Origin of the sequence: Flavobacterium aquicola (assembly GCF_003385115.1) — a bacterium.
Taxonomy (GTDB): Bacteria; Bacteroidota; Bacteroidia; order Flavobacteriales; family Flavobacteriaceae; genus Flavobacterium; species Flavobacterium aquicola.
Genome location: NZ_QUNI01000001.1, coordinates 288358 through 346028, shown reverse-complemented (window position 1 = coordinate 346028; position 57671 = coordinate 288358). Strand labels below are relative to the sequence as shown.

Annotated in this window: 56 protein-coding genes (2 of these 56 only partly in view); 11 read left to right on the top strand and 45 right to left on the bottom strand. The window is 33.9% G+C overall.

The window, feature by feature from the left end; translation table 11 throughout:
- Positions 1–694, bottom strand: the 5' end (the start) of a protein-coding gene (locus C8P67_RS01425) for a glycoside hydrolase family 28 protein (RefSeq protein ID WP_115809618.1). Its footprint begins 755 nt before the window's first position; only the first 694 of its 1449 coding nucleotides appear in the window; it begins with the start codon at positions 692–694; its stop codon lies off the left edge, out of view.
- A 295-nt stretch (positions 695–989) separates the two neighbouring features.
- On the opposite strand from C8P67_RS01425, the gene C8P67_RS01420 reads away from it, so the two are divergent.
- Positions 990–2021: a LacI family DNA-binding transcriptional regulator gene (locus C8P67_RS01420; RefSeq protein WP_115809616.1), complete on the top strand. Its 1032-nt coding sequence runs from the start codon at positions 990–992 to the stop codon at positions 2019–2021.
- Positions 2022–2215: 194 nt separating this feature from the next.
- Here C8P67_RS01420 and C8P67_RS01415 read toward each other — a convergent pair whose 3' ends face one another.
- The 21 genes from C8P67_RS01415 to C8P67_RS01315 all read right to left on the bottom strand — a co-directional run bounded on the left by C8P67_RS01415 (position 2216) and on the right by C8P67_RS01315 (position 23029).
- Positions 2216–3064, bottom strand: coding sequence for a DUF4861 family protein (locus tag C8P67_RS01415; RefSeq protein WP_115809614.1), 849 nt, complete (start codon positions 3062–3064; stop codon positions 2216–2218).
- 121 nt (positions 3065–3185) lie between these two features.
- Positions 3186–4802, bottom strand: a complete 1617-nt coding sequence (locus C8P67_RS01410; protein ID WP_115809612.1) for a UxaA family hydrolase — start codon at positions 4800–4802, stop codon at positions 3186–3188.
- A 166-nt stretch (positions 4803–4968) separates the two neighbouring features.
- Positions 4969–6426 (bottom strand): tagaturonate reductase, encoded by a 1458-nt coding sequence (locus C8P67_RS01405; RefSeq protein WP_115809610.1) that lies wholly within the window; start codon positions 6424–6426, stop codon positions 4969–4971.
- Between the two features lie 255 nt (positions 6427–6681).
- Positions 6682–7353, bottom strand: a complete 672-nt coding sequence (locus C8P67_RS01400) for a bifunctional 4-hydroxy-2-oxoglutarate aldolase/2-dehydro-3-deoxy-phosphogluconate aldolase (RefSeq protein ID WP_115809608.1) — start codon at positions 7351–7353, stop codon at positions 6682–6684.
- 199 nt (positions 7354–7552) lie between these two features.
- On the bottom strand, positions 7553–8575 hold the full coding sequence (locus C8P67_RS01395; RefSeq protein WP_115809606.1) for a sugar kinase: 1023 nt from the start codon (positions 8573–8575) through the stop codon (positions 7553–7555).
- 185 nt (positions 8576–8760) lie between these two features.
- Positions 8761–10161, bottom strand: a complete 1401-nt coding sequence (uxaC, locus tag C8P67_RS01390) for a glucuronate isomerase (protein ID WP_115809604.1) — start codon at positions 10159–10161, stop codon at positions 8761–8763.
- 21 nt (positions 10162–10182) lie between these two features.
- Positions 10183–10977 carry a gluconate 5-dehydrogenase gene (locus C8P67_RS01385; protein ID WP_115809602.1) on the bottom strand — a complete coding sequence of 265 codons (795 nt, stop codon included), beginning with the start codon at positions 10975–10977 and terminating at the stop codon, positions 10183–10185.
- 23 nt (positions 10978–11000) lie between these two features.
- On the bottom strand, positions 11001–11837 hold the full coding sequence (kduI, locus tag C8P67_RS01380) for a 5-dehydro-4-deoxy-D-glucuronate isomerase (protein WP_115809600.1): 837 nt from the start codon (positions 11835–11837) through the stop codon (positions 11001–11003).
- 88 nt (positions 11838–11925) lie between these two features.
- The gene (locus tag C8P67_RS01375; RefSeq protein ID WP_115809598.1) at positions 11926–13236 is read right to left on the bottom strand and encodes an MFS transporter; all 1311 of its coding nucleotides are present in this window, start codon (positions 13234–13236) and stop codon (positions 11926–11928) included.
- Between the two features lie 295 nt (positions 13237–13531).
- On the bottom strand, positions 13532–14203 hold the full coding sequence (locus C8P67_RS01370; RefSeq protein WP_115809596.1) for a 3'-5' exonuclease: 672 nt from the start codon (positions 14201–14203) through the stop codon (positions 13532–13534).
- Positions 14203–16122, bottom strand: a complete 1920-nt coding sequence (locus tag C8P67_RS01365; RefSeq protein ID WP_115809594.1) for a DUF294 nucleotidyltransferase-like domain-containing protein — start codon at positions 16120–16122, stop codon at positions 14203–14205. Before C8P67_RS01365 ends, C8P67_RS01370 begins: the two co-directional genes overlap by 1 nt.
- Positions 16123–16171: 49 nt before the next feature.
- Entirely contained in the window at positions 16172–16402 is a 231-nt protein-coding gene (nrtS, locus tag C8P67_RS01360; protein ID WP_115809592.1) for a nitrate/nitrite transporter NrtS, read from the bottom strand.
- Position 16403: 1 nt separating this feature from the next.
- Positions 16404–17174 (bottom strand): TerC family protein, encoded by a 771-nt coding sequence (locus C8P67_RS01355; protein WP_115809590.1) that lies wholly within the window; start codon positions 17172–17174, stop codon positions 16404–16406.
- Between the two features lie 72 nt (positions 17175–17246).
- On the bottom strand, positions 17247–17621 hold the full coding sequence (locus C8P67_RS01350; protein ID WP_115809588.1) for a DNA topoisomerase IV: 375 nt from the start codon (positions 17619–17621) through the stop codon (positions 17247–17249).
- A 253-nt stretch (positions 17622–17874) separates the two neighbouring features.
- A complete protein-coding gene (locus tag C8P67_RS01345) occupies positions 17875–18450 on the bottom strand; it encodes a DUF1572 family protein (RefSeq protein WP_115810092.1) in 576 nt (191 codons plus the stop codon).
- A gap of 28 nt (positions 18451–18478) precedes the next feature.
- A complete protein-coding gene (locus tag C8P67_RS01340; protein ID WP_115809586.1) occupies positions 18479–19471 on the bottom strand; it encodes a PDDEXK nuclease domain-containing protein in 993 nt (330 codons plus the stop codon).
- Between the two features lie 47 nt (positions 19472–19518).
- Positions 19519–20091, bottom strand: a complete 573-nt coding sequence (locus C8P67_RS01335; RefSeq protein WP_115809584.1) for a pentapeptide repeat-containing protein — start codon at positions 20089–20091, stop codon at positions 19519–19521.
- Positions 20091–20309, bottom strand: coding sequence for a DUF6095 family protein (locus C8P67_RS01330; protein ID WP_115809582.1), 219 nt, complete (start codon positions 20307–20309; stop codon positions 20091–20093). The genes C8P67_RS01335 and C8P67_RS01330 overlap by 1 nt, the downstream gene beginning before the upstream one ends.
- A 20-nt stretch (positions 20310–20329) precedes the next feature.
- Entirely contained in the window at positions 20330–21145 is an 816-nt protein-coding gene (gene murQ / locus C8P67_RS01325) for an N-acetylmuramic acid 6-phosphate etherase (protein ID WP_115809580.1), read from the bottom strand.
- Between the two features lie 108 nt (positions 21146–21253).
- On the bottom strand, positions 21254–22429 hold the full coding sequence (locus C8P67_RS01320; RefSeq protein ID WP_115809578.1) for a cation:proton antiporter: 1176 nt from the start codon (positions 22427–22429) through the stop codon (positions 21254–21256).
- 111 nt (positions 22430–22540) lie between these two features.
- Entirely contained in the window at positions 22541–23029 is a 489-nt protein-coding gene (locus C8P67_RS01315; protein WP_115809576.1) for an OsmC family protein, read from the bottom strand.
- 156 nt (positions 23030–23185) lie between these two features.
- On the opposite strand from C8P67_RS01315, the gene C8P67_RS01310 reads away from it, so the two are divergent.
- Positions 23186–24319 carry a helix-turn-helix domain-containing protein gene (locus tag C8P67_RS01310; RefSeq protein ID WP_115809574.1) on the top strand — a complete coding sequence of 378 codons (1134 nt, stop codon included), beginning with the start codon at positions 23186–23188 and terminating at the stop codon, positions 24317–24319.
- A 156-nt stretch (positions 24320–24475) separates the two neighbouring features.
- On the top strand, positions 24476–26863 hold the full coding sequence (locus tag C8P67_RS01305; protein ID WP_115809572.1) for a TonB-dependent receptor domain-containing protein: 2388 nt from the start codon (positions 24476–24478) through the stop codon (positions 26861–26863).
- Positions 26864–26937: 74 nt separating this feature from the next.
- Here C8P67_RS01305 and C8P67_RS01300 read toward each other — a convergent pair whose 3' ends face one another.
- Positions 26938–27606: a ZIP family metal transporter gene (locus C8P67_RS01300; protein WP_115809570.1), complete on the bottom strand. Its 669-nt coding sequence runs from the start codon at positions 27604–27606 to the stop codon at positions 26938–26940.
- 133 nt (positions 27607–27739) lie between these two features.
- Positions 27740–28504, bottom strand: coding sequence for a class I SAM-dependent methyltransferase (locus C8P67_RS01295; RefSeq protein ID WP_115809568.1), 765 nt, complete (start codon positions 28502–28504; stop codon positions 27740–27742).
- 113 nt (positions 28505–28617) lie between these two features.
- Here C8P67_RS01295 and C8P67_RS01290 point away from each other — a divergent pair, with 113 nt between their 5' ends.
- Complete coding sequence (locus C8P67_RS01290) at positions 28618–29784, top strand: THUMP domain-containing class I SAM-dependent RNA methyltransferase (RefSeq protein ID WP_115809566.1); 1167 nt, start codon at positions 28618–28620, stop codon at positions 29782–29784.
- A gap of 93 nt (positions 29785–29877) precedes the next feature.
- Here the strand turns inward: C8P67_RS01290 and C8P67_RS01285 are convergent, their stop codons facing one another.
- The 4 genes from C8P67_RS01285 to C8P67_RS01270 form a co-directional block, all read right to left on the bottom strand.
- Positions 29878–30474, bottom strand: coding sequence for a glycoside hydrolase family 19 protein (locus tag C8P67_RS01285; protein WP_115809563.1), 597 nt, complete (start codon positions 30472–30474; stop codon positions 29878–29880).
- 77 nt (positions 30475–30551) lie between these two features.
- On the bottom strand, positions 30552–30872 hold the full coding sequence (locus tag C8P67_RS01280) for a hypothetical protein (RefSeq protein ID WP_115809561.1): 321 nt from the start codon (positions 30870–30872) through the stop codon (positions 30552–30554).
- A 5-nt stretch (positions 30873–30877) separates the two neighbouring features.
- Positions 30878–31315: a hypothetical protein gene (locus tag C8P67_RS01275; RefSeq protein WP_147298183.1), complete on the bottom strand. Its 438-nt coding sequence runs from the start codon at positions 31313–31315 to the stop codon at positions 30878–30880.
- Between the two features lie 38 nt (positions 31316–31353).
- Positions 31354–32559, bottom strand: coding sequence for a patatin-like phospholipase family protein (locus C8P67_RS01270; RefSeq protein ID WP_115809557.1), 1206 nt, complete (start codon positions 32557–32559; stop codon positions 31354–31356).
- 533 nt (positions 32560–33092) lie between these two features.
- Here C8P67_RS01270 and C8P67_RS01265 point away from each other — a divergent pair.
- Complete coding sequence (locus tag C8P67_RS01265; protein WP_115809555.1) at positions 33093–33329, top strand: hypothetical protein; 237 nt, start codon at positions 33093–33095, stop codon at positions 33327–33329.
- Positions 33330–33411: 82 nt separating this feature from the next.
- Here C8P67_RS01265 and C8P67_RS01260 read toward each other — a convergent pair whose 3' ends face one another.
- The 4 genes from C8P67_RS01260 to C8P67_RS01245 all read right to left on the bottom strand — a co-directional run bounded on the left by C8P67_RS01260 (position 33412) and on the right by C8P67_RS01245 (position 36716).
- Positions 33412–34236 (bottom strand): DUF6048 family protein, encoded by an 825-nt coding sequence (locus C8P67_RS01260; protein ID WP_115809553.1) that lies wholly within the window; start codon positions 34234–34236, stop codon positions 33412–33414.
- On the bottom strand, positions 34208–34747 hold the full coding sequence (locus C8P67_RS01255; RefSeq protein ID WP_115809551.1) for a DUF6452 family protein: 540 nt from the start codon (positions 34745–34747) through the stop codon (positions 34208–34210). Before C8P67_RS01255 ends, C8P67_RS01260 begins: the two co-directional genes overlap by 29 nt.
- A gap of 12 nt (positions 34748–34759) precedes the next feature.
- Positions 34760–36172: a 23S rRNA (uracil(1939)-C(5))-methyltransferase RlmD gene (gene rlmD, locus C8P67_RS01250; RefSeq protein WP_115809549.1), complete on the bottom strand. Its 1413-nt coding sequence runs from the start codon at positions 36170–36172 to the stop codon at positions 34760–34762.
- A gap of 79 nt (positions 36173–36251) precedes the next feature.
- A complete protein-coding gene (locus tag C8P67_RS01245) occupies positions 36252–36716 on the bottom strand; it encodes a hypothetical protein (protein ID WP_115809547.1) in 465 nt (154 codons plus the stop codon).
- A 421-nt stretch (positions 36717–37137) separates the two neighbouring features.
- Here C8P67_RS01245 and C8P67_RS01240 point away from each other — a divergent pair, with 421 nt between their 5' ends.
- Positions 37138–37548: an OsmC family peroxiredoxin gene (locus C8P67_RS01240; protein ID WP_115809545.1), complete on the top strand. Its 411-nt coding sequence runs from the start codon at positions 37138–37140 to the stop codon at positions 37546–37548.
- Between the two features lie 101 nt (positions 37549–37649).
- On the opposite strand, the gene C8P67_RS01235 is transcribed toward C8P67_RS01240, so the two are convergent.
- The 10 genes from C8P67_RS01235 to C8P67_RS01190 form a co-directional block, all read right to left on the bottom strand.
- Positions 37650–38090, bottom strand: a complete 441-nt coding sequence (locus C8P67_RS01235) for a hypothetical protein (RefSeq protein WP_115809543.1) — start codon at positions 38088–38090, stop codon at positions 37650–37652.
- Between the two features lie 204 nt (positions 38091–38294).
- Complete coding sequence (locus C8P67_RS01230; protein ID WP_115809541.1) at positions 38295–40313, bottom strand: M13 family metallopeptidase; 2019 nt, start codon at positions 40311–40313, stop codon at positions 38295–38297.
- Positions 40314–40637: 324 nt separating this feature from the next.
- Positions 40638–41018 (bottom strand): DoxX family protein, encoded by a 381-nt coding sequence (locus C8P67_RS01225; RefSeq protein ID WP_115809539.1) that lies wholly within the window; start codon positions 41016–41018, stop codon positions 40638–40640.
- Between the two features lie 2 nt (positions 41019–41020).
- Positions 41021–41488, bottom strand: coding sequence for an SRPBCC family protein (locus C8P67_RS01220; RefSeq protein WP_115809537.1), 468 nt, complete (start codon positions 41486–41488; stop codon positions 41021–41023).
- 6 nt (positions 41489–41494) lie between these two features.
- Entirely contained in the window at positions 41495–41818 is a 324-nt protein-coding gene (locus tag C8P67_RS01215; protein WP_115809535.1) for a metalloregulator ArsR/SmtB family transcription factor, read from the bottom strand.
- 271 nt (positions 41819–42089) lie between these two features.
- Positions 42090–43076 (bottom strand): aldo/keto reductase, encoded by a 987-nt coding sequence (locus C8P67_RS01210; RefSeq protein ID WP_115809533.1) that lies wholly within the window; start codon positions 43074–43076, stop codon positions 42090–42092.
- Between the two features lie 79 nt (positions 43077–43155).
- The gene (gene cysM, locus C8P67_RS01205; protein ID WP_115809531.1) at positions 43156–44043 is read right to left on the bottom strand and encodes a cysteine synthase CysM; all 888 of its coding nucleotides are present in this window, start codon (positions 44041–44043) and stop codon (positions 43156–43158) included.
- Between the two features lies 1 nt (position 44044).
- Positions 44045–44836 carry a serine O-acetyltransferase EpsC gene (epsC, locus tag C8P67_RS01200; RefSeq protein WP_115809529.1) on the bottom strand — a complete coding sequence of 264 codons (792 nt, stop codon included), beginning with the start codon at positions 44834–44836 and terminating at the stop codon, positions 44045–44047.
- A 141-nt stretch (positions 44837–44977) separates the two neighbouring features.
- On the bottom strand, positions 44978–45607 hold the full coding sequence (locus tag C8P67_RS01195) for an SGNH/GDSL hydrolase family protein (protein ID WP_211319878.1): 630 nt from the start codon (positions 45605–45607) through the stop codon (positions 44978–44980).
- Positions 45608–45741: 134 nt separating this feature from the next.
- Positions 45742–46902, bottom strand: a complete 1161-nt coding sequence (locus tag C8P67_RS01190; RefSeq protein WP_115810090.1) for a histidine decarboxylase — start codon at positions 46900–46902, stop codon at positions 45742–45744.
- Positions 46903–47055: 153 nt separating this feature from the next.
- Between C8P67_RS01190 and C8P67_RS01185 the strand changes: the two genes are divergently transcribed.
- Positions 47056–47508, top strand: coding sequence for an Lrp/AsnC family transcriptional regulator (locus tag C8P67_RS01185; protein WP_115809525.1), 453 nt, complete (start codon positions 47056–47058; stop codon positions 47506–47508).
- A gap of 54 nt (positions 47509–47562) precedes the next feature.
- Here the strand turns inward: C8P67_RS01185 and cysK are convergent, their stop codons facing one another.
- The 3 genes from cysK to lpdA form a co-directional block, all read right to left on the bottom strand.
- The gene (cysK, locus tag C8P67_RS01180; protein ID WP_115809523.1) at positions 47563–48477 is read right to left on the bottom strand and encodes a cysteine synthase A; all 915 of its coding nucleotides are present in this window, start codon (positions 48475–48477) and stop codon (positions 47563–47565) included.
- A 183-nt stretch (positions 48478–48660) separates the two neighbouring features.
- The gene (locus tag C8P67_RS01175) at positions 48661–49083 is read right to left on the bottom strand and encodes a hypothetical protein (protein ID WP_115809521.1); all 423 of its coding nucleotides are present in this window, start codon (positions 49081–49083) and stop codon (positions 48661–48663) included.
- 187 nt (positions 49084–49270) lie between these two features.
- Positions 49271–50659, bottom strand: a complete 1389-nt coding sequence (gene lpdA / locus C8P67_RS01170; protein WP_115809519.1) for a dihydrolipoyl dehydrogenase — start codon at positions 50657–50659, stop codon at positions 49271–49273.
- Between the two features lie 236 nt (positions 50660–50895).
- Here lpdA and C8P67_RS01165 point away from each other — a divergent pair, with 236 nt between their 5' ends.
- The 4 genes from C8P67_RS01165 to C8P67_RS01150 all read left to right on the top strand — a co-directional run.
- Positions 50896–51666, top strand: coding sequence for a LytR/AlgR family response regulator transcription factor (locus C8P67_RS01165; RefSeq protein ID WP_115809517.1), 771 nt, complete (start codon positions 50896–50898; stop codon positions 51664–51666).
- Between the two features lie 18 nt (positions 51667–51684).
- Entirely contained in the window at positions 51685–53313 is a 1629-nt protein-coding gene (locus C8P67_RS01160) for a sensor histidine kinase (RefSeq protein WP_115809515.1), read from the top strand.
- A 293-nt stretch (positions 53314–53606) separates the two neighbouring features.
- Positions 53607–56906 (top strand): SusC/RagA family TonB-linked outer membrane protein, encoded by a 3300-nt coding sequence (locus C8P67_RS01155; RefSeq protein WP_115809513.1) that lies wholly within the window; start codon positions 53607–53609, stop codon positions 56904–56906.
- A gap of 12 nt (positions 56907–56918) precedes the next feature.
- Positions 56919–57671 carry the 5' portion of a RagB/SusD family nutrient uptake outer membrane protein gene (locus tag C8P67_RS01150; RefSeq protein ID WP_115809511.1) on the top strand. It continues 567 nt past the right edge of the window, so 753 of the gene's 1320 nt are visible here — the first part of the coding sequence; the start codon lies at positions 56919–56921; the stop codon falls past the right edge of the window.

Genomic DNA, 57671 nt, shown 5'->3' with positions numbered 1-57671 from the left:
CAAAATTTGGTCTCAAATAATGACCTTCTCCGAAAATTCTTTCTGAAACTGGAATGCCATTTTCAGCCATTTCAACTAATCGCAATCGATTGAGTGGATCAACCTGAGAAGGAGTTCCTTTTATCCATCCATATTCTTCTTTATTGCTCCAGGCCCACCAGTTTTCATTGCCTGCCTGACCGTTTAATGTTCCTTCGCCTGTTACAGCAATATTGGTTTTATTATTGGCATAAATTAAAGGGGAATAATTCATGTATTCTGTGCCTTCAAATGATGTGTGAACCAGAGGATAATAATCTTTTGGGTTTGTACTAAAAAGAATTTCAGCATCTTTATCTAAATGAAAATTTACATTGTCTTCTAAATGTATGGCGTGAGATTCAAATTTTCCTTTTGGTACCAAAACCGTTCCGCCTCCATTTTTACTGCACTCCTTAATTGCTTTTGTTATTGCGGCAGTGTTATCGTATGCAGTATTTGATTGAGCACCATAGTCTACTATATTATATGTTTTATTTGGGAACTTTGGATATTTAATTGATTTGATAATGGACTGCATTTTTTTCCATTGTTCTTTGGATGAATTATTTTCTTGGGAAAAAACGGAAACCCCCATCGCTAAGAAACAAACAAAAGAAATAATCGTTCTGCTAGTTATTTTTTTCAAAATTGTATACGTTTTGAATAATTTCATTGTGCTATATTTTGAATGTGTAATTGTAATTATGTAATCGATTGCACAAACCTACGCATAATTTTTATATAAACAAAAAAAAGAGGATTAAAAAACTATAAATAAAATTAAAAGCTAATATTTTTGCGATATTGTTTATTTTATCTTTAATTTTGTGAATTTATTAAGTTTTATGAGTTGCTTTTAAATGAAATATTATCGAATAAATTAATTTTTATGCAATCGATAACATTAATAAAATTTAATTGAATTTTTTATTTATTTTTACCAATAAAATTATACCTCAAATTCCAGAATGGATCAAAAAACGACTATTTACGATATTGCCAAAGCACTTGATATTACGGCAGCTACCGTTTCAAGAGCTTTAAATAACAATCCAAAGATTAGTGAAGTTACTCGAAAACTAGTTTTGGAGACGGCTGCTAAAATGAATTACAAGCAGAATAGATTAGCGCAATCCTTGCGTTCTGGGAAAAGTAACAACGTGGGAGTTATTGTGCCGCGTATTGATAGTAACTTTTTTGCTTCTGTAATCAGAGGAATTGAAGAAGAACTTCGTCCAGAAGGATACCATGTTATTATCTGTCAGACAAATGAAGACGAAATGAGGCAGATTGAGAATATCAGCACTTTATTGAATGCACAAGTTGATGGAATTTTGATGTCTATTTCAAATGTATCTGAAGAAAATGATCATGTAATACAAAATGTAGTGGACAAAAACGTTCCATTAATCTTTTTTGATAGAAAGAAAAAAATGGATGGGGTAAGTTCTGTTACAATTAATGACTTGGAAGGCGGTTATTTAGCAACAAAAAATCTGATTGAACAAGGATGCAAGCGAATTGCTCACTTAACAGGAGATCAGTCGCTGGAAATATATGACAACAGAAACAAAGGGTACCAAAAAGCATTATTAGACAGCGGTTTACCATTCAATCCGGACTATGTTTTTCAAGTAAAAAGTAATGTCGATGCAGGAAGACAGGCGGTGGACCGATTATTGAGTTTAAATCCTCCGCCAGACGGAATTTTTTCATCAAGTGATTTTGCCGCATTAGGAGCCATTCAGGAATTGAAAGAAAGAGGAGTACGAATTCCTGAAGAATTTTGTGTTTTTGGTTTTGGGAATGAGCCTTTTACACGCTTTATGGAATTGTCAATTTCGTCTGTAGATCAATCACCATTAGAAATGGGAAGAATGACTGCTAAGGTCTTTCTAGAACAGATAAATAATACTGATAAAATAAAAATTGAAAAGAAAGTGGTTTTGAACCCTGAATTACACATCCGAAAATCTTCTTCTAGAAATTTATCTTCTTAGTAACATTGTAAAATATTTTGGTAATAGTATTATCATATCTAACCTTTTGAAATCCTATTATTTAAATGATGGGATATAAAATAAAAAACTCGCTGATAACGGCGAGTTTTTTTATGCTTTAAGTTTTCTTTTCCTTTATTTTCAGAATGAACTGCTCCACATAAGAATCATAATTTGTGCAGTATTTAGAAATATTATTTTAAATAGGATACCAATTTTTCAAACGTATTTATTTCTTTTTCTTTCGCACATGCCGAGATTATTGTAGTTTCTATACGATTGGCTGGCTTAGATACTAATAAATATTGTGTCCCGTCGTCTATATTTTTCACATAATCTTTAGGATTGTATTTGATTGCAGCGCCAATTTCGATATTCTCAGCTGCCACATCTTCAGGATGCATTCCCCATACTGCTATATAATTTGCCCCTTTGTCGGATTTAAAATCTTTAAAATAATTAACACCCGTAACAAACTGCACTTTGCATTTACTTAAACAGACAGCTTCTACTGTTGCCTCTCTTTTTCCTGAAAATACGGTAACGCGAACAAGAATATCTACCTTTTTTCCTTTGTATGGTACTCCTTTAGAAATCATCTCCATATAGGAAGTTGTGTCTGTTTTTCCAACACGTGCCAGACGGTTGGTAACAGGATTCAATGGGATTAATTTTTCACCATCCCAAAGTTTTACGCCTCCAAGACCAACAGTGTTAGCAACTTTATAATAGTCCGCGCCCCATCCTTGTTTTTGCTGTTCAGCAGTTGGGTACCAATTTGCTTTTCGTAACTCTAGTCCCGGATTTACTTTTGAATAAACATCTATTGCGGCTTTTTCGCTAAAATAAATTCGCAGTGCCATCCATTCATTTTCAACAGCTGGTCCATGATGGCCTATTGTTTTGTATAAATCTCCAGATTCTGAACCGATATCGGTAAGATAAGTAATCTTGTCCGACTTCATATACAAACTTGTATCTGTTTTGTTTTGGCCATAATTAAGACCGCAAAGCAGTAAAAATGCGACAAATGTTATTCTCATAATTATATTTTTATTTATTAATAACAAATTTTAATACTTAAACTAAGTAAAAAAAGCGGTTAGAAATTAATCTAACAGCTTTTAATTAAACAAAATAATAATCTAAAAACTTTCTTTGATGTTATAATGAAACTCCTCTTTTCCAAGGAATAAAATCATTTTGATTTAAAATTGCTGCTTTGGTTTTTATAGTACCGCTTGCAACATCAATGATAAATTCCAGCATTTCATCGGCCATTTCATCGATAGATTTTTCACCTGTGATAATGCCACCCGTATCGATGTCAATGATATCAGACATTTTTCTGGCAAGTTCAGAATTGGAAGATACTTTTACAACAGGTGCAATTGGGTTTCCCGTTGGAGTTCCTAAACCAGTAGTAAACAGTACCATATTTGCTCCTGAACCTACCATTGCTGTAGTACATTCTACATCATTTCCTGGAGTGCAAAGAAGATTTAGACCAGGTTTTGAAATGTATTCACCGTAATCCGAAACACCGACAATAGGGGAGGTGCCTCCTTTTTTTGCTGCTCCTGCAGATTTCATTGCATCGGTAATTAATCCGTCTTTGATGTTTCCTGGTGAAGGATTCATGTCAAATCCTGAACCAGCATCAACCACGGTTTTTTCATACCATTTCATTAATTCTAAGAAACGTTTTCCGTCAGCATCATCATTGCATCGGTTTACTAATTCCTGCTCAACACCGCATAATTCTGGAAATTCTGAAAGAATAGTTGTTCCTCCCAATGCCGTAAGCAAATCCGAAGTTACTCCTAATGTTGGGTTGGCAGAAATCCCAGAGAATCCGTCAGAACCGCCACATTCCAAACCAATTTTTAATTTTGATAATGGTGCTGGTGTTCTTTCTATTTTATTAGCTTCCTTTATAGCTTCAAAAGTATCTTTTACCACACTGCTCATCATTGCTTCAATGGTGCCAATGGACTGCTGATCGTAAATTAAAACCGGTTTTTTGCTGTTTGGATTGATAGCATTCATTGCCTCTTGAAAAATAGAGATCTGTAGGTTTTGACAGCCTAAACTCAATACTGTAGCTCCTGCAACGTTTGGATTGTTTACATAACCAGCCAAAAGTTTCGCTAAACTATGTGAATCCTGACGGATGCCTCCACAGCCTCCTTGATGCGTGATAAACTTTACTTCAATATTTTTGAATAAATCATTTTCAGCTGTTTTTGTAACTGTTTCATTCGAACCATTTTCTGAATTGATAAGTGAACGCAATAACAATTGATAGTCATTTTCTTTAGGCTTCATCAATTCTTTCTCGAAAATATCTTTTAGAATTTCGATGTTTCTGTTTTCACAAAAAACCAAGGGGAAAAACAGCCATACATTCTCGGTTCCAACCTGCCCGTCTTCTCGTTGATATCCCATAAAAGTTCGGTTTTTCCATTTATCGACATTTGGAACAGTCCAGCCGATAGTTTCAGTTTTTCCAGATACTTTGGCACTTTCATGTTTCACGTTTTCGGTGGACAGAAGCCCGCCTTTTTCAATTCTTGCACTTGCTTTACCTACCAAAACTCCATACATAATAATTGGCTGCCCAGCTTCGAAAGTATGCAGTGCAATTTTATGCTTCATTTTCACATCAGTTTCGATGGTGATTGCCTCTCCTTCAAAAGAAATGGTCTCACCAGCAGTAAGATTTACTAATGCAACCGCAACATTATCTGTAGGGTTTACTTTTATTAATTTCTTTTGCATCTTCATTAATTATAAAATTTATACTGACTTTTATTTTTTTTGGGCGTGACCACAAGGGTCAGGCTATCTGTTCCCGCTTTTTTATATAAGGCAGAAAAAGCCTTATATAAAAAGAGCTTTACTGCTATCCTTCACACGTGCATTTCACAAGCAGCAGCTGTTTTAATTACAGCGTTACAGATTCAAAAGATTTCAAATAATTTTTAAAACCTTCTTCAATTCCGTTATCATTTATTTCATTTATTGCTAATACAATTGCCTCAGACAAACCTTTAACAGCTGTTAAGTCTTCATCCCAAAATTCTGTATTAGAGAGTGTCTGTTGAACTGCTTTTGCAGTATCATTAGACCAGATAGCTTTAAATTCATCTGTGATTTCTTTGCTATCGTCGACTGGAAGAGCATTTCCGTTCCAAGTTCCTTGATAAAAACGAATCAGGCAGGCAAAAGAAAAAGTAAGGTTTGCAGGTACTTTTCCAAATTTTGAAATGTATCCCAAAATGCTTGGCAATACTCTTACCTTAAATTTTGAAATCGAATTCAAAGCAATGCTTGAAAGATTATGTTTGATAAATGGGTTTCTGAAACGATCCAGAACATCTTCGGCAAAAAGATCCAGTTCTTTTTTATCCATATCAATTGTTTCATTAATCTCGTCAAATATGGCTTTGTTGATGAAAGCTCCAGTGAAATCATTATCGACAGTTTCTTTTACGGTTTCGTTTCCGTACATCAATGAAAAGGGAACCATTGCAGTATGTGCGCCATTCAGGATTCTAACTTTTCGGGTTCTGTAAGGCTGCATATCTGCAACTATTTTTACATCTAAATTAGTTTTGTCAAATGGAAGTTTTGCTTTCAAATCTTCTCCGCCTTCAATTACCCAAAGGAAGAAAGTTTCAGCCGAAACAATTAAATTGTCGGTGTAGTCTAACTGCTTGTTGTACTCATCAATTTCCGCTCTTGGATAACCAGGTACAATTCTGTCTACAAGTGTATTATGGAAAGAGTTGCTTTCATTAATCCAAGTAATAAAATTATCTCCTAAATTCCAGTCATTGCTGTATTTAAGGATAATTTCTTTTAGAGTATCGGCATTATAATTAATTAATTCACAAGGAATAATTGCCAATCCTTTCGTTTTATTCCCGCCGAAATGTTTGAATCTTTCGTGCAAAAGAACCGTTAGTTTTGCAGGATAGGAACTTGGAGGCTGCATTTCTGGTGAATCAGTGCTTACATAAGCAATTCCAGATTCTGTTGTATTCGAAATGATAAACTGCAGTTCTTCTTCTTTGGCCAAAGCCAGATAATCATTAAAGTTAGTATACGGATTAATTCCTGATACCAGATTCGTGATTAGTTTTTTCTCCTGAACTTCCTGACCTTTTGATAAACCTTTCATAAACAAGGTGTACAGCCCTTCCTGATCATTCAGCATGTTCACCATTCCGTTTTCTATAGGCTGTACCACTGCGATTCCGGCATTAAAATCTACAGTATCGTTCAGTTCTTGAAATGCGTGATCTATAAAAGCTCTTAGGAAATTCCCTTCTCCAAATTGAATTACTTTAACAGGCTGTAATTTCTCTAAGTTTAAATTTTTTCTATTTAAATTTTTCATTTTTTCCTTTAGTATTTTGTTAGTAATAATAAGCGACTGAGGTTTTAGAATATCAGTTTTAATCCTTTAATGAGGATTGGGGATTAAATCTTCCTTTCAGTGTTCAATCGCTTATTTAGCTTTTTCTGTCAATTTCCTCGACAAATTTTGAGCATAATTAGTGCTGAGTGATGTGGTTAGCTAGACCGTAACACTCTTCTTTTTTTATGCAGAATATTGATTTTGTTTGGTTTACATCAGATTTTGCTAATGGATTTATTTTTGTCTGACTTCCTTGATGGTTGCTAATGTTTTTCGGACTTGAATTTCTAAAACATCTACATCTCTGCTTAATAATATTTCGTTGGTTATAAGCTGAGAACCAATTCCTACGCAGGTTGCTCCGGCATCAAACCAGCTTTTCAGGTTATCTTTGGCAGTTGTAACACCTCCTGTAGGCATGATGCTCGTCCAAGGGCAAGGTCCTTTTATGCCTTTTATAAATTGAGGGCCGTAGATTTCACCAGGGAATAATTTTACAATTTCGCATCCTAATTCTTCTGCTCTTGCGATTTCAGTAAGTGATCCGCAGCCTGGCGACCATAATACTTTTCGGCGGTTACAAGCGATTGCAATATCTTCTCTAAAGACAGGAGTAACAATAAAATTAGCACCTAGCTGCATATAAAGCGAAGCAGCTGCAGCATCAGTAATTGATCCTACTCCTAGAATCATTCCTGGTAATTCTTTTATCGCATATTTGTTGAGTTCTCCAAAAATCTCGAAAGCAAAATCTCCTCTGCTGGTAAATTCCATTAATCTGGCACCACCGTCATAACAGGCTTTAAGTACTTTTTTTGCTAATGATACATCAGTATGATAAAATAATGGAACTAATCCTGTTTCTTTCATTGCTGCTGCAACTTCTAACCGCGTATATTTTGCCATTTTTGTTTTTTTTTATTTAGTTGCTAAGTTTCTGAGATTCTTAGTTTCTAAGTTTTTTGTTCTGATGTTTTATTTATTTTTATTATGATTGTAAATCTTTGATTTTCAGAATATATTTATATTTTTTAAAATCATCAACTTCAATCTTAGTAACTCAGCAACTTAGTATCTTAGAAACTTCTAAAAGTTTGTCTATTTTTTATCTAGATACTAAACCAGCAGAATCACCATCTGCCATATTTTCTACTTCTTTTAATGTTGCTAAGTTGTAATCTCCAGCAATGGTATGTTTTAAACAGCAGGCTGCAACTGCAAAATTTAATGCTCTTTGGCTGTTATTCGGATATTCTAATAAACCGTAAATTAATCCTCCCATAAAGGCATCACCGCTTCCAACACGATCAATAACTGGTGTTACTTCTTTTACAGCTCCTTGATAAATTGCTTTTCCGTCAAATAATATACCGCCAATTCTTTGATGAGAAGCACTAACTGAATAGCGCAATGTTGTAGCAACTGTTTTCAAATTAAGAAGTAAATCGAATAAGGCCGTATATAAAACAGGAAGCGTTTTCTCGTCTTGGTAATTTGGATTTACTTTGGCTTTGCCTAACATAAAATAAGCTGTATCAATATCTCCTAAAATTACGTTACAGTACTGCAGTATTTCTGGCATAACTTCACATGGAGCTTTTCCATACTGCCATAACTTGGATCTGTAATTTAAGTCGCATGATATTGTTAAACCTAATTTATGAGCGACTTTGACTGCTTCCAGACAAGCCTCAGCTGCACTTTGGGATATAGCAGCTGTAATACCGCTCCAGTGAAACCAAGCAGCGTCTTTCAGTACATTTTCCCAATCTATAGTTCCTTTCTCAATAGTTGCCATAGAACTGTGCGCACGATCATAAACAACGTTGCTTCCTCGTGTTCCGGCTCCTGTTTCAAGAAAATAAATTCCCAAACGTTCACCTCCAAAAACGATGTTTTTAGATTCTACATTCATCTTTCTCATTTCTCGTAAGGCACAGGTTCCAATGTCATTATCTGGCAATCGTGTTACAAACTCAGCGTTTATACCATAATTTGCTAAAGAAACAGCAACATTAAATTCGCCACCGCCATAAGTTGCTCCAAATGATGTAGCTTGACCAAAACGTAAATTCCCTTCTGGTGAAAGGCGTAACATTATTTCTCCGAATGAAACTACTTTACTCATATTGTTTTATTGTTTTACCAGTATTTTTTTTACCATTAAGAGATTAAGGAAATAAAGTTTTGAGCTTAATGAACCTTAATGTCTTAATAGTTTATTTTTTATTTTCTTAAAACAAATCTGCCTATTCTGTCTGCTATTTTTTAAAAACTTACTGAACCTTAATGTCTTAATGGTTCAAAAATAAATTAAAATTTAAAATATTCTTTGGCATTGTTATAACTAATGTCCGAAACCATTTTACCTATCCATTCCATATCATTAGGAAGTTCTCCTCTTTTGATTTCATCACCTAAAAGATTACAAAGAATACGTCTGAAATATTCATGTCGTGGGAAAGATAAAAAGCTTCTTGAATCTGTCAGCATTCCAATAAAACAGCTGATAAGTCCCATGTTAGACAGCGCATTCAATTGTTTGGTCATTCCGTCTTTTTGATCCAAAAACCACCATCCTGAACCAAATTGTACTTTTCCTTTAACACTTCCGTCATTAAAGTTACCAATCATGGTAGCCATAACTTCGTTGTCAGCAGGATTCAGGTTATAAATGATTGTTTTTGCTAATTTATCTTTACTGTCCAAAGCATTCAAGAAACCAGATAGTTTTTGTGCCTGCGGATAATCTCCGATAGAATCCCATCCTGTATCAGGTCCAAGTATACGGTGCATACGGGCATTGTTGTTTCTCAATGCGCCTAAGTGAAGCTGCTGTACCCATCCAAATTCATGATATGTTTCAAATAAGAAGAATAATATCGCGCTTTGGAATTTCAATGCTTCTTCATTGCTCAATACTGCATTTTCTCTTTTCTTTTTGAAAATGGCATTTATTTCGCTTTCTGTATAGTTTTCAAAGTAAACCTGATCCAAACCATGATCACATAATCTGCATCCATTTTTGTCAAAATAGTCAATTCTATTTCTTAAAGCCGAACATAAATCGGAATAGGTATTGATAGTTACGCCAGCTGTTTGGCCCAATGTATCAATGTAATCATTGTAACCGTCGTTTGAAATAAGGATTGCTTTATCAGGTCTGAAAGCGGTACTTACCTTTGTAGTAAAGTCACTTTTTGCTAACTGCTGATGAAATTCTAAGTTATCAATAGGATCTTCAGTAGTACACACAAATTCTGCATTTACTTTTTTAAGCAAATTTCTTGTGCTGTATTCTGGAGAATTTATTTTTGCAGAAGCCTGCTCGTAAATTGATTCTGCGGATTTTTCGTTTAATAACTCAGTAATGTCAAAATAACGTGCTAATTCTAAGTGCGTCCAATGGTACAAAGGATTACGCATTGTATAGGGAACAGTTTTTCCCCAGTTTAGGAATTTATCTTTATCAGAACCATTTCCGGTAATGAACTGCTCATTGATTCCTAAAGTACGCATTGCGCGCCACTTGTAGTGATCTCCGTTTATCCATACATTCGTAATATTGTCAAAAATTTTATCTTCGGCAATAAACTGCGGATTTAAGTGATTGTGATAATCAATTATAGGCTGATTTTTGGAGTAATTATGATATAATTCTTCCGCAAATTTATTTTCTAGTAAAAAATTATCGTGTATGAAACTTGTACTCATTGCAATTTTATTGAAATATTACTACTCGTTTGATGGTTTTCCAATGGTAGCAAGAATTCCGCCGTCTACATAAAGAATGTGGCCGTTTACAAAATCACTTGCTTTTGAAGAAAGAAATATAGCGGCTCCTTGTAAATCCTCTGGATCTCCCCAGCGATTTGCCGGAGTTCTGCTGATGATAAATTCGTTAAACGGATGTCCGTCTACTCTAATTGGAGCAGTTTGAGTTGTTGCAAAGTATCCAGGACCGATTCCGTTTGTCTGGATATTGAATTTTGCCCACTCTGTAGCCATGCTTTTTGTCAACATTTTTAAACCTCCTTTTGCAGAAGCATAAGCACTTACAGTATCTCTTCCTAATTCGCTCATCATAGAACAGATGTTGATGATTTTTCCTCCGTTACCGCGAGCAATCATTCCTTTGGCAACTGCTTTTGACATGATAAAAGGACTGATTAGATCTACGTTAATAACTTCGGCAAAATCTTTAACTTCCATATCAATGATAGGAGTTCTTTTGATAATTCCAGCGTTATTGATCAGAATATCGATTGGACCGACTTCTGTTTCTATCTTTTTTATATTTTCAATTACAGCAGCTTCATCAGTTACATCAAATACATATCCGTAAGCGTCAATTCCTACTGATTTATATTCAGCAACAGCATTGTCTACTGTTTCTCGTGAAGAACGATCGTTTATTACAATTTTTGCACCAGCATGACCAAGTCCTTTTGCCATTGCCATTCCAAGTCCATGAACTGCGCCAGTTACTAATGCTATTTTTCCAGTTAAATCAAAAAGGTTGATTGACATATTTTTTATTTAATTGTTATTAATTATCTTAAATCGGTTATTTTGCAAACATCCATATCTCCATAATCAAGGTTTTCACCGGCCATTCCCCAAATAAAAGTATAGTTGCTTGTTCCTGAACCTGAATGTATTGACCATGGTGGCGAAATCACAGCCTGATGATTATTCATCCAGATATGTCTTGTTTCCTGCGGCTGTCCCATAAAGTGGCATACTGCTTGATTTTCTGGAATATCCAAATAGAAATAAACTTCCATTCTGCGGTCATGAACGTGAGCAGGCATAGTGTTCCAGACACTTCCAGGTCTTAATTCGGTCATTCCCATTTGTAATTGGCAGGTAGTAACAACGCTGCCAATAATCATTTGATTTACCGTGCGGTGATTAGCAGTTTCCATTGTTCCTAATTCTAGTTTGTTAGCTTCCGCCAAACTCACTTTTTTAGTCGGATAATTGGTATGAGCAGGAGCAGAGTTGATATAAAATTTTGCAGGATTTTTTGAATCCGCACTTTTAAAAATCACTTCTTTGTTACCGCTTCCAATATATAAGGCATCTTTAAAACCTAATTCATATACAGTTCCTTCAACAACTACAGAACCATTTCCTCCAACATTAATAATTCCCATTTCTCTGCGTTCTAGGAAGTAGCCTGCTTTTAATGGATCTATTGTTTCCAATGTTAGATCTTTAACCGGAACTGCTGAGCCGGCTATATATCGGTCATAATGGGAATATGTCAATGAAATTTCATTCTCCTGCATTAAATCATCAATTAAGAATTCATCTCTTAACTGCTTAGTGTCATACTGTTTTACGGCTTCTGGGCTTGAAGCATATCGTGAGCTATATTTTGTCATGGTATAAAGTTTAATGTAATCGATTGCACAAAATTATATTTTTATATTTAAATAACATAATTCAAAGTGAATTTTATTTAGCTAAAAATTATAATTCTACTTTTTTCATTTTTGGTACCAAAATATGCATGATCAGCCACGCTAATAAATAAGCAGCGCCACAAATACAAAACATGATGAAATAACCCGTTTCTATTTTGCCAATTTTGGTGTAATAAACAAACATATTTTTCTGAACCAGTAAAGTTAACAAAATTCCCCCAAGCGCCCCGAACATTCCACCGATTCCAGTCACTGAAGCAGTTGCGTTTTTTGGAAACATATCCGATACAGTTGTGAAGATATTGGCGCTCCATGCCTGATGAGCAGATACGGCAAAACCTATAACCAAAATCGCCCACCACATATTGATTGAACCCAAATACTGGGAAAACAAAACGGGCAAAACTGCAAAGGCATAAAGCAGCATACTTGTTTTACGGGCTTTGTAAGCCGGCCAGTTTTTGTTTATTAGTTTTAGCGGCAGCCATCCTCCGCCAATACTTCCAATACTTCCAATTACATAAACTAATGCGCAAGGCCAGATAATTCCGGTTGAAGTAAGTTTGTACTGTTTCATTAAGAAATCCGGCAGCCAGAATAAATAAAACCACCAAACTGGATCAGTTAATAATTTACCAATAGCAAATGCCCATGTCTGGCGAAAAGTAAGCAGCTTTAACCAAGATGCTTTCTCTGTATTTTCTTCTTCAATTACTTCCGTTTTGTCTGCAGTAATATATTCAAGTTCCGCCTGAGAAAGACGTTTTTGTTTTTGAGGCACTTCATAATATATAAACCACAAAAACAGCCATATAAAACCAATAACTCCAGTTGCAATAAAAGCCCATTGCCAGCCATAATTTTCAGCAATAAATGGAACAGATAATGGAACGATTATGGCTCCAATATTACTCCCAGAATTAAAAATTCCTGTTGCTAAAGCCCGTTCTTTCTGCGGAAACCATTCGGCAGTGGCTTTTATAGCTGCTGGAAAATTCCCAGCTTCGGTAACTCCTAAAAATACTCGTGCAATTATAAAACCTCCTGTTCCAGTTGCAAAGGCATGACCAACCGCAGCTAAACTCCACAAACCAGTTGCGATTGCATAACCTAACTTTGTGCCTAATTTGTCAATAAATCCGCCTGCCATCAGCATTCCTAAGGCGTAAGCAATTTTAAAAGCTATTTCAATATTTGCATAATCGATTACTTCCTGTTCAGGTGACCAATGAAAAGCTTCCGCTAAAAATGGTCTTAGGTAACTTATTACATTCCTGTCTAAATAATTTACTGTCGTAGCAAAAAAGACTAAGCTGCAAATCGTCCATCTGTATTTACCAATGTTTTGATTATTCATAATTCCCTAAATTTTATTTTGGTTCAGTTAATTGTAATTATTTAATGTAATCGATTACACAAAAATAGGTTTTATTTTGAGATATACAATTTATTAACTGATTTTTTTTTGATATAGAAAAAAAGAATATGTTTTTTTAAGGGAAAGCTAGAATTGACAGCTTAATAATCGATTATGTAAGATATAAAAAGTAATTATCTGCGTAACTAAAATAGAAAATCTATTTTTAGTTACGCAGATAATTAAGGCTGAAGGAATACTTAGGTAATAAATTTTGACAAAATAACTGTTTTGTCTAGTAATAGAAGAGGTCTTTCAAAAGGAATTCGCCTTTTCTTTTCTTCTCTTTTAATTTTTTTACAATTTTGAGGAAAGCTATTGCGGTAATATAAGCATCGCCCATTGCGGTATGGCGGTCTTTTTTAGAAATATCAAATTTGTCGGCAAGATCATCAAGTGCGTAATGATCTTTATATTCTAAAATATTAGATCTGATTAGTGTTTTCTTGTAGAGAAACGCCGTATCCAAAGTTTTATTGGTTAACAGCGGAAGACCATTTCGTTCTAAAGCGCGATTAATCATCGTTATATCAAATATAGTATGATGAGCGATGATGATAGAATCTCCCAAGAAAGTCAAAAACTGCTGCAACACTTCTAATTCACTGGGTTTTTCCATAACTAAATCTCTTAGAATACCATGAATCTGCACACTGCTTTTATCGTAATGTTCCTGATGAATATACATTTCAAAACTTTCAGATATTGCAATGACACCATCTTTTAAAGTTATAGCTCCTATGCAGAGCATTCTGTCATTGTCGTAGTCAAAGCCAGTGGTTTCGGTGTCTAAAACTACAAAGCGGGTGTTTTCAACACTGTGTAAAAGTGATTCATCAATTGGTTTTTTAGTTATTGTTAAAAAATCAAACAGTATGGTTTTCCATTTCTCAAAAAAGTTCTTCATTACAAAATGTTTGATGGATTAAAACGAATGGAGATAATTTCCTGTAGTTCTTTAATGGTTTTAAAAGTACTTTTTAATTTGATTTTTTCTAATTTGGTAAGATGTTCCAAAGCGATATACTGCCCAGAATCATTATGCAGCAGTCCTTGTTTGGTTCTGAATTTTAAAAGCGCTTTATAGGAATAGGCACAGGATAAGTATAATTCTCTGTTTTGAGGTTCTAATTCGGCGAGTTTTTCAAAACGTTCTGGAGTATTACTGATTGATTTTACTGAATGGGATAAAATTAATACTCTTGCAGCATCGCTTAATGGCATTAATGCTCTTCTTTTTATATCGAAGAAATCTTTGTTAGCGCCATCCTGCTCCAATAAAAATTGTCTAAAAAAACCAGTAGGAGATGGGCTTTGCAAAGCACCGCTCACCAAATGAAGATAAAAAACCGGATTAGCTTTAATATCTTCTAAAATATAATCTGAAAGTTTATTTGCAAGTTCACTGTCACCATAGGAAAGGCTGTAATCAAAAAAGATAAAGGATAGGAGGACTTCATCTTTTCCTGTATTAGTAATCCAGTGGTGAACTAGTTTTTTCCATTCTTCTAGGCTCAAACACCATTTTGGGTTGGATGCCATCATTTCAGCAGGGCAGTATTCGTATCCAATTTCAAATAGTCCTTTGTTGACATGAGCGGCCAATTCCAAGAAGTATTTTTGGGTCTTTTCTTTTAATTCTTCAGCAACATCTTCATAAACCAAAGCATTGTCCTGATCAGTCTGCAGTAATTGCTCACTTCGTCCTTGACTTCCCATTGCCAGCCAAGCAAATTTTGCAGGAGGAGGAGTAGGCATTTTTTTTAATGCAATTGCAATAACCTGCTGAATACAAACGTCATTTAATTCGGTAATGATTTTTGATGTCAGTGTTATTGGAATGTTTTGGTCTAAATAGCCTTGCAGTAACTGCATGATACTTGCCCGTATCGGTTTTATTTCTTTATATTTTTTGGCTCTTTTTACAGCTTTTATAAGGACTGCAGGGTTATTTCCTAACGATACCATTACATCATGTTTCGAAAGAATACCAACCGCTTTTGTGTTTGGCGTACCGTCTTTAGTAAGGCATATATGGCTTATGTTGCTTTTCATCATGGCCATTTGCGCTTGTGTCGTAGTCAGATTTTTAGGATACGTAATAACCGGACTTGTCATGATTACTGATGCAGCAGATGTAATTGGATATTCGCCGGTAACGATTTTATTTCGCAAATCCTTATCTGTGATAATACCAATAGGCAGTTTATCCTCAACAACAAGTATAGCGCCTACATTTTTTTTAGTCATCATTTGAGCAATTTCTTTTACAGGAGTTGCAGATGAGCAGGTTACTATTTTTTTAGAATATTTGACCGGATGAATATCTAATATTTGCGGCGTATTATCCAGCAGATCGCCAGCTAATGTTTCGCCATACAGCTTTCCTCTGTAGCTTTCAGAGTAGGGATTAGTAGTATTTGAAGCAAAACTCTGAATTAAAAAATTTCCAACATCTTTGTTCTGCAAAGCGTAAGGCCTAAAAATGTCTATTGGGATTGAATAAAGTATGGTTTCTTCATAAGCCCTAGCTTCCATTTTATAATTTTCATTAGCGATAAGAGGCCGTAATCCAAAGATATCTCCTTCATCACACATATCAATTGTATCATTTTTTACCCCTTTTCTTAGTGCAACAGCACCTTTGTGAACAACATAAAAAGAGTCGTGAGTTTCATCATTTTCAGCAAAAATCACATTGTCTTTTTCTTTATAAATAATTGAAATCTGTTCAGATAGAACTTCAATGTCATTTTGATTTAAAAATGTAAAAGGAGGGAAATTCTTTAGGAAATCGGCAACTCTATGCGAAATAGTATTTTTCATGGAATTTGAATAATGTTTTTGAAACTAAAATTTATAAAAAAAAACACAGCTACTTTTCAGTAACTGTGTTTTTGGTATTTGTTTTTTCGAATGATTTTGATGCTAATGTAGAAGAATATAGCGAAACGCAAAACGGAGTTATATAGGTCAAGACTATTCTTAAAACATTTCTAAAAGTAAAATTGCTTTCCCAAATCACATCATAACTGTTAATGGTGTTTAATATAGTTCCCACTACAGCAGCAATAATCAAAGCATTTTTTATATTTTTAGAAAGCATATTATTTCTTTTTGGTAACTCTCATATTTATTATTTCTACAAATAAAGAGAATGAAATTGCAAAGTATAAATATCCTTTTGGTACAGGAGTTACGTGACTTCCGAAAATAAGAGCATTGGACAAATGCGCACTTTCTGTCAATAACATGAATCCAATTAAAATCAAAAAGGATAATCCTAATATTTGAATGGAAGGATGTTTGTTTACAAAATTCCCAACAGGAACCGCAAACTGCATCATAATCAAAACCGATATCACCACAGCTGTAATCATAATAATCAAGGCGCCTTCAACGCCATTGGTCATTCCCACAGCGGTCAAAATACTGTCAAAAGAAAAAACCAAGTCAATCATTATAATCTGAAGAATTACACTCTGGAAAGACTTTGCGGCCGCTTTACCTAATTCTTTTTCTTCATGGCCTTTTTCGTCTACTTTCTCGCGAATTTCATTGGTGCTTTTGTAAATAAGGAACAATCCTCCAAATAACAAAATAAGACTTTGTCCCGTAACCCCTGCATGAAGCCAGCTCCAGTCAATGGTAAACCAAGGTTTCTTCATTTGGGTGAGGAAATTAATTCCAAACAACAATGCAATACGCATAAACATTGCTAAAAACATACCCACTTTAGTTGCTTTTTTGCGGTCTTCTACAGCTAATTTTCCAGTTGCAATTGAGATGAAAATGATGTTATCAATTCCTAAAACAATTTCCAAAAAAGTAAGCGTTAATAAAGCAATCCAAGCATCTGGGTTCAGAAAAATTTCCATTTTTTATTGTTAAGGGTTTGTTTTTATTATGTTTTTATAATTTATTAATCTGCTGACTACAGCTTGTAATCATTATTCTGAAATCTTAGTAACCGTTCCTTTTTGTTTAGAATCGGATCCTACCATCCCAAATTCAAAGGTATAGGAATTTTTTGAGGTAGTCAAAATTTTCATGCTGATCGCTTTCTCTTCGGCCTTATTTTTTGGGTGTTTTTTCTGCAAAATGTATTCGCAGTCATTCACCCAGCGAACGGTAGAAGTATCTGTTTTTCCTTCAAAAGTCTCAATTTCAATGCTATCATTGCGTTCAAATACAGTCGTTTTTTTAACGCCGTTAATTTCGTATTCAAATTCAAATTTTCCAGTTTTAAAATCTTTACAGTTGCGCTCCACATCATAACATGACATTAGTGATAGTAGTGTGAGGAGCAAGATTAATTTTTTCATTTAGCTAGTTTTATTAATTATTTGGTGCCTGATCCAGCTGTCCGTTCCAACTCCTCGGTCTATCTCCTTTTTTTCTAATGTACCAAAAGGAGCTTCCGCTGGTCGCTCTTTTGGTACAAGAAAAAATAGGATTTAGCCCTGTGGGGTTTCCACTTCCATCTGGGGCAGTGTTTCAGATCTCAGAATTAAGAATTAAGAATTCAGATTTTAGATTTTAGGATTGACATTGATATTGCCATTGATTTTTGCGCCCCTATTTCATTCGTCTAAATTCTTCTTCAGTAAAATTTTTAATCCTTTTTTCTTTGGCAAATTTATCGGCATTATAGCTGTTTGATTTGTTTCGAGGAATTGATAGACTATCCCATTCACTGTTTTTAAGCTGTTTAGCATAAAAAACAATCTGCCCAATATGATATGGATAATGCGCCAGTTGTCTGTTGATGGCTTCAATAACGGTATGGCCCTCATTTCGGATATAGATAATTTTCGAAAGCTGTTCGGGCTGTAAGCTGTCCAATGCTTTCAGAAAACAATCCCATCCAGTATTCCACTCAGTCAGTACTTGTTCTTTTGTCTGTAAGTCATTTTCAAATTCGCCGTCCCTGTTTCTAGTTTCCTTTTCACCATCGGTAGTTAGGAAATCCGTCCAGCGCGACAACATGTTTCCTGCAAGGTGTTTTACTATCACGGCAATGCTGTTCGTGTCTTCGTTGACCGACACAAATAATTGTTCCGGTTCCAATTGTTCTATTGCTTTTTCTCCCAGCATTTTATAGTAGAGAAACTGCTTTTTTACACTTTCAAGGTAAGATGTCGTTGCGTTCATAATGGTTTTGAGTTTAAAAACATTTATGTTAGTTGTGTTTTTCCAAATCAAGTGTTTCTAAAATTTCTTTCCACTTGCGTTGTAATAATTCTTTGCTAGGTAATTTTGTTTGATAATCTGCCACTAATGTTGGTGATACTGTCCGGCTCAAAGCATATTCTACAACAATGTCATCCTTACCGTTGCATAATAATATGCCAATACTAGGCTGTTCGTGTGGTTTACGAATGTCTCTATCAAGTGCTTCTAGATAAAAATTAAGCTGTCCTAAATGTTCTGGTTTGAATTTTTCTATTTTTAATTCAATAGCAACCATGCAATTTAAGTTTCTGTTATAAAACAAAAGATCAATAGCGAAATCTTGATTTCCTACCTGTAATGGATATTCTTCTCCCATAAAAGCAAAATCCCTCCCAAATTCCAATAGAAATTTGGTTATGTTTTGTGTAATTGCTTTTCTTAAATCTTTCTCCAAATGAATTTCAGGTAATTGAAGTAAATCTAATACATAAGTATCTTTGAATGTATTTGTTACCTCTTTTGATAAAACTCGCTCCATTGGTGCGAGTTTTGTATTTGCGAGCATTACTCGTTCAAAACAAGAGGAATTGATTTGTCTTTGTAGTTCTGTTTTTGTCCATTTTTCTCGAATGGACATTTTGATATAGAACTCCCTTTCTTCAGCAGAGTTACAGGGTAAAATGATAATGTTATTTGTCCAAGTAATTTCTCGCACCAGTGGTGCGAGTTTTGCAAAATCTTTATAAGTTTCAAAAAACTGCTTCATTCTCCATATATTTTGAGGAGAAAAACCAGTAATGTTTGGTTCAGATTTTTTAATAAAAAGAGACAAATCATTTACAACTGATTTACCCCAAGCTTTCTTTTCTACTTGCTGGCTTACATATTCTCCAATACGCCAATAAAGAGTTACCAATTCTTTGTTTACGGCATGGAAAGCATTTTCCTTTGCTTTGGATATAAGCGTTGTTATGTGTGCAAAATGTTCTTGGAGTTCCATGTATTGAATTTTAGATAGCTACAATATACGTAAGATAATGCAAACAATTACTCAATTTTTATATCATATTTATCCAAAAGCCCAGCGATTCCCTGACTGGAAAATTTTGCTTTTTTCATCGGATTAAATTCGGGATCAATTTTATAATTATATGCGGTGGTAAAATCGGAACCGGCTAAAATAGTATCGTTAAAAATGGCATTGTCCAAATTACAGTTTCCAAAAACCGATTGAGTCAAATTGGTTCCAATAAAAGTGACTTCTTTCAGGGAACATGAATTGAATTTGGTTTTCGGCATTTTTTTATTCGCAAAAGAACTATAATCCAAAATACAATCCTGAAATTGCACATTGAACAAAAAATCCTGACAAGACTGAAACTGAATTCCCATTAGTTTACAGTTTCTGAAGTTTACAGTTTTAAGGCTTGAACCTCCTAATTGTGTCATTGATAAATTGCATTCTATGAATTCGCAATCCATAAAACTATTATTTGAAAAATCACTATTAGAGAAATCGCAGTTTTTGAAAACACAGTCTTCAAATTCACGATTGTTAATTTTCTTGCCTATGTAAGTAATTTTTTCAAATGTTTTTTGAATATGTATCAGGTCTTCCATTAGTCGTTAAATATACCGTTCATTATTATTTTCAAACCTTTAAACATTAAATACATTGAGGCAAGGCAGGCAATGATTCCAATGCCTAAAACTAAATAATGCCAATTGGTATGCTGGTTCATAAATGCATTGTAAATTACAGTAGGACCTATGAACATTAGCGGTAAAGCTCCTGTCAAATATTTAATTCCTTTTGCTAATAATTCTTTGTTTGCCATTTTCTGTTTCTGAAATCTGTTTACTGTCCATTATAAAAATCAACCGCTTTTCTCACACTTCCATATTTTGCGAGTAATTCAGAACCTTCTTCATAAGTTACCGGAATTTCTCCCATTATCATTTTTACGCCACGATCCACTAGTTTGCTGTTGCTCAACTGCATATCGACCATTTTGTTTCCTTTCACTTTTCCAAGCTGGATCATAGTGGCAGTTGTAATGGTGTTTAAAACCAATTTTTGTGCTGTTCCTGCTTTCATTCTGGAGCTACCTGTTACGAATTCAGGGCCTACAATAACTTCGATAGGAAATTTTGCTGTTTGCGAAAGCGGACTTCCAGCGTTGCAGGAAATACTTCCTGTACTGATGTTATTTTCATTGCAGGTCTGTAAGCCTACAATAACATAAGGAGTTGTTCCCGAAGCGGCAATTCCTACGACCACATCATTTTCGTTTACGTTAAAAGTTTTTAAATCTTCCCAAGCCTGTGTGGCGTTGTCTTCTGCATTTTCTACAGCTCTGCGGATAGCAGTGTCACCACCTGCAATAATACCAACAACTAGATCGAAAGGAACTCCAAAAGTAGGTGGACATTCCGATGCGTCCAGAATTCCTAAACGTCCTGATGTTCCGGCGCCAATGTAGAATAAGCGTCCGCCCAGTTTCATTTTCGAAACAATTTCGGTTACCAATGTTTCTATTTGCGGTAAAGCTTTTTCAACTGCTAAAGGTACAGTTTGGTCTTCCTGATTAATATTGGTTATCAATTCTTTAACGGACATTTTTTCAAGATGTTCGTATTTCGAAGATTGTTCGGTGGTTTTGGTGAAAGTCATTGTTTTTAAGGTTCAAAAGTGTAAAACAAACACGGTTTATTTAGTATTACAAACTTAAATAAATTAATAGTAGCAACAGTCGTATAAGGCAAATTTTAGAGGATGATTTTAATTGTTTTCTTCATCTGTTTTATGGCTCATAAGTCCAGACATCATTACTAATGCGCTCAGAATTATGACTTGTATAACCAATGAATTATTGACTAAATCAATTACTTGATTGTCAGGAATTGATAGGAAAAGTAAAATGGTAATCAGGCCTCTTGGAGCAATAAATAAAGCAGGTTTGATGTTGATTTTAAATATTTTAAGCGTTATATAACGCAAAGCGAATATTCCAGCACAAATTCCAATTGCCCAGACGATGGTTTCTGTGTTTAATAATTCGCTCGTTTCAATTAAATAGCCAAATAACAGAAAAAATAGAGCTCTTACTAAAAAAGCAATTTCCGTAGTAAGTTCGTGGAATTTATGAACTTCTTTATTCAAAAGGTTTGGCTGTAGTTTTTGAATAAATTTATTGCCTTTGATTTCGTCAAGGTTACCCAGAAAAAGACCAAAAAGGAGTATGAAAATCAGCCCTGGCAAATGATATATTTTAGTAACAGCATATATCAGGACGATACTTAATATGATGGGGATAAATTTTACTGGATGTTTTATTTTACTTAATAAAAAGGCAAGTCCTAATGTTGCCACAAATGAAATGATTAGAATTACAAGTATTTCTAAAATAAAATGACCTACTGACGAAGCTCCAATATCGTCATTGAGCGAAACAAAATTGAAAAGGATTACACCAAAAATATCCGATAAGCTACTCTCATAAGTGATAAACTCTTTGTTTTTTGAGATAAGATTTTGTGCACTCGGAATAGCAATTGCACTGCTTATCACAGCTAGCGGAATAGCATTAGCCAACCCAACTTTGAAAGAAACGTTCCCGAAATAATGAAAAGCAAACGCCAGTCCGAAGCTAAAAAGAAGCATTGGTATAATAGCGACAAGAGCAGTTTTACCGATAAACGGAATTTTTGATTTGTTTAATTCCAATTCTAAAGAACCTTCCAGAACAATTAAAATTAGTCCTACAGTTCCAAGTACGGGTAATATGGAGGTTAAATTTGGAACACGAATTTCAAAAAAATCAGTTCCCTGTTTTACAGCCCAACCCACAGCCAGCAAAAGAATAACCGAAGGGATTTTTGTTTTTGATGAAGTGATGTCAAATATATAAGCAAGAATCAATAAAAGACATATTGATATTATGATAGATGTTGTCATTTGTTGATTTTATGTTCAGTCCTATAGTATAGAGGGGAAGTCTATTTTAGTTGTTTTGTAAATATAACGGATTTGTTGCACGAAGCTACAACGAAAATGGAATTATTTACCTTAGAAGCTTTCGATAACTGGAGAATTGGTACAAGTTGCAAAGTGAACAATTTTAAAATTACAGGAATTAGCAATAAAACAAAGTTCGTTTGCTTTTGTATGCAAGTTTAATGCTTCGGCAATTTTTTCTTTTTGCTGAATCACTACTTTTGGATATAATCGTACTTCTATGAAACGCCCTGAACCATTTTCTGAAACTTCGAGAGTAGCCCCAGCATCGTCCTGATAGGAAACGACATCAATTCCGTTTTGGGAACATACATACAAATACGACATCATGTGACAGGAAACCACAGAACTCAATAATAAATCTTCGGGATTGTATAAATTGGGATCGCCTTTGAACGCTTTGGCAGCCGAAAGATTTAAAATTTCTTTTCCTTCAATAGCAATTTGATGGTTTTTAATGTATTTTCTGGAAGTCGAAATCGGTTCTTTTGGAACTGAATCCCAATTCAATTTTGCTTTAAATAAATGTTTGAATCCCATGTTCTCTAGTTGTTTTATTGGCTTTCGAAATAGAGCAAAGATGCGAAGTTTTTTTTCAAGACAACAAAAATTAGCTTTTGTTTATAAATGTTGATGACATTTTGCATCTTGCAAAGTGAACTAAAATGCTATATTTGTTAAAACATTAAAAAATAAATGGATCAATTAGCTTTATTAGAAGGGATAGCCAAAATTTCAGTTTTTGTTTCTTTATTGATGGCATTTTTTCTGCTGACGGTCAAAACCGATAATAAACTGGCGAACCGTTTATTTGCTTTCTTTTTTATTTTCTCTGCTATTGATCTCAGCGGATTTTTTACGTACATATACAATGAAAATCACAGGAATTTAGAGATTTTTAGATCAACTTTCTGTTTGTTAGGGATGCCGGCGTTTTATCTTTATGTGCTTTCTGCCTGTTATTCGGATTTTAAATTACAATGGAAACATTTAGTTCATCTGCTTCCTTTTATTATTACCAATTTACTTTTTATTCCGAGAATTTATCTAAGTATTGAAGATGGAAGTTTTATCGGACCGTTAAATCAAATGTCTGAGATTTATTTTATTCAGATTTTAATAGAATTTCAATATGTGTTTTATATCGTGAGTGTGTTTTTGATTTTGAGAAAATACAAAGAAATCTATTTGGAAAATTACGCCAATCCAAGTACATCAACATACAAATGGCTTTTTCAGATGACCTGTGTTTTTCTTTCGGCGCATTTGTTTGTGGTATCAAAAAATGTACTGCGTTATATCGTTTTAAGAGAAATATTTCTTTGGGCAAATGTACTCGTTGGGAGTATTGCTTTGTTTATAACCTGTTGGTTTATTATGAAAGCATTAAAGCATCCGGAACTTTTTAGGGGAATTAATTCTAAATTGAAATTAACGAAAGATATTCTGCCGGAAGCTGATGAAAAACTGGGGTCAGAAAATGTACAAAACGATTCAATCAAAAATCAAATTACTGAATTGAAACAATATATGACCGAAAAAGAGCCGTTTCTTGATCCGTCGCTTACGATTCAGGAACTGAGCAATCAGATTAATATGCCGGTTCGGGATTTATCCATTTTGATTAATCATCATATTGATCAGCATTTTTTTGATTTTGTGAATGAATATCGCATTCAAAAAGCCATGCATATTCTAAAAGATCAGTCAAAAAACCAGCTTACAGTTCTTGAAATTTTATACGAAGTGGGTTTTAATTCAAAATCGTCGTTCAATACTTCTTTCAAAAAATATACGAATTTAACGCCGACTGCTTACCGTAACAGTTGAAAATAAAGGCTTTGTAAAAAGTCGTACTTCCCACTCAATAAAGTCGAACCAATTTCATGATTAGAAAATGGTTCGACTTTTTTTTGTCGGTCGCGTAGGGAGATTTTCTAAGGCAACTTTGCTTCAAATTAATCGAACAAGTTAAAATTAGAAACCATGAAAAAATTACATCTCCTTATCTTTTTAGTATTGCCTTTGTTTTGTTTCGCACAATCTACATTAAAATTAAAAGGGAAAATTGCAAGTGAAACAGCTCCATTAGAATGGGCAGATATTTCAATTTTAAATCACGAAGGAAAAATTATTGACGGAACTACTTCAAAGGAAGACGGTTGTTTTGAAATAAATCTTAAAAACGGTTCTTATAAAATCGGAATCAGTCTTTCGGGATTTGCCGATTATGAAAAAGAAATTTCATTAGAAAATGATACAGATTTAGGGACTATTATTCTCAAAGAAAATGAGACCAAATTAGTTGAAGTTGTTATTCAGACTAAAAAGAAAACCATCGAACAGAAAACGGATCGTCTGGTTTACAATCTCGAAAACAATGTTACAACAGCTGGAGGTGATGCTTTGAGCGCGATTAATACAGCGCCTGGAGTTGTAGTCAAAAATGATTTGATAACGATATTAGGAAAAGGAACTTCGCGTGTCATGATTGACGGAAGGCTGATTGAATTAACTGGCGAAGAACTGAATAACTTTTTGAAATCAATTTCGGCAGGTGATATCAAAAATATTGAGATTATCAGCAATCCGCCGGCGAAATATGAAGCGGATGGATTTGGCGGACTGATCAATATTATTATGAAAAAAGGTGTTCGTGATTCTTGGAAAAACACAACAACGGCTTCATACGATCAGAATAAGTACGGAATTTATACTTTGAGAAATAATTTCTTTTACAATAAAAATAAGTTCCGATTTTCGGCAAGCGTGAATGGAAAAACCGGTTATAAAAACGCTGATGAAAATCTTGAAATGTATTTTCCTGACGGACTTTCGAACATGGCTAGCACAACAAAAGTGAAGAATGAAAACCTTTCGGGAAAACTGGCTTTGGATTATGATTTTTCTGAGCGTACTACTTTTGGCTTTCAGATTTTGAATGATAGAAATAATCCTGATTTTGGTTCAGATATTCGAATTGATAAATATAATATTCAAAACGAATTACAGAATATTACCTTGAATAAAAGTTTTACCGATAAAGGATCAAAAAACCAGACTTACAATGCTCATTTACTTACCAAATTAGATTCTTTGGACCGAAAATTGTCTTTTGATGTGGATTATTTTAACTACAATTCAAAGTTCGACCGAGATTTTGTTGCCAATAATTACACACCAGATATGGAATTTATTGATGTAAATCAGGCGGGAAGAAATATTTCGAATCAGGATATTGATAACTGGAGTTTTAAGGCAGATATACAACATCCGTTCAAGGCAATAAATTTGTCTTATGGCGCAAAAATGAGTTTTACAAATAGCGTAAGTGATGTACTTTATTACAACACTATTTCGGGAACTCCTGTGTTAGATCCGAGTCAGTCTAATAAATTTAAATACACCGAAAACAATCAGGCTATTTACATCAATGGTGACAAAAAGTTAAATGAAAAATGGAATCTTCAAGTGGGATTACGACTTGAAAACACTCAGACGAACGGATTTTCGGAAACGCTGAATCAGGAAAACGTAAATGATTATCTGAAGTTGTTTCCAACTTTTTATGCTTCTTATAAAAGAAATGAAAACAATACTTTCAGCCTGAATTATGGAAAGAGAATCAACAGACCCCGATTTGATTTACTAAATCCGTTTAGAATTTACATTAACAGTAATAGTTATTCTGAAGGAAATCCGTTTTTGAAACCTTCATTTAGCGATAATTTTGAGTTGGCACATTCGTACAAAGAAGTTTTGAGAACGAGCGTTTTTGTGAATATAATTGAAAATGGTTACGGTGTTATTTTTACGTCAAATCCTGAAACGAACACTCAGATTGTAACCCGTGAAAACTATTTTAAAGGTTTGAATTATGGTTTGGGCGAAAGTTATTCGGCTAGTTTTGGAGATTGGTGGCAGAGTGAAAATTCAGTATACTTTTTAGGCTCAGAAACTAAGTTTATAAAAGATATAAATGCAACGCCGTCCAATAGCATGCAGATTGATTTTTCGACAAACAATACTTTTGTTTTAGGAAAAACAACCAAGCTTCAGATGGATTTTAGTTACAGTACGCCTGTTAAAAGTGGTTTGTATGAAGTTGGGTATGCCTCAAGTTTTGATATTGGTTTTAAACAGGATTTGTTCAATAACAAAATGCAGATTGCTTTATTGGCCAATGATATTTTTAATACTTCTTATTTAAAAGATTTTGTTTCGGTTGTAAATGGAGTGAAACAGGTTTACAGCCAAAATGAAAGCAACCGATTTGTACGTTTGTCTGTGGTTTATAATTTTGGAAACAAAAAAATCAACGTGAAGGAGCGCAATTTTGGAAATCAGGAGGAAAGAAAGAGAACGGGGAATTAAAATTAGATGATTAGACAATTGGTCAATTAGAAAATTATCTCACTATCAAATTGACTAATTATCTAATTAATTTGTTATATAAAGCAAGCCAAAATAATTCCGATTACAATCATCGAAACTTTGGCGATATTGAATTTGTGTCCTTCGCTACTTTCAAAAATAATAGTTGAGGAAATGTGGAATAAAATACCAATGACTACGGCGGTTATTTCGGTGTAATAATCATTTAATTGCGGTATGAAATCCGAGACAACGGTGCCTAATGGTGTCATGACTGCAAAGGTGATCATAAAGAAAAAGATTGCATTTCGGCTTAGTGATGCATTGATGAAAAAAGTCGTCAGAATAATGGCAATCGGGAAGTGATGAATGGCTATTCCCAACGCTAAATCGTGATGATGGCTTACCGGAAATCCTTCTAAAAACGCATGAATGCAGAGGCTGATGAACAACAACCACGGAATTTGATACATTTTGTCGTGGCCATGTACGTGACCATGTTCGGCACCTTTGGAGAAAAATTCCAATATGATTTGGAACAAAATTCCCAGCATTATAAAAACACCAATATTATGATTGTGGCTTTCGTACACTTCCGGAAGTAAATGCATCACCGTGAGTGATAACAAAAACGACCCGCTGAATGCAAGGAGAAGTTTTAGATTGGTTTTACTTTTTGGCTTTAAAAATAAGGCGATAAAGTAACCAAGCAGTACGGAAAGTAAAGGTAAAAGGTAGTTCATTTTCTTTTGTTTAACCGTTTAAATGTTTAATCGTTTAACCGTTTTTTTGTTTGATCGTTTATTTGTTTAACTGTTTACTTTAACCGTCTTTATTTAATCGATTAAACAGTTAAACAATTACCCGATTAAACAATTACTTAAAAATCATAATCAATCTTTCGCTCTCTGTTTTGTGGAATTTTTTCAATTTATAATCTCCAAAAATATCCAACAGGAAAATGCCTGATTCTTCCATCATTTGTTCGAAATCCTTTAGTGTAAGCGCTTTTACTTTTTCGGTGAAATGATATTTCTGACCTTGGTCTTCAAAATCAATTTCTTTACAAATGTGTCCGTCTTTTAAGTAACGTTTGATATGAAAATCAATTGCATCTACGGTTTTTATTTCTTCGGGAACCAAAGTATTCAGCACATTGGTCACATTCATAAAATCGATTACAGCAAAACCATATTCGGTTAAGCTTGCTTTGATGGCTTTTAATGTCGTTAAGTTGTCTTCGTCATTTTCGAAATAACCAAAACTTGTAAACAAATTGAAAATAGCGTCAAATTTGTCTTCGAAGACTTCACGCATATCGTGCACCTGAAAATGCAAAGTTTTGTTGCTGTTTCTTTGGGCTTCTTTTATGCTGTTTTCGGATAAATCGGCACCAATAACATCGAAACCTAATTGGTTCAGGTAGATTGAATGTCTTCCTTTTCCGCAAGCTAAATCCAGCACTTTGGCTTTCTCAGGAAGATTTAGATAATGAGTGAGATTGTCCATAAATAGCTGGGCTTCTCTATAATTTCTTTCTTTGTAAAGTATATGGTAATAAGGACTGTCGAACCAAGAGGCAAACCAATTTTCGGGATTGGCAGAGTTAATTTGTGTTTTGTTATTTACAGAATCGGACATTTATTCTTTTTCAATTAATTTAAGTCCCGCAAATTTAGTGTATTTTTGCAGAAAATATACTATTTCAGGCCGTTTGGGATTTGAAATTTAATTATTGGAATTTATACAGGGAAATGGAGAATTTTAAGATGATTGCCAAAACCTTTTTTGGTTTTGAAGAAATATTGGCAAAAGAATTACAAATGCTTGGTGCACAAGATGTGGAGCAGGGGGTGAGAATGGTGAGTTTTAAAGGGGACAAAGGATTTATGTACAAAGCAAATTTGTCTTTGCGTACTGCTTTGAAGATTTTGAAACCAATTTATTTTTTTAAGGCAAAAAACGAACAAGATTTATATAAAGGAATTCGCGGGACGAATTGGTCGAAATATATCAATGCGAACCAGACTTTTGTGATTGATACAACAGTGCATTCGGAGTATTTTAATCACTCTGAATATGTGTCTCAAAAATGTAAAGATGCGATTGTGGATCAGTTTAGAGAAAGAACTGGTCAGCGTCCGAGTATTGATAAAGCTTTTCCGGATTTAAGAATTAATATTCATATTGATAAAGATCAGGTTTCGGTTTCTCTAGATACTTCTGGTAATTCATTACATCAGCGTGGGTATAGAACTGCTACTAATATTGCTCCTATAAATGAAGTTTTGGCTGCTGGAATTTTATTGCTTTCAGGCTGGGACGGACAAACAGATTTCCTGGATCCGATGTGCGGTTCCGGAACTTTCCTTGTAGAAGCTGCGATGATTGCCTGCAATATTCCTGCGAATATTAACCGTAAAGAATTTGCTTTTGAAAAATGGAACGATTGGGATAATGGTTTGTTCGATAATATTCAGGATAGTTTATTGAAGCGCGTTCGCGAATTTCATTACACTATAAAGGGTTATGACAAAGCGCCGTCTGCCGTTCAAAAGGCAAAAGACAACGTAAGAAATGCTAATTTAACAGAGTACGTTTCGGTAGAGGAAAATAACTTTTTTGATACGGAGAAAAATTCACAGGGGAAATTACACATGGTTTTTAATCCGCCGTATGATGAGCGTTTAGATATACACATGGAAGAATTCTATAAAAATATTGGTGATACTTTGAAGAAAAATTATCCTGGAACCAACGCCTGGTTCATCACAGGAAATCTTGAAGCTTTGAAATTTGTAGGATTAAAACCTTCTAGAAAAATCAAACTTTTTAATGCAAGTATTGAAGCCAGATTGGTGAAATATGAAATGTATGAGGGAAGTAAGAGGACTAAGTTTCAGGTTACTGATTCTGAATAGTTAATTTTTGAATAAAAATATTAAATCCCGATAATTATCTTTTCAAAGGACTGATTATCGGGATTTTTTTTTTAAGTATACATTCATTAAATCTTACAAAGTATAGCTGATTGATCCATAATATCTTAAAGCATAATCCTTTATTAAATCCCATTTGTCTAGTCCATTAATTATTTTTCGTGCATTTTTCCAGTCTTCGGTAGCTGGATTAAAAAATTTGGAGAGTTTGGCTCCGGTAAACCAGCCTTCTGTCATTCCTAAAAACATAATTTTAGTAGCATTGGATAGTTCCATTACACCTGCCGCATTATGTAAAAAATCTTTTCCGAGCTTCCTTCCTGCTTTATCGTAATTTTCATACCAAGTGAGCTGTACAAATCCACGGCCATAAAACAGTTCTGCAGTATCAATATATGGTATTCTTTTGCCATTTTTGTCTTTTGTCATTTTTAATCGGTTTCCATAAGGAAGGTTTTTTCCTTTTCCCCATTCTTCAATCGGCTGCATAGTGCGTCCGGTTTCATGATGAGTAGTGCCGAGCATATAAGCAAGCCAGCGGTCATCATTATGAGAATAATTAGCTTCCCATTCGTTTAAAATGGCTGTCAGTCCATTAACTTGTTTTGTACTTAAACTACCGCCAAACAATCTGTTTTTGGTTTGATCAAAGAAAAATTTCCGGTTTATCATAATGATTAAATTTTTAGTTATTATTTATCCATATTTTGATCTGACGATTTGGGATTGAAACTAAATTTGTGGCAATTCTAAATTATTAGAGCTGTCGCAATAACATTTTCAAGAACTTTGAAAGCTGCATTTGCAGCATTTTGCGCTAGGACTTTATTAACTATTGCAATAGAATGTAATTCTGCGGTCAATATTTCTTTTTCATCAGCCAGCCTTTTTTCGAAAAAATCATTATCAATTGCACCAATTAATCTCATTTGTGCCAATAGCTCCAGCCGTTCTTTTTTGGTTTGAATAAAATTATTAGCCGATTTTTTTACAACATTCCAATCGTCTTTGATGGATCCTTTCATTGCGTTAAGCATATCAGCTAATACTTCGTTGATGTCAAAATTCATGATATTTAGTTTTTAATGTTTTTTAAAGCTTTTTCGGCAGTTAATAAGGGTTGCCAAAAACCGTTTATGAAGGCGATGTATACTGCGATTTCACCATCATTGAGTGTTTTTTTGTCTTTATGCTCCTTTTTGTACTGTAAAAAATTATCTTTTAAAAGTTTAGCCATTTTGACAAAATCTTCATTTTTTTCACGAGTCTGATATTGAAATAATATTGAATTTATATTGCTTTCGACTTCTAAGTATTTATCGGAAACACTGTTGTAAGTTCTTTTTTCCTGAGGCTGTTCCAGCAATTCGATATACAGCTTTTCATTTTGTTTTTGGGTTTCAATAATCTGGGTTTCTATGGCTTCACTATAATCTGGTACCAATCGTACGGATATGCAGCTGCTTAGCGAAATAAGAAAGCAAGATGTAAAGACTAGAATTTTTGTTTTCATATGTTTTATTATAATTAGCTGTTGGGACTGTTTTTTTACTAAGCTGTGGGCTGTTTTTCAATCCAGTCTTTATTTGATAAATTGCGAATTATTTCTTCTATAAATTTGTAGCCATGGGCAGTGACTAAAGTTCCTCTTTTGGTTTTTGGATCAACAAAATCAGATTGAAACCAATTTCCTGTTTTTTTAGAATTATTATCAGTTGAGCAGATAAATTCTGCCATGGCTTCACCAATTACCTTCATTAATGGAAATTTAGTAACATCTGCCATATCAATATTGGATAGAACATCGTTTTCTAATTCGTGTAGTGAATCCGCCTCTAAATTTGGAATATGTTTAATACTTTTGTTAGGAATCAGCTGAATGGCTGCTTTATCTAAAGAAATCTGATACCGTCTCAGCTCCAGGCCTTTTATAAGTTTGCTTCGAAGTAAATCAATCTGCATTTCACTGGCATCCTTGTTTGTTTCTTCCATGACATAGTTGAGCCAAAATAATGCATCGATTCCTTTGATGGAATCGGTTTCCAGTGGATCTATAAACCTTAAAGTAGTGCCTGTTCCGAAACTGAATACTACTAATTCATCAGCTTTATATTTATCTTTCCCTGTATAAGTTAATGCCTCTAGTACAGCTGTAAGCGTGGGATTGTTATATGTCGTTGTTCCTCCATCAACAAATCGTTCAAAAGGAGAAAAGTAAGTGGGAGCAGACATGGTGGCTTCCATTACAGCTCTTAATAAGACTGATTTATAAGTACCATTTGATAATCCGTTACTATTTACACAGGTAAAAAAAGTTTCTTCGCCAGCATTTAAGTCTTTTGAAGTAAAACAGCAATCTATATTGGTTTCTTGATTTAGTTTTTCAAGGGTATCATTTCCTATAAGCTGTTTTAATAAATTTCTATAATTTTTTTTGTCGTAAGCCGGCGGATTGTAGTAGCGGTTTGCTAAAAAGTTTCTTTTTGTAAATACTCGTGCAACTAAATTAATATATAATTCTTCAATTTTTTTTGCACTGTTCTTTTTTAAAATCAAGCCCGAAATAATTGCCCCTGTTGAGGTTCCTGCCACCATATCGCACCATTCATAGCAAGGACTTCCTGCTATTTCTTCCAGTTTTTTTAGTAATTGGACGGTAAGTATACCCCGCATTCCGCCGCCGTCAATACTTAAGATTATTTTTTTTCTTTGAGGTATTCCTAAATTTGTATGAGCAATTTCTTTTTTTGTAGCCATGATTTTTGGATTAATTCGGTCTGTTCTATTTCTATTGAAGAATTATTTTATTATAGATTGAAATATAGTAGTTCAAGCAATATAGAATCATCCAGCATTCTCAATCCGTCCTGTCTATTTTAGGAAACGAATTCACATAACTTCAATCATGCTGCTAGCTGTTCTTCCATTTTAGATAGTAATTGAATTGATTATCAGTAGAATACTATTTATAAAAATTTAACAGATTTTGTTTTACTGAATTTAGTTCGCTTATAATTAATTGAATCCGGATGCGATTATAAATTTGGGGAAACTAATTACGGATTTTATTTGTCTGTAAATTAGGTATTTATAATTTTTTTCGTTTTGGAGATGTATAAAATTAATACAAAATACTATACGAAAAAGACTTAAGTTAATTATTATTAAATTGTAGAATATTGGGAAAATTTTTTATTCTTTTTTTAAAGAGCGAGATAAAAAAAACTTTTTTTTTGATAAATAAGTAGATTTTCAATTAATTTTGGAAAATCATATTTAAATACAGGAAAATGACAAAATTACAAGTAAGAGCATTTTTATACAATCTTGGCTGTTTTGCAATATTATTTATAGCATTTCGTTATTTGGTAGAGCAATACACCAGTTTGTCTGGTTTTTGGATCCCAATGACAGCCTTTATAGCTGGAACGCTCTTAGCACCAAAATTTCAGGCAGCCAAAACCAGAGACGGTGAAAAACTGTTTATGTCTTGGTTATTTGTTAAAGGGATTAAAGAAATAGGCTAGCTAATCAGTCTGCTGAAAAAAAAGAGCAAAATTGAATTCCATACATTCAATTTTGCTCTTTTTTTATGAAGTTAATTTATGATTATTTCTTCGTTGTTGGTTTTGCAGCAATAACTTTTTTCTTGTAAATTGGAATGAAATAGGAAACGGTATAATTGAAACCGGCTCCAAAATTACCATCATAAGTTCTGTTAAAACCAGGAATAAAAAGACTTTCAAAACCGTTTGGTTCAGTATTGGTAACCAAAACTTTCAGCTGTAAAGAAAACCCAACATATATATTATTAAATACCTTTACATTAATTCCAGGGGAAACTTCAAGCCAGCTGGCTGTCAGCCCATCGTATGATTTCCCTGATTCAGTTGCGGATGTCTGCCCATAATAAGGATGCGGATTATAGATAGAATAGGTATTTAATCGTTCATTAAAAGTACTAAATCCATAACGGACACCAATCGTGATCAGATTTTCCATGTCTAACCAATTAGTATAAGCATTATAATTAAATCCTACTTTTAGATAAGCTCCTTTTGTAGTAGTATTTAAGAGCGGATCATCAACTGTTACTTCTTCACTGCCAACCTCACCGTATGCATAATATTTTTTCGTCAATCGATAATCACCAACAAATGCTATTCCTTTATAATCGGAATCATAAAAAGATCTGGCAATTCTAAAAACATCGACTCCAAGAATCAAACCATAGCGATCTGTTTTTGGTTTTACAGTATCGATTACAGTCTCCAGTTTTTTTTCAGGACTTTTTTCTTTTTTGGTATTACCGTTAGCGCCTTTAACTATTATTTCGGGAGGAGGACTCGCAGTAGCTGCTTTTTCTTGTGCCTTCGCAAAAAATAATGACAAAAAAAAGAAAAAACTAAAAGTATATTTTAATGATTGTCTCATTTTCGCTTGATATATTATTTTGTTCTACTAGTACACGTTTAATCCACAATGGATCAGAAGGCGTCGAATCACTTAATATGAAAGGTTCATCTTCATTTAAATCGAATGTAGTTTTAAAGCCACATGCTCTTGATACATACGAATTTACTCGTTTGTAATTGAATTCCAAATTGTCTTCGTGTACAAGTAATGGATTGTCGTTATCGAAATTTAATATAAACGTGTATTTTACAAGGTCAGCTTCAGTGTTTAAAGGAAGTAAAATAGTGTTCCCATTAGCCAGATATTTTGAATTACCAGTTGCTGTGGGATTCAGCACGACACCTTCGGTCATTCCTTCTCCTATTACTTTTAAATTATCAACATCTTTCAATTGAGAAGGAATCTTAATGTTATAAAACTCAATTTTCATCCTCGGCGTAGTAGGAGTGGTGGGATCACAAATATCATCGGGCTCGCAGCTGGAAGAAGCGAAACCAAGAATCATTAAAAAAGCAAGTATTTTTTTCATTTATGCAGTGGCTTATCGTCTTTCCAAAAGTACAACATTTTCAACGTGATGCGTCTGCGGAAACATATCAACTGGGCGAACTCGTGTTACCTTGTATTTTTCATCCATCAAAGCCAAATCTCTGGCTTGAGTAGCCGAGTTACAGCTTACATAAACTACTTTTTGAGGTCCTATTTTCATAATTTGCTCTACAACATCTTTGTGCATTCCGTCACGTGGCGGGTCAGTGATAATGACATCCGGGTGTCCGTGCTGTGCAATAAAAGCGTCGTTAAAAACAACTTTCATATCACCGACAAAGAATTCGCAATTATCAATGTTGTTGCGTTCCGCATTTGCTTTTGCATCTTTAATAGCATCTGGAACACTTTCTACACCAATTACTTTTTTTGCTTTTTTGGATACAAACTGAGCAATAGTTCCAGTTCCAGTGTATAAATCATAAACAATTTCATTTCCGGTTAAACCCGCAAAATCTCTGGTAATTTTGTATAATTCGTATGCTTGATCGGAGTTGGTCTGGTAGAAAGATTTAGCATTAATACTAAATTTCAATCCTTCCATTTCCTCAAGGATGTAATCTCTTCCTTTGTATAATTTAATATCAGTATCGTATAAAGTGTCGTTTGCTTTATTGTTAACTACATATTGAAGGGAAGTAATCTGAGGGAATTTCTCGTAAAGGTGATCCAGAATCAATTCACGGTTCTTTTTATCGTTTTCAAAAAACTGAATCAAAACCATGATTTCTCCAGTCGAAGCTGTTCTTAGCATCAGCGTTCTCAATAAACCTTCGTGTGCTCTGGGATTAAAAAAAGTCAAACCGTTTGCATTTGCAAAAGCGCGTACTTCATTTCGGATAGCATTTGATGGATCTTCCTGTAAATGACATTTGTTGATGTCAAGGATTTTGTCCCACATTTTTGGAATATGGAAACCAAGTGCATTTCTGTTGCCTAAATCTTCTTCACTTCCAATTTCAGCTTCGGTTAACCAGCGGCTGTTAGAAAACGAAAATTCCATTTTATTTCTGTAGAAAAACTTTTTTTCAGAACCTAGGATTGATTCAAATTCAGGAAGTTCAATTTTGCCAATGCGCTGTAAATGATTTTTTACCTCATTCTGTTTAAAGAAAAGCTGCTGGCCATAATTCATATTCTGCCATTTGCATCCGCCGCAAACTCCAAAGTGTTCGCATATTGGATCTACACGATGTTCTGAAAACTCATGAAAATGAACCGCTTTTCCTTCATAATATGCTTTGCGTTTCTTGAAAGTCTGAACGTCAACAACATCACCAGGAACTACATTTGGAATAAAAACAACTTTACCATCGGGAGCTTTTGCAACCGAAACGCCTTTTGCACCAGCATCAAGGACTTTTATTTGATGAAAGACAACCTTGTCTGTATTTTTCTTTGCCATGGCGCAAAAATAATGCTTTGGATTTGTTTTTAGATTTTAATTTTAATTTTTTTTATTAAAAATGAAACCCAGCAATTTTTCACTGATATTCATCTTTCCAGTCTTTAGTCGTAATGCCTGAAATTTTATTTGCAGCGTTCATCGTTACCCGAAGTTCCTTATTGGCTTTATCATAATCAAAAAGAGCTTTAAACCTAAAAATATTTGTGTTGTCAGTCTTGTTCGGAATCATTTCTATAAATTCAAGGTCTTTAAAATGACCATATTTCAGGCTGTATTTTGCACCAATCTCTTTGACTTTTTTTTCGGTTGAGTTGGCAATAACTTTGTCTGTAGCTTCGCTTTTATTAAAAGGTTTAAATTTTGAGGTATTGCAGGTCATCAAAAGTCTTTTTCCTAATTCATAGGCTTTATTTTTTTGGGACTCCTGTTCAGTACTTAATTTCGAAGTATCAATGCTTTTACCAATCAGCTTTCCATTTACATTTTTTGTTTTGCATCCAAAAAGCGTTAGTATACAGATTATTAAAATAAATTTTCTCATAGACTACATTTTTTATTACAACGAAAGATTTTTATTAAAAGTACAAATAAATCTTCTTTTGTGGCGCTTAATCTCGATTTACACTGTAATTCAAGTATTTTGGTTAATTAAGGACTGAGAGAAACAAAGTGATTTATGATTGAAAATGATTAAGTTGTTAATTTAAAAAGTAAATCAGTTTTTTTAATTCTAATGGTAGTAATTAAAGAAGATAAATATTGGTTTTTCACACATTTTATAGCAGATAGAGTTGCAGTTATATCACAAGTAGATGTTTTTTTTTATTTTTTGGTAACCACCTTGTGTATTATTCAATGATTTTACTGCAATTAATCTGTTATTAAATTTTAGTTAAATAACTCTCTCTAAAAAATATTTCATTTAGTAAAAACTTAAATTTGAGTAAACTAATAAAACTATTATGAAAAGAAACGCAACCGCAGTCTGGAATGGTTCCCTGAAAGAAGGAGCTGGAAAATTAACAACTCAAAGTAAAACCTTAGAGAATACTCAATATTCTTTCAAATCACGATTCGATGAAGGAGTAGGTACTAATCCCGAAGAACTTGCAGCAGCTGCTCATGCAGGCTGTTTTACTATGCAGCTTACTGCTTTTATCGGGGAGACAAGTGCTGTTATAGAAAGCATAGAAACAAAGTGTGATATTAGTTTACTGGAGGGAACAATTAATAGTTCTCAATTAACAGTAACTGCAAAAATCGAAGGAATTTCAAACGAGACTTTTCAGGAATTAGTGACTAAGGCAGAAAAAAACTGTCCTATTTCAAAATTATTCAATACCGAAATTTCTACAGTGGCAACTTTGGTTTAAAACATTATTTAGCCGCAAAGTCTGCAAAGAAAATAAATTGAAGTGACACTTTGTAATCTTGTGGATTACTTGTAGCCTTTGCGGTTAAAATTTAAAGACAATTAAGATTTCTTCTTTATCAGTTCGTAGTTAATAATCGATAAAAAGTAGAAGAAACAGTCGGCGGTAATTTTTCCTAAAATAATTCCAGCGAAATAGTTTCCAGTTAATATTGGCATCCAGTACATGCAGAATGGTCTAATAAAAAAGAAATCCAAAATTGCGGGATAGCCAAACTCGAGTAATAAATCCCTAATCAAAACCACTATTTCTTTAAAAGTTGTCTTTTGATTATTGTCTTTTAGTGCGACTTTTGTTTTATAAGATCTGTAAATTATGACACCATAAAAAGCAAAATATTCTGCAAATGTAATTATGTATGCAGTAGTCAGTCCGCTAAAAATCCTGCTGAATTGTGACGCAATCAATGCTGCGCTGGTAGCTGCCAGTTCAGAATATTTGTAGCGATCAAACCACTCTTTAAATTTAGATTTATTGAACATTCTTTTTTGCTTTTGAACTGGTTTTTAATAGTATTCTGTATTTGCAGACTTTAACCAGTTTGTGAAATGTACTTTGTATTGGGAAACCGAATTTAATAAAATTATTGTTTGTGTCTTAAATTGTGAAGCTGACAGAGAGGGATAAAAAAACCGCCTCAGCAATTTGTGAGACGGCATCTTTTAGTTTTGTATGAATTTTAATGTTTACCAGATTTTTACCCTTTTTTCAGGAGCAAGGTATAGTTTGTCAGTTGGTTTAATATTAAATGCTTCATAGAATTCAGGAACATTACGAACTACTCCATTTACTCTGAAGTTAGCAGGTGAATGAGGATCGGTTGCAATTTGGCTGCGCAGTGCTTTTTCTCTGCTTTTTTCAGCCCATACTTGTCCCCATCCAAGAAATACACGCTGAATTCCTGTATATCCATCTAAAACAGGAGCTTCTTTTCCGTTGAGAGACATTTTGTAAGCTTTAATTGCAATGCTTAATCCACCAAGATCACCAATATTTTCGCCAAGAGTATAAGTACCGTTTACATTTAAATCTGGGAAAGCTTTAAATTCATTGTATTGTCCTACTAAAGCGTTTGTTTTTGCTTTAAATGCTTTTAAATCTGCTGGAGACCACCAGTTTTTCATTACACCTTCACCATCAAATGTGCTTCCCTGATCATCGAAACCATGTCCAATTTCATGTCCAATTACTGCGCCAATTCCGCCATAGTTCACCGCATCGTCAGCATTAATGTCAAAAAATGGAGGCTGTAGTATAGCTGCAGGAAATACGATCTCGTTTAATGTTGGGTTGTAGTATGCATTAACTGTTTGCGGTGTCATTCCCCATTCAGTTCTGTCTACTGGTTTTCCTAGTTTGTCAAGATTTCGCTGGTATTCAAAAGCCGTTGCTCTTTCTATATTTCCATATAAATCGGTTTTGTCAATGGCAACTTTGGAATAATCTTTCCAAGTATCAGGATACCCAATTTTAATCATGAATTTGTCAACTTTTTTAAGAGCTTCTTTTTTGGTAGCTTCAGTCATCCAATCTAGTTTTTTGATGCTTTCAGCATAGGCTTTCAATAGATTTTTTACTAATTCAGTCATTTTCTCTTTAGCTTCTGGAGAAAAATGTTTTTTAACGTATACTTTACCTACGATTTCGCCTAAATTGTTATTTACGGTTCTTACTCCGCGTTTCCAGTCTTCTTCTTGTTTCTCGGTACCATATAAAGTTTTTCCAAAGAAATCAAAATTTTGATTATCAAATACTGTCGTTAAACTCGTAGCTGCATTATCTATAACTCCCCATTTTAGGTAGGTTTTCCATGTATCGATAGGAGTAGATTTTATTATGCTGTTTAATTTTTTTGTATACTCTACTTGTCCTATAATTATCTTTTTTTCTTTGTCAAAGCCAGATTCTTTTAACATTGCCGACCAATCAAAATCCGGCATTAAAGTTTTTAAATCTGCTGAAGCATAAGGATTGTATAATTTCTGTATATCACGAGTATCTTCTTTCTTCATTTGATTTGCAGCCAAAGTAGTTTCAAGCGCCATGATTGTTTTAGCTTTTTCGGCTGGATTTTCCAGACCAGCTAATTTTAGCATAGCTTCAAGATGTACTATATATTTGGTTCGGATTTCTTTCATTTTAGAATCTGCCGCAAGGTAATAGTCTCTATCGGGTAGTCCCAAGCCATCCTGCCAGGTCATAGCACTATATTTTGTAGGGTCTTTGAAATCATTTGTAACTGAAATTTCGAAAGGTGACTTCAGTCCCAAACGATTCGCATGACCAAAGTAAGCAGCTAAATCAGTATAGTTTTTTATAGCGTCTATTTTTGCAAATTCAGGCTGGATTGGTGAAATACCTTTGCTGTCTCGAGTTTTTCTGTCCATAAATGAAGAATAAAAATCACCGATTTTTTGTTCATCGCTGCCTTTTGCAGTGTTTGCTTTTGCAGCTTCTTCAATAATTGCTTTTGTGCCTTTTTTTGATTGATCATCAAGGACATAAAAAGCACCATAAGAAGCTTTATCTGCGGGTATTTGTGTTACTTTTTCCCAATTGCCATTTACAAATTTATTAAAGTCATCCCCAGGCTTGACCAAGGTGTCCATGTTTTTTCGAACAATACCCGAAGTAAGTTCTTCTTTCTTTTGACAAGATGTGGCTGCTAGTAAAATACCTATACAAGCGATTGTATAATTTCTCATTTAATTCTAGTTTAAAATAATTTGTTAATATAACTTTGTTTTGAATATTCGAATTTAAATTATTAAGTAAGTATTCTGTAATCTGAAATTTGTATGATTATTTGATAAAAATATAACATATATGTCAAATCTCGTGAAAAATATCCAATAAATTTAGTGTTATATACGCTTTGTCTTATTAATTAGTTATTTTAAACTAATAAAAAATATTGAATCTGAGGAGCTATTCTGTCTGATTTTGATACTACTGTTTTAAATAAATAGCAATGTATATGTCTCAGCTGCGGTGAAATAGTTTCAAGAATTCAGATTTTTTTATTTGAATTAATTTTGGAACGCTGTTTTTCTAGAAACTGGTCTTAAATACCATGATACTATTGTCAAAAATAATAGTAATAATGGTCCGATAAGTGTTGTTGGGTTGTCTCCAATAATTATATGAGAAATAGCAGCGCCCGACATGGCAAAGAAAAAGCCAGCATACGTCCATTCTTTTAATAGAGGAAATTTTGGGATAAGTATTGTAATAACGCCTAAAATTTTCCAAACCCCTAGGATGCTCATTAAATATAAAGGATAACCTAAGTTAGAAAAGTTTTTAACTTCTTCGTCCATTTTAATTAATTGTACAATTCCTGTTGATGTCATTCCCAAAGCAAGCCATAATGTTGCGATCCAGTATATTATTTTGTTGCGTTTTTCCATGATTATTTATTTAATTTAGTTGCTATTTCCTCTAATTTATTGTGAGCCATATTTAAGCCATAAGCAAAAGGCATTTTTAGCTGCTGTTCCCTGTGTGCTACCGATTTGTAAATGATATGAATTCTTAAATTGCTTGTATTTTCGGTAATTTTTTCAAATTCTAAAAATTCAAGCTGAACACCAATCGGCATATTCTCCATTTCAAATGTCCGTACGATTTTTTGGTTTGGAACAAATTCGTGAATGGTTCCGTTAGCCTTAAACATGACAACACCATTATTTGAGGTTTCAAATTGATAGCTTCCGTGATTTTTGTTATCCAATTTCAGGACTTTTGTGCCCATCCATTGTTCAACAAGTTCTGATTCTGTGTAAGCTTTAAAAAGCAAATCCAAAGGCAAATTAAATTCCCTTGTTATGACCAGATCCTGTTTACCATCTTCGGCATTGATTTTTGTTTTCTGTTCCATTTTAAATTATTCTTTAGGTTTATAATTTTTCATTACAGTTTCTAATGTATTGAATCGTTCTTCCCACATTTGGCGGAATGGTTCAATGAAATCTGCCACTTCTTTCATCTTTTGAGCATTAAAGTGATAGGATATTTCCCGACCATTCTGTACTTGAAGTAACAGCTCACATTCAGTTAGAATTTGAAGGTGTTTTGAAACTGTGGGTCTTGCGGTGTCAAAGTTGGATGCTATGGCACCTGCAGTCATGGATTGTGCAGCGACTAGCAGTAATATGGATCTGCGTGTTGGGTCTGCTAAAGCTTGAAATACGTCTCTTCTTAATATCATTGTGTAGTTATTTGACTTCAAATATAAGTGTAGTTATTTAACTACGCAAATTTTTATGAAGATTTTTCCATTTGATATTAAATGTTAGAAAGAATTTTTAGGATGTAATTTAATGATACAGTGGAGTTTGCTGATTTTCTTTTTATGCTAAATGATAACGAGGAATAAAGCAAATACATTGTTACTGGCAAATATTCATAATGAAAATCCAGTATGGGATTGCTTTAGTCCTCGTAATAAATGGAATCTAATTTTTTTAAATAAGACTATTTTACCAAAGCTGATGCACCTGCGGTTTGATGTACTGCTCATAAATAGCATTCATGGCCTTGATTTTTTCAGGAGTCAGTTTTGGTAAATCATATACTGACAGATTAGACATAACATGGCTTTCCTTTGATGCACCTGGAATAATACAGCTGATTTCATTAAAGCTCAAAATCCACTGTAAGGCAATAGGAGCCAGGTTTTCAGTTTCGGGAAATAATGCTTTTAAAGCATCAACGGCTTTTAATCCCAATTCATAATCTATCCCTGAAAAAGTTTCACCTTTATCAAAAGCATCTCCATTGCGATTAAAATTACGATGATCCTGAGCGTCAAAAGTAGTTTTAGCATCAAATTTTCCAGTCAATAGACCGCTTGCTAGAGGAACTCTGGCAATAATTCCGATGTCTTTTCTTTTAGCTTCCTGAAAAAATAATTCAGACGGACGCTGACGAAACAAATTAAAAATAATCTGAACGGTAGTTACATTAGAATATTCAATAGCTTTTAAGGCTTCTTCAACTTTTTCAACGCTTACGCCTAAGTTTAAAATCTTACCCTGATCTTTAAGGCGGTCAAACATTTCAAATATTTCAGGACGATAATATACTTCGGTAGGAGGACAGTGCAGCTGAATAAGATCGATTGTTTCCAGCTTCATTCTTTTTAAGCTGTCTTCTACATATTGCTGTAAAACTTTTGGCTGATAACCTTCATTTACATGCGGATTGATATGACGGCCACATTTTGTAGCTACATAAATACGTTCTGAACGGGAACGTACAACACGTCCAACTGCAGTTTCGCTCAATCCATTTTCATAAACATCGGCAGTATCAATAAAATTTACTCCGTTATCGATAGCGGTATTGATTAATTCGTCGGCAGTTTTGTCATTAAAGGGAGAACCCCATTTTCCGCCCACTTGCCAAGTGCCAAGTGATATTTCTGAAATATTAAAATTGGTTTTACCTAGTTTTCTATAGTTCATTTTTTTTCTTTTAAAGTTTCTGAGTTTCTAAGTTTCTAAGTTTTTAAAGCTTATAAAATCAGAATCTTAGCATCTTTTCTCAATCAAATAAATCTGAAGATAAATAACGATCTCCTCGATCACAGATTATTGCTACAATCACACCTGATTTCAGTTGGTTGGCAATTTTTACTGCGACTGCGACAGATCCTCCGCTGCTCATTCCTGCAAAAATACCTTCTTCTTTTGCCAATCTTTTGGTCATTATGCGGGCTTCTTCTTCGCTGATATCTACAGTAAGATCGACTTTTGAGGCATCATAAATTTGAGGCAGATATTCTTGTGGCCACTTTCTAATACCTGGAATCTGAGATCCATCACTAGGTTGTGCGCCTACGATTTGGATGTTTGGATTTTTTTCTTTCAAATAGGCAGAAGTTCCTATTATTGTTCCTGTAGTTCCCATTGCCGATACAAAATGAGTTACCGTTCCGTCTGTATCATTCCAGATTTCGGGACCTGTAGTTTTGTAGTGTGCTTTCCAGTTATCATCATTGGCAAATTGATTCAGCATAACATAACCGCCTTCGGCAACTTTCTTATCAGCATAATCTCTGGAACCGATGATTCCTTCGCTTGCGGGTGTCTGAATAACTGTCGCACCATACGCCTGCATTGTTAATGTGCGTTCAATAGTTGAGTCTTCGGGTAATACCAATTCAATCTCAATATTGAATAATTGGGCTATCATGGCTAAAGCAATTCCGGTGTTACCGCTCGTTGCTTCAATTAATTTGTCTCCTTTTTTGATATCTCCTCTTTCAACGGCTGAAGCAATCATATTGTAGGCAGCGCGGTCTTTTACACTTCCTCCTGGATTGTTGCCTTCAAGTTTTAAAAGAAGTTTTACATTTTTATTTGCTACCAAATTGACGGTCTCTACTAATGGAGTATTCCCAATTAATTCTGTTAATTTATAGGTATTCATTTTACTTTTTTTCTTTTATTTTGACTTCCGTTGTGGTAGTGTTCAACACGATTGAATCATGAGGAATAGATTTAGTAACCCATGAATTTCCACCAACTATACTGTTTTTGCCTATAATTGTATTGCCTCCCAAAATGGTTGCATTGGCATAAATGCAGACATTTTTTTCTACTGTGGGATGTCTTTTTGAGTTTTTCATCTCCTTGCTTACGCTCAATGCTCCCAAAGTTACTCCTTGGTATATTTTTACGTTTTTTTCGATAACCGCAGTTTCTCCAATTACGATTCCGGTAGCGTGATCTATGAAAAACGGCGAAGCAATATCTGCGCCTGCATGAATATCAGTTCCAGTGATACGATGGGCATATTCACTCATTAATCTTGAAAAAAGCATCAGGTCAAGTAAGTACAATTCGTGGCTCAGTCTATAAATGGCAATAGCGTAAAATCCTGGATAGGCGAGGTAAATTTCTTCAATTCCATTAGAAGCTGGATCGTTTTCTAAAATATAAGAGGCGTCTTTATTTAAATTTTCCAATACTTTAGGGAGCTTGTCTAAAAAACTAAACCATGCACTTTCGCAGCAGTCTTGCGGTTTTTTGCAGGCTAGAGAAGCAATTTCCTTGAATTGTTTTTCTAATTCATCAATGCTTTCATTTAATGGTGCATTAGAATCAAATAAGGTATAAAATAATTTTTCGGTAAAGGCTTCAGTTTTAGTCTTTATGCTATAATTTATAGTGAAATCATTCTTTAAAGCACTAATATTTTGAACAATCAGATCTTTGGTCATGATTATGAAATTGTATCGTTATTTATGAAGAGGTAAAAGTAAGGTGTTTTTTAGAAAAAATAACAACGATTCTCTAAAGAATTAGCTAGAGCAAAAAGGTTTTAAGAGATATAACATAATCCTGTATTTTTGAGAATTATATCACATCGAAATAACAGATTTTAGTATCGATTTCATAATGAGATAGCCATGTTCATTTGGATGAACCCCGTCTTCTGAATAAATTGATTTCATGCCGTTTTGTTCATCAGCCATCGCCGAGTGATAATCCACATACACAATATTATTTGCTGCAGCATATTTTTTTATCATGAAATTTAGATTCGAAATTTTTTCTGCGGGCAGTATTCCTTTACGCCAAGGATAATCAAAAGCGGGCAGAACGGAGCATAAAATTGGATTTATATCATTCGCTTTGGCTAATTCACACATCGATATAAGATTGCCAAGAATAGTTTTGAGTGTAGTAGGACCTGTATTCCCAGCGATATCATTGGTTCCCGCCAAAATAATAACTGAGGCCGGCTTGAGTTCTATTACATCGGGTCTAAAACGCAGCATCATTTGCGAAGTTGTCTGACCATTAATGCCTCTATTTATAAGCTTTTTGCTTGCAAAGAATTCTGGATCATGTGTTTCCCAGCCAGCTGTGATCGAATCACCAAAAAATACTATTCTTTTTTCTTCGAATGAAAGAGATGTAATTTTAGCATTTTCATCTTTGTATCTGTTTAAATATCCCCAATCTGGATTTTTGATTTTTTTCTCCATGATAATTTTGAAAACAGAAAGCATGTAGTTTTGTTTTATTCAAAGTTAAAACTAATCTTTAAAAATAAAAGCCACAGATTAAAATGATTTTAAGGATTTAATCGGTGGAAATCATTTTAATCCGCAACTTATACTTAGAAACCAAATTCTACCAATTCTTCAGGATTTTCAATACAGTTTTCTATATCATTGATGAATAAATTAATTTGTTCCTTGGTAACATTAGGCATGCAGATAACGTGTGATATATCGCCTTCGGTTGCCAATTGCCATTTGGATTTGACTTTTTCTGCAATTTTTGGAAAAACTACTGTGATGGAATTTGGATTTCTCCAAGCAGGAATGCCTATGTTTTTTAGTTTTTGTTCACAATATTCGGCTGTTTCAAGACTGTGGAGATAGCGTTTTTTCAAACCTTCAGTTCCTAGTTTTTTTATCGCATACCATAAAAATAATGGACAATGACCGTTTCGGGATCCTGTAATGGTTGTATCCAAAGATCCGATGTATGAAATTCCTTTGGAGATTCGGTCTCTGTTGGATCGTTTAGTGATAATTACTCCTGTTGGGATTGGGGAACCAATAAATTTATGGCCGCTGATGGAAATGCTGTCGGCTCCATCTGTAAAGTCAAAAGGTAGTCGAGGTTCCATAAAAGCTCCGTAACTTCCGGATAAAGCCGCATCACAATGAATGTAGCTGTCTTGAATGGCTAGTCCTTTTAGGATATTCTTAATCTTTGAAACATCATCTTTGGCTTCTTTCATGGTCGTGCCAAAAGTAGTCAGCACAATGGCAGGTTTGTGACGGTTCATTTTTACAGTGTTTTCAAAATCGGTATAATCAATCTCGCCGTTTTCCTGCGAACGGATTACGATACTCGGAATATTAAGTAAATGAATGTTTTTGCGGACACTGTAATGAGTTGATTCCGAATAATAAACCATTGCTTTTGGATATAATTCACGAGCGAGATACAATCCGTATAAATTGCTTTCGGAACCTCCATTGGTAACATAACCCCAGTAATCTTTTGGATTGGCGCGGAATAATTTGGCAAAAAAAGCAACGACTTCTCTTTCCAGTTCGTGGGTTTGTACCTTATAAGTGCAGTCCTCAAAAGGATCGCCTAGATTATTGATAGGATATTTTAAAAAATGATTGATTTCCGAATAATCAAAATCTTTCGATACCGGATAACCCAAGAAATTATCTCGGGCATTTTCGATGTATTGATTCAATTCGAATAAACGCTGATTGTCTTGTTCCGATAATGATTCTGATATGGATTTCATATTGTTTTTTTTTACTGTAAATGTAGTTTTTAAGAATTGTAATTCTTTATATTGATTAATATTCAAAATATAATTCTAAATTTGAATAAATATTCAGTTTTTTAATATTGAATTCATAGTTTCTTTTTTCTGTAACCATATAATTATTCTGAGATGGATGCCATAGACAAAAAAATATTGATGCTTTTACAGGAGGATGCGAAGCAAAACACAAAGGAAATTGCAGAAAAAGTAGGATTGTCTGTTTCTCCGACTTTCGAGAGGATTAAAAAACTAGAGCAAAAAAAATACATAAAAAATTATGTGGCTTTGCTGGATGCTGATAAAATTGGCAAATCCATCAGCGTCTATTGTCAGGTAACTTTGGCGGTGCATTCCAGAGAATTAATAGATGATTTTAAACAGCATATTTTGGTATTGCCCGAAGTTACAGGCTGTTTTCACGTTTCGGGAAATTATGATTTTTTGCTGAAAGTCGCTGTTAATGACATGAATGAATATCAAAAGTTTGTGATCAATAAATTATCAGTAATCAAAGGGATTTCGAATGTACAGAGTTCTTTTGTAATGGAGGAAATCAAAAACGATTTTGCCTATAATTTATAGCATAAAAAAACCGATCTGCTTTCACAAATCGGTTATATATTGAGGATTTTATTTTTATTCAAATAAACCTTCTATGCTTAAATAACGTTCCCCTGTGTCGTAGCAAAAGGTCAGTACTTTCGATCCTGCTGGGATTTCTTTAAGTTTTTTAGCAACAGCGGCCAATGACGCTCCTGAGGAAATTCCTAGAAGAATACCTTCCTCTTTGGCAGCTCTTTGTGCGAATTCAAAAGCTTCATCTTTGCTTACCTGTATAGTTCCGTCGAGAGCTTCAGTATGCAAGTTAGTTGGGATAAATCCTGCTCCAATACCTTGAATAGGGTGAGGAGAATGAGTTCCGCCACTTATGACAGGAGATAATTCTGGTTCTACAGCGAAAACTTTCAGGTTTGGATAATGCTGTTTCAGCGCTTCGGCACAGCCTGTAATGTGTCCTCCTGTTCCAACTCCGGTAATCAGATAATCCAATCCATTAGGAAAAGCTTTTATGATTTCCTGTGCAGTAGTGTTTTTGTGGATTTCAATATTTGCGGGGTTTTCAAACTGATAAGGGATCCATGAATTTGGAATCCCGCCTGCTATTTCTTCAGCTTTAGCGAGAGCACCTTTCATGCCAAATTCTCTTGGAGTAAGCACAAATTCGGCTCCGTAAATACTCATTAGCCTGCGTCTTTCTACTGACATAGAGTCCGGCATAACCAAAATTAATTTATACCCTTTTACGGCAGCAACCATAGCCAGTCCAATACCTGTATTTCCTGATGTGGCCTCGATGATGGTGCTTCCTTTTTGCAGTAATCCTTTTTGTTCAGCGTCTTCCACCATAGAAAGAGCAATTCTGTCCTTGATGCTGGCACCAGGATTTGTTTTTTCAAGTTTTACCCAAACGTTGGCATCTGAACCGTATAATTTGTTGATTTTTACGTGTGGCGTGTTACCGATAGTTTCTAATATGTTATTATGTGTCATGATTGTTATAGATTTATTTGAGTAAATATAAGGTAGAAAATGGGATTTTCAAAATTATATATTTATTAATCCTATGAAAATTATAGAGATATGTTTAAAATAAAAACCTGCTTTGCTTTCACAAAAGGGATTTTACATTTTAACAATAATTAAAAGACTTTTGAAGTATGATTAAGAGTTGTTCTAATTTATAATGATTGTATAACTTTCGGTGGCGGTATCTCCACACATATTTTTATTTTGTTCTCCATAAACATTTTCGGTCACTCTAATTGTAATTTTAAATTCATAAATTCCTTTTCGAACAGGAATACCATTTAATATTATTTTTCCATTACTGGAATTGTAATTTATGTTTTCGGGGAAATTGCCTTCAATAGTGATTTGAGAAATATTATACTCCTCTACACGAGCATTTTTCATTTCGAACTCAATATTTTCATTATAGATTGTAGATAGATTACCTTCTTTTAATTCTTTTGCTGTAAGATTTGGAGAAATTGGATTAATAACACATGTTTCAATATGTTCTTCACAACTCAGAAGAATAGGGATAAGTAATAATGAAAATAGTGTAAGTAATATATCGTATTTTGTTCTTCTCATAAAATTATTAATGTTTTCGATTTGCTACTTATTGAAATAGTAAAACAGCACGATTTATTTTTCTCAAATATATATTAATAATAAACGTTGGAACTAATTTATTTAGAAAGAGTCAATAAAAAATCCGCTTTGCTTTCACAAAACGGATTTCTGTATAAATTTAAAATCTTTATTCTAAATCTGAATATTACAAGTGAATTACTTCACCATAAGCATCAGCAACAGCTTCCATTACAGCTTCACTCATAGTTGGGTGAGGGTGGATAGCTTTTAGGATTTCGTGACCAGTAGTTTCTAGTTTGCGAGCTACAACTGCTTCAGCAATCATATCAGTAACACCAGCACCAATCATGTGGCATCCTAACCATTCGCCGTATTTAGCATCAAAAATAACTTTTACAAAACCGTCTGGAGTTCCGGCAGCTTTAGCTTTTCCAGAAGCAGAGAATGGGAATTTACCAATTTTCAATTCGTATCCTTTTTCTTTTGCTTGTTTTTCAGTCAAACCAACAGAAGCGATTTCAGGAGTTGCGTACGTACATCCAGGAACATTTCCGTAATCGATTGGTTCAACGTGTAATCCTGCGATTTTCTCCACACAGTTGATTCCTTCGGCAGAAGCTACGTGAGCCAATGCTTGTCCAGGAGTAACATCACCAATAGCATAGTAACCTGGTATGTTAGTTGCGTTGTAAGCATTAACCAAGATTTTATCTCTGTCAACTGCAATACCTACTTCTTCTAATCCAATGTTTTCGATATTAGTTTTGATTCCAACAGCAGACAATAAAATATCAGCTTCAAGAACTTCTTCTCCTTTTGCAGTTTTAACATATGCCTTAACTCCAGCTCCAGAAGTATCAATACGTTCTACTGAAGAGTTAGTCATAATTTTGATACCCGCTTTTTTCAAAGAACGCTCAAATTGTTTTGAGATATCTTCGTCTTCTACAGGAACTACGTTTGGCATAAATTCAACAATAGTCACATCAGTTCCCATTGAGTTGTAGAAATGTGCAAATTCAACTCCAATCGCTCCAGAACCTACAACGATCATAGATTTTGGCTGCGTTGGCAAAGTCATTGCCTGACGGTATCCAATTACTTTTACACCATCTTGTGGTAAGTTTGGCAACTCACGAGAACGAGCTCCAGTAGCGATGATAATGTGGTCAGCACTGTATTCAGTAACTTTTCCGTCTTTATCAGTAACGTCCAATTTTTTACCAGCTTTTAGCTTTCCAAAACCGTCAATTACATCAATTTTATTTTTTTTCATCAAGAATTGAACACCTTTGCTCATTCCTTCAGCAACAGAACGGCTGCGTTGTACCACAGCTGAAAAATCTTTATCAAATTCATTTACAGTTAATCCGTAATCTGAAGCATGTTTTAGATAATCAAAAACCTGAGCCGATTTTAGTAACGCTTTCGTTGGGATACATCCCCAATTTAAACAGATACCACCAAGGTTTTCTTTTTCAACTACAGCTACTTTAAAACCTAATTGAGAGGCTCTAATTGCTGTAACATATCCTCCAGGGCCACTTCCTAAAACTATAATATCGTATTTCATTTCTTTTCGTATTTTCTAAATTAATTTAAGTTTCCAAAATTAAGGATTTATTCTGTCCTGAGAAAGTTTCCATCAAATTTTTCTATTATAAATGGTTATCAATTGCTCTACTTGACAGTCATATACGGGCATCCTTGTAAAACCGAAATTAAGGATGTACCTTTGCAATGTGATTTTTTTGTCTTTCATTAGAGAGTTAGAGGATATTAATCTTTGGTTGATTTAATTTTTTTAGGATGAACATTGTTATTATTGAGGATGAGGATTTGGCGGCTGAGTCTTTAGAGAAATTATTATTGAAAAGCAGTCGGAATGTTGTAGTTGTAAAACGTTTGGAAAGTGTATCTGAAGCTTTAGAATGGTTTAAGGATTACACTTGTGATTTGATTTTTAGTGATATACATCTTGGTGATGGAGAAAGTTTTGAGATTTTCGAAGCTTTAGATATAAAGATTCCTATTGTTTTTACTACTGCTTTTGATAAATATGCCATACAATCTTTTCAGTTTTTTGCAATCGACTATTTGTTAAAACCCTATGATGAGGATAAACTTAATAGCGCCATAGAAAAATATTTTAGCATTAATGTTTCTACTCCTGTTGAATTTGATAAGATTGAGAGTTTTTTGCAGCAATTAAAGTCTAATGAAAAAAACACAAATATTCAAGAACGTTTTTTGGTTTCCAGGGGCGAGCAATTGATTTCAATAAATAGCAATGAGATTGCTTATTTTATGGCTCAGGATAAGTATCTTTTTTTATTTACGAATACCGGCGATAGTTTTTTGTACGAAGACACTATTTCTAACATAGAGTTTAAATTGTCCAGTAAAGATTTTTTTAAAATTAATAGAAAGTTTATTGTAAGTCATCATGCTATAAAACAGATATTTAAGTATAGTCAAAATAGATTGAAGCTAGAATTACAGCCAGTGCCTAATTTTTCGGAGTTGATTTTGGTTAGTTCAAAAAGTACCAAGGATTTTAAAAATTGGCTCAATAATTAATAGCAGCTGTTATTGCAAATGAAATTTCTAATCCGAGCAAAAAAACATCAGAGATACTTATATTTGAGTGTCTTTATTATTATCTTATTCTTTGCAGGAAGTTCACTAACAACTCCCAAAATTACCAGTGTTACTGAGAATTTAATTGAACATATAGTACAAGATAATTTAAAATCCAAAGAGAATATTATTGCTTTTGAATTTAATCAACTGAATCAATTTTTAGAAGATTCTGAAAAAATGATTAACAGTTCATCAGCTTCTTCGATACCAAATTTGAAGTCTAAATTATTGTTTAATAGTGATTTATCAGTAAGTAACCCCAATGTTTCCAATAGTTTTGTTTGTTTTTTGGATAAAAAATTGAACAAGGATATTTGTTTTTCTAAAAAAAATAATACTGTCTATAGGCATGAAATTATCAGTTGGATAAATACTTTTAAAAAAAACACAAAGGAAGTTTTTTTAGACAGTGTTGTTAAAAGCCAAGGAGGCGTTTTTAATAGAAAGATAGTTGCTAAAAAATTAGTCAATGGTACTATAGCAATTATTGGTTATGATATCGATTTATTGCATTTTTGGAAATATTACTCAGAAGTGTATAAAGGCGAGGGTGGTTATACAGTGGTTACAAATGCAAAGGGAATATGTGTTTTGCATCCCGAAACTAGATATATTGGTAATCCGCTGCCTAATTTTTTTAAAACTTTTTCTATAACAAAAGTGCTTAAAAATTCAGAAAATATAAATAGTTATTATCAACCTGATGATAAAAATATACTCAGAGAAAAAGCAATTTCGACTTTTTTAGGTATCGAAGTATTACGATATTATGATGCTGTAAAAATAGGAAGAAACTCTTTGGTTGTTATTGTAAGTTTTCCTGTAGATATTTATCTTAAAGAGTCTATAGTTTCCATTAAAAAGTATTTTTCATGGATGACCGTTTTTGCTTTTTGTGCATTTATGCTTTTATTAGCTGTTTCTAGAACTCAATTAAAAAAAGAATTTGCCGAGAACCTGATAATAGTAAATGAAAAGGAAGATTTAATGCGAGTTAATGAAAAATTTCAGCATGAAAATGCCGTTTTACAGCTGAGTCAATTGAAGAAAAAGATGAATCCTCATTTTTTATTCAATAGTTTAAACTCATTACATGTTTTAATTGGATCGAAACCAGAAGTATCCCAGCAGTTTGTTCTAAAATTAGCCGATGTATATCGCTATCTTTTAGAAGAGAGAGAGCAGCATTTGGTTACAGTTAAAAAGGAGTTAGATTTTTTAAAGCAATATATTTTCTTGCAGGAAATTAGGTTTAGCAGTAGTTTGAATGTTTCTATATCCTGCGAATGTGAAGCTAAAATTCTGCTAAAAAAAATCCCTTTTTTATCTCTGGAAACATTGGTTGAGAATGCAATAAAACATAATGAAATTACCAAGCAGAAACCTTTGTATATAAGTATAGTAATTCACGAGACTGAAATTATTGTGAGTAATAATTATGCACCAAGAAAAAATAAAGATCAAAGCAGTCATCATATTGGTTTGGATTATCTGAGAAACAATTATGAGTATTATCAGGTAGATACTTTTCGTACTGTAATTGATGACGGAGCATTCAAATGTTACTTGCCTTTGTTATCTTAAAAATACAATTTCACTCCCTTTTTTAACGAGTTCACTCTGTTTTGTTTTTTCAGAGATGATGTCTTTTGCATCTTTACTCATAAATTCTTGAATTAATAGATTTTACGAATGCTTTCTGGTTTAAAAAGTTTTTTTTTCTGTTAAAATAGGTTAATTCGTCACATTATCTGTATTGATAGATGGTTTTATCAAATAAAAAAGCAGGTGGCTTTGTAAAATAGATTAGGGAAAGAATTTAGAATTTTAGGTTAGAGCCTAACATATTAATTATAATTTAAATATTGAATAAAAAGATGATTAAAAAAATACTTTATTTCTTAATCCTTATACCCGCAGTTCTATTTGCTCAAAATAAGAAGGTTATTAGCGGAAGTGTAATTGAAGCAAAAACTCAAATGCCTGTTGTTGGAGCATCAGTTTATGTTTCTTCTGCAATTATTGGGAACCAAACCAAGATTGACGGAGTACTTCAAGGTGCAATGATTGGAACGACTACTAATAATGATGGGAAGTTTACATTGTCTGTTTCCGAAGACATAAAAAATCTTTTGGTTTCCTATATGGGTTTTGAAACCGAAGTAGTAAGTGTATCAAAATCGAGTTCTAACTTGAAAATTCAGCTGAAAGAGAGTTCTGAAACCTTGAAGGAAGTTGTTTTAATGGGGTATCAAAATATCGAGAAACGAAAACTTACTTCTTCTTATGCGGTAATTAATATAGCTGAAATTAAGCAGTCTGCAGTAGCAAATGTTGACCAAATGTTATCGGGGCAAGTTGCAGGGGTTTATATTCAGCCTACTAGCGGAGCGCCGGGAGCTCCTTCAAAGATTTCGATTCGTGGTACATCTACTCTAAATGGTACATCCGATCCTTTATGGGTTTTGGATGGAATTCCTTTGGAAGGAAATGATGTACCTGCTGATTTTAAAGACAAAGATAATATTGATAATTTAAAATCCTATGCTATTGCGGGCGTAAACCCTGATGATATTGAAAGCGTAACCGTTTTAAAAGATGCTTCGGCTACTTCTATTTATGGAGCAAGAGGTGCTAATGGTGTAATTGTTATTACGACTAAGAAAGGTAAAAAAGGAGCGATGCGTATCAATTTTTCGGCCAACAGCTTTATTACTCAAAAACCTGACTTAGGTAAATTGAATTTGATGAATTCTACTCAAAAAGTAGATTTTGAGTTATTTTTAGCAAGCCGTTCGGATTTGAATTACCATGAGGATAGAGGTGCTGTAGCTCGAATTTTAAATGCGAATAACGAGTATGCTACTTTTAGAGACAATGGATTTGCAAGTCTTTCTAAAGCCACTCAAAATTCCATAAATGATTTAAAAAAGACTAATACCGACTGGGGTGATGAGATTTATCAAATGGGGGTAAGCCAACAGTATAGTTTGAGTCTTTCGGGCGGAACTGATACAAATGATTACTATTTTTCTACAGGAATTTATGATGAAGAAGGAACTACGAAAGGGACAGATTTAAAACGTTACACTATTACGCTGAAAGATAATTTTTCAGTAAATAATAAATTAAAATTTGGTGTGTCTTTATTTGGAAGTCAAAATAAAACAGGTTCCTATATTACAGATTCTGATGGTTATACCAGTCCATCTTATTATTCAAGAACAGCCAGTCCTTATTTGAAAGTATATGATGCTAATGGGAATTATGCGTATGATCCTGATTTGGTAGAAAGATCTGATTTGAATTTAAATTATAATCCTGTAGAAGAAAGAAACAATACGCAATACAATCTAACAGCCAATTCTCTTAAATCAATCTTTGATGTAAATTATAAATTGAACAAGAATTTTAATTTTATTTCGCAATTAGGTTTGCAATTGGATTTTGATAAAACAGAGAAATATTCGGCAGAGAATAGTTATTATACACGAAAATACAATCAAAATTCACAGTATCTTACACCAACTGGAGATGTAGCTTATTATATGCCAAAAGGAGGAATTATTCAGAATTGGAATGCTGATTCTTTTCAATACAATTGGAAAACAACTGCTAATTTTAATAAGACTTTCAATTCACTACATGAAGTTGATGTTATGGCAGGTGCTGAGTTTAGAAGAAATAAAAAGAACGAAGTACATACTAAAGGATTTGGTTTTAACTCTAATACATTAACCACTACTGCTATCACAAACGAATTATCCTTAACGAATTCGCTTTTTAAACCTTATAGAAAAACGTATACTGAAAATGCTTTTGCATCATTCTTTAGTACAGCTTCTTATACTTTTGATAAAAAATATACCGTTTTTGGCAGTTTGCGCTATGATGGTTCTAACTTGTTTGGTGTTGATGTGAAATACAGATATTTGCCATTGTGGTCTGTAGCTGGTTCATGGAATGTTTTTAGAGAAAACTTTATGGACGGAATTGAGCTAATAAGCGATTTGAAATTGAGAGCTTCTTATGGAACACAAGGAAACATTGATAAAACTACCTCTCCTTACGTAGTTGGGGTATATGACAGCGAAACTATTCTGCCAGGAATAACAGAAGATGTTATTCGAGCTTTGAGCGCTCCTAACGAAAAATTAAGATGGGAAAAAACAGTAGCGTCAAACCTAGGTTTTGATTTAGGTATTTTGAATAATAGAATTTACCTGACAGGAGATTATTATAATAGAAAGAGTACTGACTTGATTGGATTGAGAGCTGTGCCACTAGAAAGTGGTTATAATTTTATCAATACAAACTGGGGATCGGTAACCAACAGCGGTTATGAGATGTCTATTACTGCCAAAAATATTTCAACTCCAGATTTTAGCTGGTCTACAGGACTTATTTTTGCCCACAATGAGAATGTAGTAAACGATATTCAGATAAGAGATGAAGATTTTAAACCTTCGCTAAAAGGCTATAGTTCAACGGCTATTTTTGCAATTAAAACAGCTGGAATAGACAGTAATGGCTTGCCTTTGTTCTGGAAAGATGGAAAAAAAGTAACGGCAGTAGATTTTTATAAATTAGAAAATGGTACTAACGGAAGCCAATTGACTAGAGAAGAACATAGAAAATTATATTCTTATGTAGGGGATGCAATGCCAAAAATTAGTGGTGGTTTCAACAATAATTTCAGATACAAACAATTTGACCTAAGAATTTTATCTAATTTCAATATCAAACAAACCGTTAAGACTGCGCCAACGTATTTACCAACAATGGCCGATCCTAGCAAAAATTATAGCACCGATATCTTAAAAGCCGGAACAGGAAAATACCCTGCTTTAATTGGGTTAAACTCACCAGGTTTTGATACTGATTTAGTTTACACTTGGTACACCTCCTCCGATGAAGGAAAAACATACAACGATTTGGATATTTGGGTTAAAGATATTTCATATATACGTATCAGCAGTATTAGACTTGGATATGATTTGCCAAAGAAATATTTGGACCAGCTAAATTTGTCCAGCTTTAATTTCAACATCGAAGGACGTAATTTATTCGTTTTTGGAACCAGTTATAATGGGTATTTTGATCCAGAAACTTACGGAAGTATCTATGCACAACCTATTCCTAAAATAGTTTCTTTAGGATTTAATCTTTCTTTTTAAAAACAGGAAAACATGAAAAAAATTAATTATATATTTTTATTTCTTGCTCTAAATTTAGTCTCTTGTAACGATTATTTAGACATAGAGCCTGTAGGGCAGGTAATACCAAAATCAGTAGAGGAATATAGAAGTTTCCTGACATCTGCTTATGCTGTTTCAAAAGAATATAAAGTATTTACAACTTATCGTGCCGACGAATTGTCATTGAAAGCAAATGCTGTTGGTATAGAGTACTATCAAGATATTTTTATTTGGAATGATTTGAATCCTGATCCTTCAACGAGTGATTTTCCTTATGCAGGTTTGTATAACACTATATTTTATGCAAACCACGTCATTAACAATGCGGCAACTATGGAAGGGGAGATGGCAACCAAAAATCAGTTAGTGAGCGAGGCTTATGCGTTGCGGGCAATGACTTATTTTGAGTTAGTCAATCTTTATGCAAAACCGTATAATAAAACTACCGCTAGTACAGATCCTGGTGTGCCAATTACTACCGAATATGATTCGGATAAAGCATATCCGGTAAAAACAGTTCAAGAAGTTTATAACTTAATATTGAGCGATATTAGCCAAGCGGAAACTCTGGAAAATGTTAAACAGCAAACATTAGGCTACAATTATAGATTTTCTACGATTGCTGTGAAAGCTTTGAAAACAAGAGTGTATTTGTATCAAAAGGAATGGCAGAAAGCGATTAATTCAGCTAAAGAAGCTTTAGCTATAAAAAGTGCAATTCAGGACTTGAATAGCAATGTAACG

Coding starts and splice junctions, on each gene's coding strand:
- C8P67_RS01265 (WP_115809555.1), top strand. CDS start 33,093: ATGACAAAATTACAAGTAAGAGCATTTTTATACAATCTTGGCTGTTTT.
- C8P67_RS01195 (WP_211319878.1), bottom strand. CDS start 45,607: ATGGAGAAAAAAATCAAAAATCCAGATTGGGGATATTTAAACAGATAC.
- C8P67_RS01155 (WP_115809513.1), top strand. CDS start 53,607: ATGATTAAAAAAATACTTTATTTCTTAATCCTTATACCCGCAGTTCTA.
- epsC (WP_115809529.1), bottom strand. CDS start 44,836: ATGACCAAAGATCTGATTGTTCAAAATATTAGTGCTTTAAAGAATGAT.
- C8P67_RS01375 (WP_115809598.1), bottom strand. CDS start 13,236: ATGAATAATCAAAACATTGGTAAATACAGATGGACGATTTGCAGCTTA.
- murQ (WP_115809580.1), bottom strand. CDS start 21,145: ATGACTTTCACCAAAACCACCGAACAATCTTCGAAATACGAACATCTT.
- C8P67_RS01165 (WP_115809517.1), top strand. CDS start 50,896: ATGAACATTGTTATTATTGAGGATGAGGATTTGGCGGCTGAGTCTTTA.
- C8P67_RS01365 (WP_115809594.1), bottom strand. CDS start 16,122: ATGAAAAATACTATTTCGCATAGAGTTGCCGATTTCCTAAAGAATTTC.
- C8P67_RS01405 (WP_115809610.1), bottom strand. CDS start 6,426: ATGAAAAATTTAAATAGAAAAAATTTAAACTTAGAGAAATTACAGCCT.
- C8P67_RS01300 (WP_115809570.1), bottom strand. CDS start 27,606: ATGAACTACCTTTTACCTTTACTTTCCGTACTGCTTGGTTACTTTATC.
- C8P67_RS01260 (WP_115809553.1), bottom strand. CDS start 34,236: ATGAGACAATCATTAAAATATACTTTTAGTTTTTTCTTTTTTTTGTCA.
- C8P67_RS01355 (WP_115809590.1), bottom strand. CDS start 17,174: ATGGAAATTTTTCTGAACCCAGATGCTTGGATTGCTTTATTAACGCTT.
- C8P67_RS01185 (WP_115809525.1), top strand. CDS start 47,056: ATGGATGCCATAGACAAAAAAATATTGATGCTTTTACAGGAGGATGCG.
- nrtS (WP_115809592.1), bottom strand. CDS start 16,402: ATGCTTTCTAAAAATATAAAAAATGCTTTGATTATTGCTGCTGTAGTG.
- C8P67_RS01400 (WP_115809608.1), bottom strand. CDS start 7,353: ATGGCAAAATATACGCGGTTAGAAGTTGCAGCAGCAATGAAAGAAACA.
- cysM (WP_115809531.1), bottom strand. CDS start 44,043: ATGAATACCTATAAATTAACAGAATTAATTGGGAATACTCCATTAGTA.
- C8P67_RS01335 (WP_115809584.1), bottom strand. CDS start 20,091: ATGGAAGACCTGATACATATTCAAAAAACATTTGAAAAAATTACTTAC.
- C8P67_RS01255 (WP_115809551.1), bottom strand. CDS start 34,747: ATGAAAAAAATACTTGCTTTTTTAATGATTCTTGGTTTCGCTTCTTCC.
- C8P67_RS01345 (WP_115810092.1), bottom strand. CDS start 18,450: ATGAACGCAACGACATCTTACCTTGAAAGTGTAAAAAAGCAGTTTCTC.
- C8P67_RS01415 (WP_115809614.1), bottom strand. CDS start 3,064: ATGAGAATAACATTTGTCGCATTTTTACTGCTTTGCGGTCTTAATTAT.
- kduI (WP_115809600.1), bottom strand. CDS start 11,837: ATGACAAAATATAGCTCACGATATGCTTCAAGCCCAGAAGCCGTAAAA.
- C8P67_RS01230 (WP_115809541.1), bottom strand. CDS start 40,313: ATGAGAAATTATACAATCGCTTGTATAGGTATTTTACTAGCAGCCACA.
- rlmD (WP_115809549.1), bottom strand. CDS start 36,172: ATGGCAAAGAAAAATACAGACAAGGTTGTCTTTCATCAAATAAAAGTC.
- C8P67_RS01270 (WP_115809557.1), bottom strand. CDS start 32,559: ATGGCTACAAAAAAAGAAATTGCTCATACAAATTTAGGAATACCTCAA.
- C8P67_RS01175 (WP_115809521.1), bottom strand. CDS start 49,083: ATGAGAAGAACAAAATACGATATATTACTTACACTATTTTCATTATTA.
- C8P67_RS01190 (WP_115810090.1), bottom strand. CDS start 46,902: ATGAAATCCATATCAGAATCATTATCGGAACAAGACAATCAGCGTTTA.
- C8P67_RS01305 (WP_115809572.1), top strand. CDS start 24,476: ATGAAAAAATTACATCTCCTTATCTTTTTAGTATTGCCTTTGTTTTGT.
- C8P67_RS01240 (WP_115809545.1), top strand. CDS start 37,138: ATGAAAAGAAACGCAACCGCAGTCTGGAATGGTTCCCTGAAAGAAGGA.
- C8P67_RS01275 (WP_147298183.1), bottom strand. CDS start 31,315: ATGAAAACAAAAATTCTAGTCTTTACATCTTGCTTTCTTATTTCGCTA.
- C8P67_RS01395 (WP_115809606.1), bottom strand. CDS start 8,575: ATGAGTAAAGTAGTTTCATTCGGAGAAATAATGTTACGCCTTTCACCA.
- C8P67_RS01350 (WP_115809588.1), bottom strand. CDS start 17,621: ATGAAAAAATTAATCTTGCTCCTCACACTACTATCACTAATGTCATGT.
- C8P67_RS01320 (WP_115809578.1), bottom strand. CDS start 22,429: ATGACAACATCTATCATAATATCAATATGTCTTTTATTGATTCTTGCT.
- C8P67_RS01285 (WP_115809563.1), bottom strand. CDS start 30,474: ATGATAAACCGGAAATTTTTCTTTGATCAAACCAAAAACAGATTGTTT.
- C8P67_RS01370 (WP_115809596.1), bottom strand. CDS start 14,203: ATGAAGAACTTTTTTGAGAAATGGAAAACCATACTGTTTGATTTTTTA.
- C8P67_RS01160 (WP_115809515.1), top strand. CDS start 51,685: ATGAAATTTCTAATCCGAGCAAAAAAACATCAGAGATACTTATATTTG.
- C8P67_RS01210 (WP_115809533.1), bottom strand. CDS start 43,076: ATGAACTATAGAAAACTAGGTAAAACCAATTTTAATATTTCAGAAATA.
- C8P67_RS01280 (WP_115809561.1), bottom strand. CDS start 30,872: ATGAATTTTGACATCAACGAAGTATTAGCTGATATGCTTAACGCAATG.
- cysK (WP_115809523.1), bottom strand. CDS start 48,477: ATGACACATAATAACATATTAGAAACTATCGGTAACACGCCACACGTA.
- lpdA (WP_115809519.1), bottom strand. CDS start 50,659: ATGAAATACGATATTATAGTTTTAGGAAGTGGCCCTGGAGGATATGTT.
- C8P67_RS01245 (WP_115809547.1), bottom strand. CDS start 36,716: ATGAGAAAATTTATTTTAATAATCTGTATACTAACGCTTTTTGGATGC.
- C8P67_RS01340 (WP_115809586.1), bottom strand. CDS start 19,471: ATGGAACTCCAAGAACATTTTGCACACATAACAACGCTTATATCCAAA.
- C8P67_RS01420 (WP_115809616.1), top strand. CDS start 990: ATGGATCAAAAAACGACTATTTACGATATTGCCAAAGCACTTGATATT.
- C8P67_RS01220 (WP_115809537.1), bottom strand. CDS start 41,488: ATGGAACAGAAAACAAAAATCAATGCCGAAGATGGTAAACAGGATCTG.
- C8P67_RS01290 (WP_115809566.1), top strand. CDS start 28,618: ATGGAGAATTTTAAGATGATTGCCAAAACCTTTTTTGGTTTTGAAGAA.
- uxaC (WP_115809604.1), bottom strand. CDS start 10,161: ATGAGTACAAGTTTCATACACGATAATTTTTTACTAGAAAATAAATTT.
- C8P67_RS01385 (WP_115809602.1), bottom strand. CDS start 10,977: ATGTCAATCAACCTTTTTGATTTAACTGGAAAAATAGCATTAGTAACT.
- C8P67_RS01235 (WP_115809543.1), bottom strand. CDS start 38,090: ATGTTCAATAAATCTAAATTTAAAGAGTGGTTTGATCGCTACAAATAT.
- C8P67_RS01410 (WP_115809612.1), bottom strand. CDS start 4,802: ATGCAAAAGAAATTAATAAAAGTAAACCCTACAGATAATGTTGCGGTT.
- C8P67_RS01315 (WP_115809576.1), bottom strand. CDS start 23,029: ATGGGATTCAAACATTTATTTAAAGCAAAATTGAATTGGGATTCAGTT.
- C8P67_RS01310 (WP_115809574.1), top strand. CDS start 23,186: ATGGATCAATTAGCTTTATTAGAAGGGATAGCCAAAATTTCAGTTTTT.
- C8P67_RS01225 (WP_115809539.1), bottom strand. CDS start 41,018: ATGGAAAAACGCAACAAAATAATATACTGGATCGCAACATTATGGCTT.
- C8P67_RS01295 (WP_115809568.1), bottom strand. CDS start 28,504: ATGTCCGATTCTGTAAATAACAAAACACAAATTAACTCTGCCAATCCC.
- C8P67_RS01215 (WP_115809535.1), bottom strand. CDS start 41,818: ATGATATTAAGAAGAGACGTATTTCAAGCTTTAGCAGACCCAACACGC.
- C8P67_RS01330 (WP_115809582.1), bottom strand. CDS start 20,309: ATGGCAAACAAAGAATTATTAGCAAAAGGAATTAAATATTTGACAGGA.